Origin of the sequence: Flavobacterium sp. N2550 (assembly GCF_025947265.1) — a bacterium.
Lineage (GTDB): Bacteria > Bacteroidota > Bacteroidia > Flavobacteriales > Flavobacteriaceae > Flavobacterium > Flavobacterium endophyticum.
Window position 1 is genome coordinate 1,844,756 of the sequence record NZ_CP110007.1, and the last position, 57,147, is coordinate 1,901,902.

General features: G+C 39.6%; 56 protein-coding genes, 5 tRNA genes, 2 rRNA genes, 2 pseudogenes and 1 riboswitch (2 of these 66 only partly in view). Of the genes and pseudogenes, 33 read left to right on the forward strand and 32 right to left on the reverse strand.

The window, feature by feature from the left end; all coding sequences use genetic code 11:
- A protein-coding gene (locus tag OLM56_RS08090) for a class I SAM-dependent methyltransferase (RefSeq protein ID WP_264528937.1) crosses the window boundary here: on the forward strand, nt 1-507 show its end. The gene continues 1,101 nt to the left of window position 1, outside the view; the window shows 507 of its 1,608 coding nt (coding positions 1,102-1,608); its start codon lies beyond the left edge, outside the window; the stop codon is at nt 505-507.
- 6 nt (nt 508-513) lie between these two features.
- On the opposite strand, the gene OLM56_RS08095 is transcribed toward OLM56_RS08090, so the two are convergent.
- The 5 genes from OLM56_RS08095 to OLM56_RS08115 form a co-directional block, all read right to left on the reverse strand.
- The gene (locus tag OLM56_RS08095) at nt 514-1,020 is read right to left on the reverse strand and encodes a hypothetical protein (protein WP_264528938.1); all 507 of its coding nucleotides are present in this window, start codon (nt 1,018-1,020) and stop codon (nt 514-516) included.
- Nucleotides 1,021-1,068: 48 nt separating this feature from the next.
- Nucleotides 1,069-1,860 carry an ABC transporter ATP-binding protein gene (locus OLM56_RS08100; protein WP_264529003.1) on the reverse strand — a complete coding sequence of 264 codons (792 nt, stop codon included), beginning with the start codon at nt 1,858-1,860 and terminating at the stop codon, nt 1,069-1,071.
- A complete protein-coding gene (locus OLM56_RS08105) occupies nt 1,860-2,891 on the reverse strand; it encodes a FecCD family ABC transporter permease (protein WP_121377536.1) in 1,032 nt (343 codons plus the stop codon). The genes OLM56_RS08100 and OLM56_RS08105 overlap by 1 nt, the downstream gene beginning before the upstream one ends.
- A 7-nt stretch (nt 2,892-2,898) precedes the next feature.
- A complete protein-coding gene (locus OLM56_RS08110) occupies nt 2,899-4,041 on the reverse strand; it encodes an ABC transporter substrate-binding protein (RefSeq protein WP_264528939.1) in 1,143 nt (380 codons plus the stop codon).
- A gap of 458 nt (nt 4,042-4,499) precedes the next feature.
- A complete protein-coding gene (locus tag OLM56_RS08115) occupies nt 4,500-5,333 on the reverse strand; it encodes a T9SS type A sorting domain-containing protein (RefSeq protein ID WP_264528940.1) in 834 nt (277 codons plus the stop codon).
- Nucleotides 5,334-5,406: 73 nt separating this feature from the next.
- Nucleotides 5,407-5,602, forward strand: a riboswitch (cobalamin riboswitch).
- Between the two features lie 29 nt (nt 5,603-5,631).
- On the opposite strand from OLM56_RS08115, the gene OLM56_RS08120 reads away from it, so the two are divergent.
- From OLM56_RS08120 to OLM56_RS08135, 4 genes are read left to right on the forward strand one after another with little or no spacing between them, the layout of a single operon-like run.
- Nucleotides 5,632-7,464 carry a TonB-dependent receptor plug domain-containing protein gene (locus tag OLM56_RS08120; protein ID WP_264528941.1) on the forward strand — a complete coding sequence of 611 codons (1,833 nt, stop codon included), beginning with the start codon at nt 5,632-5,634 and terminating at the stop codon, nt 7,462-7,464.
- Between the two features lie 2 nt (nt 7,465-7,466).
- Nucleotides 7,467-8,513, forward strand: coding sequence for a DUF5074 domain-containing protein (locus tag OLM56_RS08125; RefSeq protein ID WP_264528942.1), 1,047 nt, complete (start codon nt 7,467-7,469; stop codon nt 8,511-8,513).
- Between the two features lie 26 nt (nt 8,514-8,539).
- Nucleotides 8,540-9,835, forward strand: coding sequence for a T9SS type A sorting domain-containing protein (locus OLM56_RS08130; RefSeq protein WP_264528943.1), 1,296 nt, complete (start codon nt 8,540-8,542; stop codon nt 9,833-9,835).
- Nucleotides 9,836-10,807, forward strand: a complete 972-nt coding sequence (locus OLM56_RS08135) for a T9SS type A sorting domain-containing protein (RefSeq protein WP_264528944.1) — start codon at nt 9,836-9,838, stop codon at nt 10,805-10,807.
- A 67-nt stretch (nt 10,808-10,874) separates the two neighbouring features.
- Here the strand turns inward: OLM56_RS08135 and OLM56_RS08140 are convergent, their stop codons facing one another.
- A complete protein-coding gene (locus OLM56_RS08140; protein ID WP_264528945.1) occupies nt 10,875-12,329 on the reverse strand; it encodes a S41 family peptidase in 1,455 nt (484 codons plus the stop codon).
- 135 nt (nt 12,330-12,464) lie between these two features.
- Between OLM56_RS08140 and OLM56_RS08145 the strand changes: the two genes are divergently transcribed.
- From OLM56_RS08145 to OLM56_RS08165, 5 genes are read left to right on the forward strand one after another with little or no spacing between them, the layout of a single operon-like run.
- Nucleotides 12,465-12,974 (forward strand): RNA polymerase sigma factor, encoded by a 510-nt coding sequence (locus OLM56_RS08145; RefSeq protein WP_121377528.1) that lies wholly within the window; start codon nt 12,465-12,467, stop codon nt 12,972-12,974.
- On the forward strand, nt 12,961-13,413 hold the full coding sequence (locus tag OLM56_RS08150; RefSeq protein ID WP_121377527.1) for a hypothetical protein: 453 nt from the start codon (nt 12,961-12,963) through the stop codon (nt 13,411-13,413). The genes OLM56_RS08145 and OLM56_RS08150 overlap by 14 nt, the downstream gene beginning before the upstream one ends.
- Nucleotides 13,414-13,418: 5 nt before the next feature.
- Nucleotides 13,419-13,898, forward strand: a complete 480-nt coding sequence (locus tag OLM56_RS08155) for a DUF4252 domain-containing protein (RefSeq protein WP_182494551.1) — start codon at nt 13,419-13,421, stop codon at nt 13,896-13,898.
- A 33-nt stretch (nt 13,899-13,931) separates the two neighbouring features.
- Nucleotides 13,932-14,474, forward strand: a complete 543-nt coding sequence (locus OLM56_RS08160; RefSeq protein ID WP_121377525.1) for a DUF4252 domain-containing protein — start codon at nt 13,932-13,934, stop codon at nt 14,472-14,474.
- 7 nt (nt 14,475-14,481) lie between these two features.
- A complete protein-coding gene (locus OLM56_RS08165) occupies nt 14,482-15,015 on the forward strand; it encodes a DUF4252 domain-containing protein (protein WP_264528946.1) in 534 nt (177 codons plus the stop codon).
- A gap of 52 nt (nt 15,016-15,067) precedes the next feature.
- Here OLM56_RS08165 and OLM56_RS08170 read toward each other — a convergent pair whose 3' ends face one another.
- From OLM56_RS08170 to OLM56_RS08185, 4 genes are read right to left on the reverse strand one after another with little or no spacing between them, the layout of a single operon-like run.
- Nucleotides 15,068-15,526 carry a sterol desaturase family protein gene (locus OLM56_RS08170; RefSeq protein WP_264528947.1) on the reverse strand — a complete coding sequence of 153 codons (459 nt, stop codon included), beginning with the start codon at nt 15,524-15,526 and terminating at the stop codon, nt 15,068-15,070.
- An 11-nt stretch (nt 15,527-15,537) separates the two neighbouring features.
- Nucleotides 15,538-16,377, reverse strand: coding sequence for a phytoene/squalene synthase family protein (locus OLM56_RS08175; RefSeq protein WP_121377522.1), 840 nt, complete (start codon nt 16,375-16,377; stop codon nt 15,538-15,540).
- A gap of 21 nt (nt 16,378-16,398) precedes the next feature.
- Nucleotides 16,399-17,862, reverse strand: a complete 1,464-nt coding sequence (locus OLM56_RS08180; protein WP_264528948.1) for a phytoene desaturase family protein — start codon at nt 17,860-17,862, stop codon at nt 16,399-16,401.
- Nucleotides 17,863-17,916: 54 nt separating this feature from the next.
- Nucleotides 17,917-18,816, reverse strand: coding sequence for a MerR family transcriptional regulator (locus tag OLM56_RS08185; RefSeq protein ID WP_264528949.1), 900 nt, complete (start codon nt 18,814-18,816; stop codon nt 17,917-17,919).
- A 203-nt stretch (nt 18,817-19,019) separates the two neighbouring features.
- Here OLM56_RS08185 and OLM56_RS08190 point away from each other — a divergent pair.
- From OLM56_RS08190 to OLM56_RS08200, 3 genes and pseudogenes are all read left to right on the forward strand, one after another.
- A pseudogene (locus OLM56_RS08190) lies at nt 19,020-19,172 on the forward strand (AsnC family transcriptional regulator); the annotation flags it as partial.
- A 147-nt stretch (nt 19,173-19,319) separates the two neighbouring features.
- A complete protein-coding gene (locus OLM56_RS08195; RefSeq protein WP_245982631.1) occupies nt 19,320-19,598 on the forward strand; it encodes an ArsR/SmtB family transcription factor in 279 nt (92 codons plus the stop codon).
- 64 nt (nt 19,599-19,662) lie between these two features.
- Nucleotides 19,663-20,868 (forward strand): MFS transporter, encoded by a 1,206-nt coding sequence (locus tag OLM56_RS08200; protein WP_264528950.1) that lies wholly within the window; start codon nt 19,663-19,665, stop codon nt 20,866-20,868.
- Nucleotides 20,869-20,926: 58 nt separating this feature from the next.
- On the opposite strand, the gene OLM56_RS08205 is transcribed toward OLM56_RS08200, so the two are convergent.
- From OLM56_RS08205 to OLM56_RS08225, 5 genes are all read right to left on the reverse strand, one after another.
- A complete protein-coding gene (locus OLM56_RS08205; RefSeq protein ID WP_264528951.1) occupies nt 20,927-21,331 on the reverse strand; it encodes a hypothetical protein in 405 nt (134 codons plus the stop codon).
- Between the two features lie 77 nt (nt 21,332-21,408).
- A complete protein-coding gene (locus OLM56_RS08210; protein WP_264528952.1) occupies nt 21,409-22,374 on the reverse strand; it encodes a DUF4421 domain-containing protein in 966 nt (321 codons plus the stop codon).
- 191 nt (nt 22,375-22,565) lie between these two features.
- A tRNA-Leu gene (locus tag OLM56_RS08215) sits at nt 22,566-22,648 on the reverse strand.
- Between the two features lie 39 nt (nt 22,649-22,687).
- Nucleotides 22,688-22,760 (reverse strand) — tRNA-Lys (locus tag OLM56_RS08220).
- A gap of 30 nt (nt 22,761-22,790) precedes the next feature.
- A tRNA-Lys gene (locus tag OLM56_RS08225) sits at nt 22,791-22,863 on the reverse strand.
- A 126-nt stretch (nt 22,864-22,989) separates the two neighbouring features.
- Between OLM56_RS08225 and OLM56_RS08230 the strand changes: the two genes are divergently transcribed.
- Complete coding sequence (locus tag OLM56_RS08230) at nt 22,990-23,508, forward strand: shikimate kinase (RefSeq protein ID WP_264528953.1); 519 nt, start codon at nt 22,990-22,992, stop codon at nt 23,506-23,508.
- Here the strand turns inward: OLM56_RS08230 and OLM56_RS08235 are convergent.
- Nucleotides 23,500-23,997: a phosphoribosyltransferase family protein gene (locus OLM56_RS08235; protein WP_121377514.1), complete on the reverse strand. Its 498-nt coding sequence runs from the start codon at nt 23,995-23,997 to the stop codon at nt 23,500-23,502. The two genes, OLM56_RS08230 and OLM56_RS08235, sit on opposite strands and share 9 nt — an antisense overlap.
- A gap of 86 nt (nt 23,998-24,083) precedes the next feature.
- Nucleotides 24,084-24,470, reverse strand: coding sequence for an RNA-binding S4 domain-containing protein (locus OLM56_RS08240; protein ID WP_121377513.1), 387 nt, complete (start codon nt 24,468-24,470; stop codon nt 24,084-24,086).
- A gap of 78 nt (nt 24,471-24,548) precedes the next feature.
- On the opposite strand from OLM56_RS08240, the gene OLM56_RS08245 reads away from it, so the two are divergent.
- On the forward strand, nt 24,549-25,511 hold the full coding sequence (locus OLM56_RS08245) for an FKBP-type peptidyl-prolyl cis-trans isomerase (protein ID WP_264528954.1): 963 nt from the start codon (nt 24,549-24,551) through the stop codon (nt 25,509-25,511).
- 61 nt (nt 25,512-25,572) lie between these two features.
- On the opposite strand, the gene OLM56_RS08250 is transcribed toward OLM56_RS08245, so the two are convergent.
- From OLM56_RS08250 to OLM56_RS08260, 3 genes are all read right to left on the reverse strand, one after another.
- Nucleotides 25,573-26,526, reverse strand: coding sequence for a transketolase family protein (locus OLM56_RS08250; protein ID WP_121377568.1), 954 nt, complete (start codon nt 26,524-26,526; stop codon nt 25,573-25,575).
- Nucleotides 26,527-26,596: 70 nt separating this feature from the next.
- Nucleotides 26,597-27,448 carry a transketolase gene (locus tag OLM56_RS08255; RefSeq protein ID WP_182494563.1) on the reverse strand — a complete coding sequence of 284 codons (852 nt, stop codon included), beginning with the start codon at nt 27,446-27,448 and terminating at the stop codon, nt 26,597-26,599.
- A 126-nt stretch (nt 27,449-27,574) separates the two neighbouring features.
- Entirely contained in the window at nt 27,575-28,750 is a 1,176-nt protein-coding gene (locus OLM56_RS08260) for a tetratricopeptide repeat protein (protein ID WP_121377510.1), read from the reverse strand.
- Nucleotides 28,751-28,990: 240 nt separating this feature from the next.
- On the opposite strand from OLM56_RS08260, the gene tgt reads away from it, so the two are divergent.
- The 7 genes from tgt to OLM56_RS08295 all read left to right on the forward strand — a co-directional run bounded on the left by tgt (nt 28,991) and on the right by OLM56_RS08295 (nt 37,163).
- Nucleotides 28,991-30,121 (forward strand): tRNA guanosine(34) transglycosylase Tgt, encoded by a 1,131-nt coding sequence (tgt, locus tag OLM56_RS08265; RefSeq protein ID WP_264528955.1) that lies wholly within the window; start codon nt 28,991-28,993, stop codon nt 30,119-30,121.
- A gap of 36 nt (nt 30,122-30,157) precedes the next feature.
- Nucleotides 30,158-31,234: an LptF/LptG family permease gene (locus OLM56_RS08270; protein ID WP_264528956.1), complete on the forward strand. Its 1,077-nt coding sequence runs from the start codon at nt 30,158-30,160 to the stop codon at nt 31,232-31,234.
- Nucleotides 31,221-32,120 carry a DMT family transporter gene (locus OLM56_RS08275; RefSeq protein WP_264528957.1) on the forward strand — a complete coding sequence of 300 codons (900 nt, stop codon included), beginning with the start codon at nt 31,221-31,223 and terminating at the stop codon, nt 32,118-32,120. Before OLM56_RS08270 ends, OLM56_RS08275 begins: the two co-directional genes overlap by 14 nt.
- Nucleotides 32,121-32,247: 127 nt before the next feature.
- Nucleotides 32,248-33,201: an acetyl-CoA carboxylase carboxyltransferase subunit alpha gene (locus tag OLM56_RS08280; protein ID WP_121377506.1), complete on the forward strand. Its 954-nt coding sequence runs from the start codon at nt 32,248-32,250 to the stop codon at nt 33,199-33,201.
- 142 nt (nt 33,202-33,343) lie between these two features.
- Nucleotides 33,344-34,888 (forward strand): replicative DNA helicase, encoded by a 1,545-nt coding sequence (gene dnaB, locus OLM56_RS08285; protein WP_121377505.1) that lies wholly within the window; start codon nt 33,344-33,346, stop codon nt 34,886-34,888.
- Nucleotides 34,889-34,973: 85 nt separating this feature from the next.
- Entirely contained in the window at nt 34,974-36,239 is a 1,266-nt protein-coding gene (locus OLM56_RS08290; RefSeq protein WP_264528958.1) for an asparagine synthetase B, read from the forward strand.
- 12 nt (nt 36,240-36,251) lie between these two features.
- On the forward strand, nt 36,252-37,163 hold the full coding sequence (locus OLM56_RS08295; protein WP_264528959.1) for a glutaminase: 912 nt from the start codon (nt 36,252-36,254) through the stop codon (nt 37,161-37,163).
- 56 nt (nt 37,164-37,219) lie between these two features.
- Here OLM56_RS08295 and OLM56_RS08300 read toward each other — a convergent pair whose 3' ends face one another.
- Nucleotides 37,220-38,959: a T9SS type A sorting domain-containing protein gene (locus OLM56_RS08300; protein WP_264528960.1), complete on the reverse strand. Its 1,740-nt coding sequence runs from the start codon at nt 38,957-38,959 to the stop codon at nt 37,220-37,222.
- 127 nt (nt 38,960-39,086) lie between these two features.
- Nucleotides 39,087-41,711 (reverse strand): cyanophycin synthetase, encoded by a 2,625-nt coding sequence (gene cphA / locus OLM56_RS08305; protein WP_264528961.1) that lies wholly within the window; start codon nt 41,709-41,711, stop codon nt 39,087-39,089.
- Nucleotides 41,712-41,996: 285 nt separating this feature from the next.
- Between cphA and OLM56_RS08310 the strand changes: the two genes are divergently transcribed.
- From OLM56_RS08310 to OLM56_RS08330, 5 genes are all read left to right on the forward strand, one after another.
- A complete protein-coding gene (locus tag OLM56_RS08310; protein ID WP_121377500.1) occupies nt 41,997-42,866 on the forward strand; it encodes a cyanophycinase in 870 nt (289 codons plus the stop codon).
- 4 nt (nt 42,867-42,870) lie between these two features.
- On the forward strand, nt 42,871-43,713 hold the full coding sequence (locus tag OLM56_RS08315; RefSeq protein ID WP_264528962.1) for an isoaspartyl peptidase/L-asparaginase: 843 nt from the start codon (nt 42,871-42,873) through the stop codon (nt 43,711-43,713).
- 57 nt (nt 43,714-43,770) lie between these two features.
- Nucleotides 43,771-43,995, forward strand: coding sequence for a hypothetical protein (locus tag OLM56_RS08320; RefSeq protein WP_264528963.1), 225 nt, complete (start codon nt 43,771-43,773; stop codon nt 43,993-43,995).
- 668 nt (nt 43,996-44,663) lie between these two features.
- The gene (locus OLM56_RS08325) at nt 44,664-45,080 is read left to right on the forward strand and encodes a helix-turn-helix domain-containing protein (protein WP_264528964.1); all 417 of its coding nucleotides are present in this window, start codon (nt 44,664-44,666) and stop codon (nt 45,078-45,080) included.
- A 12-nt stretch (nt 45,081-45,092) separates the two neighbouring features.
- Nucleotides 45,093-46,556 (forward strand): hypothetical protein, encoded by a 1,464-nt coding sequence (locus OLM56_RS08330; RefSeq protein WP_264528965.1) that lies wholly within the window; start codon nt 45,093-45,095, stop codon nt 46,554-46,556.
- Nucleotides 46,557-46,826: 270 nt separating this feature from the next.
- Here the strand turns inward: OLM56_RS08330 and OLM56_RS08335 are convergent, their stop codons facing one another.
- The 3 genes from OLM56_RS08335 to OLM56_RS08345 all read right to left on the reverse strand — a co-directional run bounded on the left by OLM56_RS08335 (nt 46,827) and on the right by OLM56_RS08345 (nt 48,129).
- Nucleotides 46,827-47,111 (reverse strand): hypothetical protein, encoded by a 285-nt coding sequence (locus OLM56_RS08335; protein WP_264528966.1) that lies wholly within the window; start codon nt 47,109-47,111, stop codon nt 46,827-46,829.
- 111 nt (nt 47,112-47,222) lie between these two features.
- Entirely contained in the window at nt 47,223-47,543 is a 321-nt protein-coding gene (locus tag OLM56_RS08340) for a hypothetical protein (RefSeq protein WP_264528967.1), read from the reverse strand.
- Nucleotides 47,544-47,553: 10 nt separating this feature from the next.
- Nucleotides 47,554-48,129 (reverse strand): RNA polymerase sigma factor, encoded by a 576-nt coding sequence (locus tag OLM56_RS08345; RefSeq protein WP_246336978.1) that lies wholly within the window; start codon nt 48,127-48,129, stop codon nt 47,554-47,556.
- A 142-nt stretch (nt 48,130-48,271) separates the two neighbouring features.
- On the opposite strand from OLM56_RS08345, the gene OLM56_RS08350 reads away from it, so the two are divergent.
- Nucleotides 48,272-48,685, forward strand: a complete 414-nt coding sequence (locus tag OLM56_RS08350; protein ID WP_264528968.1) for a helix-turn-helix domain-containing protein — start codon at nt 48,272-48,274, stop codon at nt 48,683-48,685.
- Between the two features lie 75 nt (nt 48,686-48,760).
- On the forward strand, nt 48,761-49,525 hold the full coding sequence (locus tag OLM56_RS08355) for an SDR family NAD(P)-dependent oxidoreductase (RefSeq protein ID WP_264528969.1): 765 nt from the start codon (nt 48,761-48,763) through the stop codon (nt 49,523-49,525).
- 53 nt (nt 49,526-49,578) lie between these two features.
- Here the strand turns inward: OLM56_RS08355 and OLM56_RS08360 are convergent, their stop codons facing one another.
- From OLM56_RS08360 to thrS, 7 genes and pseudogenes are all read right to left on the reverse strand, one after another.
- Nucleotides 49,579-50,013, reverse strand: coding sequence for a carboxymuconolactone decarboxylase family protein (locus OLM56_RS08360; RefSeq protein WP_264528970.1), 435 nt, complete (start codon nt 50,011-50,013; stop codon nt 49,579-49,581).
- 77 nt (nt 50,014-50,090) lie between these two features.
- Nucleotides 50,091-50,228 carry a hypothetical protein gene (locus OLM56_RS08365; protein WP_264528971.1) on the reverse strand — a complete coding sequence of 46 codons (138 nt, stop codon included), beginning with the start codon at nt 50,226-50,228 and terminating at the stop codon, nt 50,091-50,093.
- Between the two features lie 144 nt (nt 50,229-50,372).
- A pseudogene (locus OLM56_RS08370) lies at nt 50,373-50,513 on the reverse strand (Crp/Fnr family transcriptional regulator); the annotation flags it as partial.
- Between the two features lie 233 nt (nt 50,514-50,746).
- On the reverse strand, nt 50,747-51,091 hold the full coding sequence (gene rplT, locus OLM56_RS08375) for a 50S ribosomal protein L20 (RefSeq protein ID WP_121377491.1): 345 nt from the start codon (nt 51,089-51,091) through the stop codon (nt 50,747-50,749).
- A 174-nt stretch (nt 51,092-51,265) separates the two neighbouring features.
- Nucleotides 51,266-51,463 (reverse strand): 50S ribosomal protein L35, encoded by a 198-nt coding sequence (gene rpmI / locus OLM56_RS08380; protein WP_091398482.1) that lies wholly within the window; start codon nt 51,461-51,463, stop codon nt 51,266-51,268.
- Nucleotides 51,464-51,566: 103 nt separating this feature from the next.
- Nucleotides 51,567-52,121, reverse strand: a complete 555-nt coding sequence (infC, locus tag OLM56_RS08385; protein WP_379730629.1) for a translation initiation factor IF-3 — start codon at nt 52,119-52,121, stop codon at nt 51,567-51,569.
- 17 nt (nt 52,122-52,138) lie between these two features.
- Nucleotides 52,139-54,085: a threonine--tRNA ligase gene (gene thrS / locus OLM56_RS08390; protein ID WP_264528972.1), complete on the reverse strand. Its 1,947-nt coding sequence runs from the start codon at nt 54,083-54,085 to the stop codon at nt 52,139-52,141.
- Between the two features lie 864 nt (nt 54,086-54,949).
- Between thrS and OLM56_RS08395 the strand changes: the two genes are divergently transcribed.
- From OLM56_RS08395 to OLM56_RS08410, 4 genes are all read left to right on the forward strand, one after another.
- Nucleotides 54,950-56,463 (forward strand): 16S ribosomal RNA (locus tag OLM56_RS08395).
- Between the two features lie 93 nt (nt 56,464-56,556).
- A tRNA-Ile gene (locus tag OLM56_RS08400) sits at nt 56,557-56,630 on the forward strand.
- Nucleotides 56,631-56,722: 92 nt separating this feature from the next.
- A tRNA-Ala gene (locus OLM56_RS08405) sits at nt 56,723-56,796 on the forward strand.
- Between the two features lie 93 nt (nt 56,797-56,889).
- Nucleotides 56,890-57,147: ribosomal RNA gene (locus OLM56_RS08410) — 23S ribosomal RNA — on the forward strand; it runs 2,624 nt beyond the window's last position.
- Together the 16S and 23S rRNA genes with 2 tRNA genes alongside form the textbook arrangement of a ribosomal RNA operon.

The window sequence follows — 57,147 nt, forward strand, 5'->3', positions numbered from 1 at the left end:
AAAGTAATATGGGGCGATATCGGAAGGCCGGATCTGTTGTCTAATGACCTGATGGAGAACTACAATATCGATCTGAAAGACCTCTTGAACGTCAGGACGTTTCTCGATCATAACCGTATCTGGGAAGAACCAAAGCAGATTTCTGCCGATAGGGTAAGCAGTTCTACGGGCGCTTTTGCCTACAGAGGAAAAAGAATTTCGAATAATCTTGTAGAAGACAATCTGTTGGAGCATTTAAAAAAGTGGTCGCCTTATGTCAAGAAATTTGGACTTTTGTTGATAGAACTGCATACCATAAATCCATCGTTGGCTGCCAAGAATATAGGAAAGACAGCGGCGACGGCCTACGATGCCACGCATGGTTTTTCTGACCAGTATATCGTCGAAATTGATGTCTTTAACAAGATTGCGGCAGAAGCCCTATTGTTTCCCGATAAGGCTATTTTTAGAAGATTTCCGGATGCCGACATCGCTACCGTAAGCATCAACCTGCTTAAAGGAGAGTAGTAGGGATTATCTGAAATTGTTCATGTACCTCGCATACGAATCCACTATAATGCCCGCAGTTTTTTCAATAGAAGGCTTTACATCTTGGAAACCGTCTTTTGGTTTTCCGTCAGCCGTCAGATAATCTGTAATGGCTGATTTCAAGAGCGTCTTCTTGGCATAAATTTCAGTGACTTGAAATGCAAGCGAATAGCGGTTTCCTTCCTTAAAAATCTTGATACGGTATTTTACTTTATGGAAGAAAGTCTCGCCCAAGTTCCGATAGAAAAAAGCATTGTCCCTAAGCGCATCGATTGTCATCGAATTTTCTGTGACTTCAGAAATGTCGGCTTCGCCTTGGCTGAATTCTTGTGCCCAGAGCTGCGTGCCTTCGATGAATTTTTCGTTGGTCATTTGCGGCAGGCTGCCGACAATCGGATTGGGCTCAAAACCTTTTGGCGTCAAGGTTATCTTGCTTTGCGCATTGGAGAGAAAAAACGTGAAAACGAAGAGAATGGATAGACAAGTTTTCATTAGTGCTGCTTTTAGTGTCTATCAAAGATAGCAGATGCGGGCCTTATTTTATAAGTTTTTAAGAATAAATTTAGCCTTGTCGGCATCAAAAAAGATGTTTTCGTCTTCAAATAAAGAATTCAATATTCCATTGTGGATAAGATTCGGGGGCGTGTCCTGCACGGTTTGCTTCGAGTTCATTACGATCATCTCGTCGCTTAATTGCAGTGCCAGATCCAAGTCGTGTGTCGAAAACAAGATGCACTTCTTTGTTTCAGAGGCTAGCTTTTTTAGCAGTTTCAAAAGCGAAACTTTATGAAGCAAATCCAAATGCGTCGTCGGTTCGTCTAAGATAATCAGGGGCGTGTTCTGCGCCAAGGCTCTTGCCACCAATACTTTTTGCAACTGTCCGTCGCTGATCTCGTAATGTTTTTTCTGTGCCAGATGCGTGATTTGCGTCAGGCTCATGGCTTCCTGTATCTTTTCGAGATCTTCTGTCGTAAGCTTTCCGATCCAATTCGTATACGGCTGCCTTCCCAAAGCGACCAATTCAAAGACGGTCAGGTTGCTGGGCGGCAAGCTTTCGGTCAATACGATGCTCAATTGCTGCGCCAGTTGAATCGGGCTATAGCTTTCGATGCTTTTTCCGTTCAAGACTACGTTTCCAGAAAGTGCTTTTTGTATTCCGGTCAGCGTGCGCAAGAGGGTAGACTTTCCGATTCCGTTCGCGCCGATCAAAGCCGTCAGCGTTCCCGATTTCAAATCCAGATGGATGTCAGAAGCGATGCCATTTTTCCCTTTCTTGGAAGAATAGCCGATGCTTAGTGCTGTAGCCGATAGTATCGTTTGTCCTGTTTCCATCATATCATGAATTTTCGTTTGCGTACCAGAAGCCAGACGACAATCGGGGCTCCGATAATAGAGGTGATGGCATTTATCGGCAGCGTAAAATCATTGCCCGGCATCTGCGAAACGGTGTCGCAGATCAGTAAGATGGTAGCACCGAGAAGCAGGGTGCCCCAAAAGAGGATATAGTGGCTGCTGGTCTGAAAGATCATTTTAGCAATGTGCGGCACGGCCAATCCTATAAACGCAATCGGTCCGGCAAAAGCGGTGATGCTGCCTGCCAATAAGCTGGTGGCTAGGATGATGGCGAGTCGTGTCTTCTTGAAATTGATTCCCAAGCTTTTCGCATAGCGCTCGCCCAAGAGCAGGGCATTTAGAGGCTTGATGCACAAGGCGCTCAACAGCAGTCCGATACAGCAACAAATCGAAAGCACAAGGATATTCGACCAAGGCTGGTTGCCCAAGCTTCCTAAAGACCAGAAGGTAAACTTCTGCAGTTCTTCTGCAGTACTGAAATAGGAGAGCACGCCTATGATGGCATTGGTAAAGCTTCCGAACATCAAGCCCACGATCAAGATGGCCATAGTATTGCGAAGCTTTTGGGAAACGACCAAGACGGCGGCCAAGACAATAAGGCTGCCAATACACGAAGCAAGTACGATTCCGTAGGGAGAAAGAAAGAAACTGCTTAAAAAAGGAGGCAATAAGCCAGCGCCCAAAATCACAAAAGCAACACCCATGCTGGCTCCCGAGCTCAATCCCAATACATCAGGACCGGCTAGTGGATTGCGAAATAGGGTCTGCATCAACAGTCCGCTGATGGACAGTCCCATGCCGACAAGAATGGCGGTAAGGGCTTTCGGCAGGCGGTAATTCCAAATGATAATTTCCCAAGAGTTTTTGCTGGCCTGGCCTCCCGAAAGGGAACTGGCAATGTCTTCAATCGGAATATGCACCGAACCCAGGCTGATGTTCAGCAGAAAACACACTGCAAGAGAAAGGAGCAGTGCCGTGAAAAGAATCCTATTTCGACTGTTTTGATGCAATGGCTTGTTATTTCAGTTTTTCAAAAAAGTACAGCTCATAATCGGGCAGGATTTCGGGATGCAATATCTTGATAAGGTCTTTCAATATCAGGTCCGGACGGTTGGGCGCCAATTCATAATACAATAGTCCGCCCGTCTTTCCCTTTTTACTGCTGAAGGAATAAACGTTTTTATCTTTAAAAGCTTTGAAATAAGCGTAATTCGGATTGCTGTCGGTCATTTCCTTAAAGGTAGTGAACTGCGCTGGCCCGACCCAGAAATCTACGTTTTCGGCCTTTTCCAGAACCGTTTCGAACGATAGCGACAAGCTGCCAGTTCCTTCGGTATCGGCCCAAAGATAATCGGCATTCGCATCTTTCAAGAACAAGGACGCCCAGCTGTTACCGCGCGGCATGTACCATTGCCCTTTGTAGATAGCGCCGCTAAGCACCGTAGGCCTAGTCGTTACTTTTTTGGCCAGTTCAGAAGCTTCTTTATAGGCCGTCTCGACCTCAGAAAATAGCTGTTCGGCCTTTTCGTCTAAGCCATACAAGGCTCCAAAGAATTTGATCCATTCCGCTTTTCCCAAAGGCGATTCTTCGGTCCAGTCGCCGTTAAACAAAATCTTGAGGCCGCTTTTTTCAAGATTGTCATAGGCTTTGGTATCGCTGCTACTGCTGTATCCGACGATGGCATCGGGAGCGAGATCAATCAGCACTTCCGTATTGAGCAATTGGTTTTCGCCTACTTCCTTTACTTTTCCGGCATCGATCAGCTTTCGAGTTTTTTCGGAAGAAATATACTCAGTATTCGGAAAGCCGAGCAGCGTATTTTCTACGCCCAGCATTTCTAGCGAAGGAATGTGCGTCGTTGAGGTAACGACTATGTTTTTTATCGGCACTTGTACGGCGATATAATTTTTTAGGCTGTCGGGTATGGCAACGCCCTTTTTGTGCAATACATAAGTAAAGGTCTTGTTGGCATCGGGCCATGGATTAGAGACTTTTACGGTAGAATATCCTTCATATTTATACAGCTCGAAGCCTTTGGCATAACGGATAGCATTCGTGATTTTTGCTGCAGCTATAGTCGTATTTTCTTCATTTTTTTTGCATCCAATAGCAAAAACTAAAAACAGAAATAGAGTGTATCTTGAAAGAATTGGTTTCATAAAAAAGTTTTTGTGAAGACCGCAAAGATAAAAGTTATTGTCTTGAACCGACATCAGTTTTTATGATTTTTGGATTGCGATGATTTTAGGGCAGCTGAAAACTGCAGTTTTTAGCCTTGTTTTTATGGGGCTGAAAACCATGTACGACAGCATGAATAATGTTCAATGCAACATGAAAACTATTTACGACAACATAAAGTGAGTGTAATGCAACCTAAAAACTATGTACGACATCTTGAATCATATTCAATGCAAGATGAAAACTGTTCATGATAACATGAAGTAAGTTTGATGCAAGCTAAAAACTATGTACGACAGCATGAATCATGTTCACGGCAACATGAAAACTGTTTATGACAACATAAAGTGAGTTTACATAAACATGAAAACTAGGCACGACACTAGGAAGTAACTACATATCAACCTAAAAACTGCTGATGACAGCATGGCTTTCTTGACTAGATCTTAATCAATTTTTGGGTGTAATTCTCTTGGTTGTCAAACGTTAGTTTTAAAAGATAAGCACCGCTTGAAATCAGGCTGGAATGATTGTCTAGCTTGGCTTTAGAATCGGTAGAAATCAAAAGTTTTCCGGAAATATCATAGAGCGAATAGTTGGAAACAACCGCCCCTGTTTCGATCTGAAAGCTGGAGGTGAAAGGATTCGGATAAATTTTAGGTTTCGGGTTTTTAAAGTCTTGGTTGCTTAAAAGATAGGCAGCGTTAAAAAAATCTGTAGTTAGGACAATAGTATCGTAATTGTCTAAAGCCGCTTTTAGCAATGTGTTATCGCAATCGCATCTTAATTTATAATGGTTGAGATCCCCATAGATATCATACGATCGCACATTAAAGTTTTGAAAAATCTGGTTCAACCCAGAATCATTGGTAGTAGCGATGTTCATGACCGTTCCGGTAGACGTTCCTGCTGCTGCGTTTCGTAACATGACCGACAAATTGTTTATAAAATAGGCAGGGCTTGCCAGCGTAGCTTTTGTGACTACCGAAGAATAGGCTTCTAGATCGGCCTTGAGCGCATTGAGATTGCAGTCGGCACATTGGATCTGCACCGTTTTGGTGTCGTATTCGTAATAAGGATTTCCAAGTTTCAGTGTATAGGCTATTACGGCATGTGACTGTAAAATAGCGTTCAACCCAGAATCGTTTGAAGTACGGGCGCCCCAATAAGACGAAGGAGTTCCGACATCAGGGTTTACCAATAGCATTTCAATTCCTGTGTTTTGCGCAAAGGATAGCATCGGAACCAGCAAAAAAAGTAGTATTCTCTTCATAATTGATAGTTTTATGATGTATGTAAATATATAAATATTTAGGAAATCAGGAGAAAATATAGAACTTATAGTATATTTGCACTCGAATTAAGGTTGTGATTGGTATTTTATAATCACATTAAAAGGGAATTTGGTTCAAGACCAAAGCTGTTCCCGCAACTGTAAGCTATCCAGCTTGCTGTTATCTACAAACCACTGTCCGCTCGGCGGATGGGAAGGTAAACAGCAAGACGCAAGCCAGGAGACCTGCCTTTTTTCTTAACAATTATCAAGCCTTCGGGAAAAAGGTTTCGAAATTATGACTTTTAAAAAACTATACCTGTTTTTGCTTTTCAGCATCTGCCAATCTGCATTGGCACAGCACGACAGCATCCATCATTTAGAGGTTGTGGAGATTTCGGATCTGCAGCTTAAAAATTATTCGGATTCCCAGTCGGTGCTAAAACTGTCCGATTCCATCATCAACAAAAACCAAGCTTCGCTTACCTCGCTGCTGAATTACAATACCGTAATTTATTTCAAGGAAAATGGCTTGGGGATGGTGTCTTCGCCTTCGTTTAGAGGAACGACCGCCCAGCAGACCGCCGTGGTCTGGAACGGAATCAACATTAATTCGCAACTCAACGGACAGACTGATTTTAATACGATTAGCACAAGGGATTTCAACAGCATATCCGTAAGGGCAGGCGGCGGAAGTTCTATTTACGGGAGCAGTGCCATCGGAGGCAGTATCCACCTGAACAATACCGTGAAGTTTGAGGATCATTTTTCAAACTCGCTCCGTCTCAACTACGGCAGTTTCAATACGTTTGGAGGCAATTACAAGCTCGATGCGTCTGACGGAAAATTCAGCGCGCAGGTCAGCATTTCCAGAAACAGCTCCGACAACGACTATGATTATGTGGATTCTGACGACAAAAACCTGAACGGCCAATATTACAATACCAGCATGAATGCGGCAATTGGGTATAAGATCAACGATAACAATTTCCTGAAATTATACAGCTATGTGTTTGACGGGGAAAGGCATTTTTCGCTCATCTTTCCTTCGGAAATCAAGACCAAATACCAAGACCTGAATACAAGGAACCTGTTGGAATGGGACAGCTTTTTTGGACGGTTTGTTTCCAAAGTAAAAGTCGGCGCCCTGAGCGAAAAATATAAATACTTCGACAATATCGATTCGGAGTCTTACACCTTTGGCGAGGTAAAAACCTATATCGGGAAGTACGACCTTGCCTTTCAAGCTACTGATGCCATTCAGCTGAATGCGATTTTAGATTACACGCAGAACAAAGGAAAGGGTTCTGACATCAAAAACGAACAGCGAAACATTGGTTCGGCCAGCTTGTTGTTGAAGCACAACCTGACGAAAAAGTTCTTGTATGAAGCAAGCCTTAGGAAAGAATTTACGAATAATTACAAAAGTCCGCTCCTGTTTTCTTTAGGGACGAGCTGGAAAGCGGCTGATTTTTATACCTTGAAACTTAACGGTTCTAAAAACTTTAGGGTGCCGACATTCAATGACTTGTACTGGCAGCCGGGAGGAAATGAAAACTTAAAACCCGAATCGTCATACCAAGCTGAATTGGGCAATGAGTTCCGTTTCAATACTTTCAAGATCACCCTGACAGGGTATTATATCGATATCAAGGACATGCTCCGCTGGATTCCGAACGGTTCGAACTGGTCGCCGCAAAATACTAACAAAGTAAGGACGTATGGAGGGGAAGCAATCGTAAGCTGGAGCAAAAACTTCGGAAACCATCATGTGATGCTGAACGGGACCTACGGCTATACGGTTTCGGAAGACATGGAAAAAAAGAAGCAATTGATTTATGTACCGTATCACAAAGCTACTTCTTCGTTAAGCTATTCTTGGAAGAAGCTGTCGGCCGACTACCAGCTGTTGTATAACGGCGAAGTCTTTACAAGATCCGACAACAATTCCAGATATAACATCGACGCTTATTTGGTAAGCAATGCTTCTCTCCATTATGACTTTGGCAAAAAGAATTCTTGTATTCTAGGCTTTCAAGTACTGAACCTTCTGGATGAAAAGTATGCCAGCGTCGAAAGCCGGTATTTGCCGGGACGCAATTTTAATATGTATCTAACCTTAAATTTTTAAATATGAAAAAGTTCAATAGAATTTTTGTAATGCTGTTCGCAAGCTCGCTTTTCTTGGCTTCCTGTAGCAGTGATGATAATTCGTCAAATGAGTCGCTCGGCGATTATGATGATGGAGTTTTTGTATTGAACGAAGGAAATTCTACCATTACCACAAGCTCTGTCACTTTTATCAGCAATTCAGGTGCCGTAGAACAGGACGTTTTTAGAAATGTCAATCCAGAAGCCGCAGAAATGGGCACCTTGCTCCAGTCTATGTTTTTTGATGATACAAGAGCTTTTATCATTTCGGGTTTAGCCAATAAGATTACAGTAGTAGACCGTTATACGTTTAAGTTTATCGCAACTATCAGCACTGATTTTAGGAGTCCAAGATATGGCGTAGTGGTGAATGGCAAAGCTTATGTGACCAATTACGATAATTATGAAGTAGGTTCCGATGATTTCCTTACCGTAATTGATCTTTCAAACTATACGACAAGCCGAGTGGCGATGAACAATTGGTCGGAAAAAATCATAGAAGAAAACGGCAAGATCTACATTATGAACGGCTACTTCGGCAGCGGTACCTCTGTAACTGTTTTTAATCCAGCTACAAATAGTATCGAAACAACAATTCCATTAGGATTTAGCCCTAACGCATTTGAAGAAGAAAACGGAACCTTATATGTTCTGGGTTCTGAAAAGCTGGCAAAAATCAACCTCTCTACCAATACGGTCGTAGGCACGCCGATTACGGTAGCAGCAGCGACTTCGGCTGGAGCAAGAAACCTGAATGTCGAAGACAATAAAATTTACTATACGGTCGATACGGCTGTTTTTACGATGGCAGCCAATGCAGCAGCAGCGCCTACGGTTCCATTGCTCACGTATGAATCGCAATCACTATACGGCAGAATGTATGGTTTTGCGGTAAACGATGGCAAAATTTACATTGCTGATGGCGGAGATTTTTCTTCAGACAGCCAAATTTACATCTATTCAACAACAGGTACTTTATTAAATCCTGTTGCAGTAGGAGTAGGTCCAAACGGTTTTTATTTTAACTAACAATTCAATTTATTTAATCCAATCTCATGAAACAACTTTACGGCTTTCTTGTAGTAAGCTTATTATCTCTTTCCAGCCTGCCTGCTGTAGGCCAAACCTTTAATGACGGCGCATTTATTCTTAATGAAGGAGGCGCAGGCTCTAATAACGCTTCGGTTTCTTTTCTTTCAAATACAGGAAACCTGCAGAACAATATTTATGCAACCGTAAATCCTACTTCTGGAGCTCTGGGCGATACTGCGCAAAGCATCAACGTTAATGGCGACTACGCTTATATCGTGGTAAATATTTCCAATACCATCAAAATCGTCAATAAAGAAACGTTCCAATATGTGGCCACTATCAGCACAGGACTTAACAATCCTAGATATATTGCTTTTAGCAACGGGAAAGGATACGTGACCAATTGGGGAAGCGGAGGAAGCGCGACCGATGATTATGTGGCCGTAATCAACCTTTCTAACAATACGATTGAAGCCAATATTGCTTTGCCTGAAGGCGTGGAGAGAATCTTAGAAATCAACGGAAAGCTGTATGTGGCGCACCAAGGAGGTTATGGTTATGGCAATACCGTTTCTGTAATCAATCCGACAACCAATACATTAGAGCAAACGATCCAAGTGGGAGACGTGCCTAATTCGATGGTAGAAAAAGACGGCATCTTATATGTTCTTTGCGGCGGAAAGCCTAGCTGGGCCGGAACTGAAACTTACGGTGCTTTAGTCAAGATCAATACGACAACAAATACGGTGATAGGGCAGGTGGATTTTCCGCAAGAACATCCTTCAAACTTGAAAATAGACGGTACTGATATGTATTATGGTATCGATGCCGATGTTTTTAAAGCAACGACAACGTCAAACATAGTGCCTACAACGCCTTTCTTTACACTGCCTCCACAGAACCTATACGGCATCTACGGCATGGAAATCATCAACAACAAGATTTATGTAGGCGATGCGGTCAATTATGTAGCAGACGGTAAGGTATATGTGCATTCTACAACAGATGGCGCCTTGCTAAACACCTATACGGTCGGCAAATTGCCAAACGCTTTCCTTAAAGCTGTGGATAGCAATTTGGGAACAGGAGAGCACACCAAACTCGATATTGCGCTTTATCCGAATCCAGCTACAGATCAATTTTACATCAACACCGACCACCCTGCTACAATAAAAATGTATGACATGTCTGGAAGATTGGTTAAAAATCAAGCATATGCCGTTTCTGGAGTTGCTATTTCAGAATTAAATCCGGGAATGTATGTCGTAGAAATTACGATCGATAACGTAAGAAGCGTCCAAAAAATAATAAAAAGATAAATGAAACGATTCCTGTCTTTTGCTTTCCTGATATCGGTGGCAGCCAATGGCCAATCGTATGCTCCTGCGGCCGGCATCGCCGGATCAACCGCCATGGAGCCGAGCAGTCCGCTTTTTGTGGCCTGGGCAACAGGCGCTACGGTAGAAAGAGGCTATGTGAATAAGGCAAACCCGAGTCTTGTTGTAGCTGGAAGTAACAGAGCTTCTGTAGGCGTTCCAGAAAATGCGATAGGGCCTGCAACGGGAAGCATCGTAAGCTTGGGAGACGAAGGCAGCGCCATCTTGACATTTGAACTGCCGATCATTAACGGACCAGGATTTGACTTTGCTGTTTTTGAAAACAGCGGCCCCGCATTCTTGGAACTCGGTTTTGTAGAAGTAAGTTCCGACGGGATTCATTTTTTCAGGTTTCCAGCCCATAGCGAAACGCAGACAACCACGCAGATCGGCAGCTTTGGAACCCCTTCGGCACCTTATCTCAACAACCTTGCTGGGAAATACGGAAGCAAAGGCGTGCCTTTTGATTTGAGTGATATTCCGAACAGCCCGTTGTTGGACAAGAACACTATTACCCACGTAAAGATTATTGATGTCGTAGGGTCTATCGATCCTTTGTATGCGACCTACGATAGCTTTGGTAATGTCGTGAACGATTCTTTTCCGACGCCTTTTAATTCGGGAGGATTTGATCTCGATGGGGTAGGTGTTATCAACCAAGCGACTTTGGGAGTACAGAATCCTTCAAGGAAAGACCTTCGCTTGTATCCGAATCCGGCTTCTGAAAAATTCTATATTGGCAATCTGCAAGAAGCAGCTTTGATAACAATCTATGATATTTCGGGAAGGATGGTGTTTCAAAAAAACATACAAACTCAGGAAGGTATACCGGTTTCAGAATTGAACAAAGGCGTTTACATTGTCGAAATAATACACGGAACCAAAAAGAGTAACGAACGATTGATCGTTAACTGATCGATTATAATTGCATACTAAAAAGGCTTCCAAACGGAAGCCTTTTTATTTGGTATAAATGATGAATTTAGAATTTAAAGAAGTCTGTGATTCCATCCGGAACTTTGTCGATATACATTTCAGTACCGAAGCGCTGCATCGACTTCCTGTCTTTAAAGTGTTCGTAGACTTTATCCGGATGCTGCATGGTTCTTCTGCCAACACCTGTAATTTGAGCAATAGCTGTACTCAAAAGAGGTTCTGTCGCATCGCCAAGCACTCCTAAGTTTCCAAGATTTTCAACGAATGGAGTTGTTGGAGTCAGTCCGTTTTGGTAATCGCCGAATCCAGTCGAGTTTACAATCTTAAAGCAGATTGGCTGCATGGCATATTTATGGCGATTAGTACGTCCTTGTTTTCCAAAGGATGGCGAATCATATAAGGTAACCGAACCGACATTTTTTCCAGTCGTTACATCGCCGATTTGTACAACCTCGATGTGCGGCTTCAGTCCGTTGATAACCAATTCGCTCGCCGAAGCCGTGCTTTTAGAAGTCAGCACATATACTTTAGTAAGATTCAAGCTGTTGATCGGGCTGTTTCCGATACTGTTTGAGAATCGGTTGATCAACTGCTCTGGGTCATTATCGGCAAAGTAATCTTCGATTTTGGCATTCCATTGCTGTTTTGCAAAAACCTGTCCGTTAAATTGTCCCGTAATCATGCTGGCAAGATAGGCCGCAGACTTGACAGCACCTCCAGAATTATAGCGTAAGTCCAAAACCAAATCGGTTACGCCTTCCGTCCTGAACTGCCCGAATGCAGCATTCAGGTTCGTGTCGTATTCCCCATAAAAACCATTATATAATAGGTAGCCTATTTTATGCGTGTCATAGGTAAGGACTTTATTGATCAAGATCGGATTTTCTGCAATGGTAGTCTTTGTCAAGGCCACCGAACGCGAATTTGGCGTGATGTTTCCGCCGTCATAATCCGCCAGATTTAAAGTGTAGGTCTGATCGGCAAGCAAATCTCTATAATTAGAAACGGTCAGCGGAGTTCCGTTCACGGCGTAGAAGATATCGCCGCGGTGAATGTCTTTAGAAGCCGCATCGGAGTTTGGAATGATATAACGTACCCAGCCGAAAACTTCGTTAGAGCCTTCTGATTTTCTTAATAATTGGTAATCGACTCCGTTGTTGGATGTATTTCCGGTCAAGACGCCTTCTAAAACGGTATAATCACTAAAAATGACGCTGAATCGGTCTGTAGTTGGATAATTGTTCAATAAGCCGTAGAACAAATCTTCTGGCGATTCGTGATTATAAAGAAAAGCATTCAATTCGCCTTGATTGGCAAATCGGCTATCTGACAAATCCGGTACATCTGCTTGCCAGTAATAATATAAATTTAATCCTTTCCAGATAAAATCGTTAATTTTTAATTCGGTTGGAACTTCGATGTCGTCAAGGTCATCTTGACAGGCAAAAAAGGTAGAAAACCCAATGAATAAAAGGATTGCAAGGCTGAATTTCTTTTTCATAAATACGGTATCTTATAGAGGTCGTAATTTTTATTAACGTAAATTTAGAGGTTTTAGTCTTATTTTCAATTTTTATTGTAACAAAAAATAAAGTGCTTCGTCTTGATTATATAACCGACCAATTAAAACGTCACAATGAACCAAGTTGAGTTTGTAAATCTTATAGCTCCTTTTAAGGATAAAGTCTTTAGGCTGGCAAAGCGATTGCTCGTTAGCACAGAAGAAGCTGAAGATGCGACACAAGAAGTTTTGGTCAAGCTTTGGGATAAGAAACAGGGATTGGACAAATACAACAGCGTTGAAGCCTTTGCCATGACAATTACAAAAAATTATTGCTTAGACCAATTGAAATCAAAAAGAGCCGGAAACCTGCAGATCGTGCATAATAATTTTACAGACCGGCAGCCCTTGATGCAGCAACAGCTTGAAGATTCAGACAGCTTAACCTGGGTCGAAAAGATTATCAACGAGTTGCCCGAACAGCAAAGGATGATCGTTCAGTTTCGGGATATTGAACAATATGAATTTGAAGAAATTGCCAAAATGATGGATATGAATGAAACCGCAGTGCGAGTTGCGCTTTCAAGAGCAAGGAAGACGATTAGAGAATTTATGACAAAAACACACAGTTATGGAATTGGATAGAAAAGAAAACAGAATAGAATTATTATTAGAAAAATACTTTGAGGGAGAAACCTCTATTGCCGAGGAAAATGAATTAAAACTTTATTTTTCGTCTGCAGATGTTGCGCAGCATCTGGAACAGTATAAGGCAATGTTTGGCTATTTCTCTTCAGCGAAAGAGCAAAAGTTTGAGCAAAAGATTCCACTAAAATCTAAGACACAAAAAGTGGCGTGGCTTTCTATTGCAGCATCTGTTGTGATTTTGCTGGGAATGTTTACATTCTACAATCGAAGCATCAATCAAAGTGAAGATTTAGGTACCTATAATGATCCTGAAAAGGCATTTGAGGAAACCCAAAAAGCACTGAACCTGTTGTCAAAGAACGTGAATGTAGGCGTTGAAAGCATGCAATACGTTAAAGAGTACCAAGATTCAAAAGATTTAATATTTAAAAATTAGAAAAAATGACAAAATTTATAGTTACCCTAGCTTTAGCCTTAGTTCCAGCCTTATTTTTTGGACAATCAGCATTTGATAAATTCGACGGTCAAGATGACATTACATCTGTAGTAGTGAATAAAAAAGCATTCGAGATGCTTGGAGAAATCAAGACCGACGTGAAAGAAAAAGAAGTGGCAAAATACATGAAGATGGCTGACAAGATTGATAATTTCAAAATGTTCTCGACTTCAAGCATCAAAAAAGCGGCAGAAATGAAAACAGCTTTTGATGCTTACAGAAAAAAAGAATCTCTGGAAGAATTAGTACGAGTGAATGACAAAGGAAAGAATGTGCAGATTTATATGAAATCAGGCAATTCATCCTCTAAAGTAAAAGAATTGCTTATGTTTATAGAAGGCGGCGATAGGAAAGGTGATGAAACTGTCTTAATTTCGCTGACTGGAGATATCGACTTGAGCAACTTAGACGGTCTGTCTAAATAAAAAGTGCATACAAAATAAGTAAATACAACTAAAATGAAGAAGTTTTTAATAACAGTAGTCCTAGCATTAATGCCGTCCGTGTTTTTTGCGCAGTCAGCTTTCGATAAGTATGATGGGCTCGATGAAGTGACAGCAGTTATCGTAAACAAAAAAATGTTTGAAATGATGGGAAGTGTCAAGTCCAACGACAAAGAGGCGCAGCAATACATGAGCCTTGTCAAAAAGCTTGATAATTTGAGGGTCTTCGTGACATCGAGCCCGAAAATAACTTCTGATATGAAACTGACTTCAAGCAAGTATCTTAAATCTGCTGCGCTGGAAGAGCTCATGAGAGTGAACGACGGTGGCAAAAACATCAGGATTTATGTCAAATCAGGCGGAAGCGCGACCAAAGTTAAGGAGCTGCTGATGTTTATCGAAGGCGGAGGCAAAGACGAAACTGTTTTGATGTCCTTGAAAGGAGATTTCGACCTTAATGATGTTTCGGCATTGACAGACAATCTTCCTGGCGGAGATGCCCTAAAAAAAGGATTAAAAGGTTCTAAAGGACCAAAAGGATCGAAAGGTCCAAAATAATCAGACTATGAAAAGATTTTCACTACTTGCAGTTTTATGCCTCCTGTTGGCAAGCTGCAACTCAGAGCCAACATTGCAGCAATATTTTGTAGAGAATACCGAATCGAAAGACTTTATTGCTCTTGATCTTACGACAGATATACTAAAGTTGAATAAAGCAAAAGTAACTTCTGAAGAAAATGCGGCGCTTGAGACTTTGAAAAAGATGAACATTTTGGCTTTCAAGGCGGATGAAAAGAATCCGGCTAAATTTGAGACTGAACGTACCAAAATCAAAGGCATCTTGAAAAACGAAAAGTACCAGGAACTGATTAAAGTCAATTCTGGGAAAGAAGGCGGTGCTGTTTATTTTGTCGGCAAAGACGATGCGATTGACGAGTTTGTGCTTTTTGCAAATAAAAATGACGCTGGCTTTGCGGTAGTGAGGGTTCTTGGAGATAATATGACACCGACGTCTATCATGACAATGCTTTCTGTTCTAAAGAAAGCAGATCTGGATATCGAGCAGCTAAAGCCATTGCAAAAGATGGTACCCAATTAAATTAGGTTAGTAGTTAGTTAATGAAAAAAGCGATCAAAATCTGGTCGCTTTTTTATTTTTTACGAAACTCTTGCTTGAAATATTTAAAGGGAACTATGAGCATGCCAAAACATTCTCCTTCTTCTTTGCCGATATGTTTGTGGTGCATTTTGTGCGCCCTTCTCACGGCTCTTGCATAGCTGTTGTTGGCATTCCTGAACAGCTTGAACCTTTGGTGGATAAAAATATCATGTACCAAGAAATAAGCACACCCATACGCAAAAATGCCCAATCCGATAGCCAATCCGATTTCTAGGATGTTATTTTGCCAAAGCAGAAAAAAGATGATGCTGATTACCGCATAGATGATAAAAAAAGCATCATTCCGTTCAAACCAAGAATCATGATCTTTTTTGTGATGGTCGGCATGGAGATTCCAAAGAAAGCCGTGCATAATGTATTTATGGCTGAACCATGCCATGAATTCCATGAAGCAGAAAGTAAGGATGAAAACGAATACATGAATCCACATAACTAAATCTTTTATATGATATTCAACTTATAACTGAAATAGCATTTGGCGAAAAGGCCAATTTTTTCATAATCTGGAACACGAATCCGCGCATTTTTTATCTCAGCCGACGGTGTTTTCTTTAGCTTCTGCAATAGCTTTTTGTAATAGACGTAGGCCGTATATACTCCGAGTTTTGCTTCTAAAGGCAATTTTGTGATTCCTTCATAGCCGGATTTGAAATCATTTTCGATATCAGCGATAATTTGGTTTTTTGAAGCTTCATCAAGCCTGTTGAGGTTTGTATTCGGGAAATAGGTACGGCTCAGATTCTCAAAATCAGCTTTCAAGTCTCTCAGAAAATTAACTTTTTGAAATGCAGAACCTAATTTCATAGCGCTCTGTTTTAGTTCTTCGTATTTGGCCGTGTCACCTTTTACAAAAACCTTCAGGCACATCAATCCCACGACATCAGCAGAACCGTAAATGTATTCCTCGTATTCTTGAACGGTTTTGTATTCTGTCTTTACCAGATCCAATTTCATGCTTTCCAAAAAAGCTTTAATTAAGTCTAGGGGAATATCGTATTTTTTTACGGTATGCTGAAAGGAATTCAGCACCGGATTCAGGCTGATACCGTCTGCTAAGGCTCGAAAAAGATCTTTTTCGAATAAATCAAACAGCGTATTCTTGTCGTACTCATGGAAGCTGTCTACGATTTCATCGGCAAAACGCACGAAGCCATAAATATTGTAGATGTCCTGACGGATTGTAGGCGAAAGCATCTTTACGGCCGTAGCAAAAGAAGTACTGTAGGACTTGGTTACGTTCCTGCTGCATTCAAAAGAAATGATGTCAAAAATAGCTTTCATGAGTGGTAGTGGTTTGCAATTTTATACTGTATTCTTATCAATCAATTCAGAAACTAATTTCCCCGAAATCAATGCAGGAGGAACTCCTGGGCCTGGAACGGTAAGCTGTCCGGTAAAATATAGGTTCTTTACTTTTCGGCTTTTTAGTTTTGGGCGTAAAAATGCGGTCTGAAAAAGCGTATTCGCCAATCCGTAAGCATTTCCTTTATACGAATTATAGTCCTTTATAAAATCATTGACACAAAAGGATTCCTTAAATATAACACTATTTCTGACATTTTGTTCCGTCAATTTTTCAAAACGGTCCATGATTTTCTCGAAATAAGTTGCTCTCAATTCTTCGCTATCTTCAATTCCTGGCGCTAACGGAATCAAAAATATTCCTGCTTCTTTTCCTAAAGGCGCTGCTTCCATATCGGTTTTTGATGGAAAGCTTGCGTAAAACAACGGTTCATCTGGCCATTTCGGATTATCATATATTGCCTCGGCATGCCTGTCAAAATCTACATCGAAAAACAGCGTATGGTGTTCAACGTTTTCTATTTTCTTATCAAAACCTAGATAAAATAGGAGCGAAGAAGGAGCAAAAGTCTTTTTAGCCCAATAGTCTTCTGTATAGGCTCGGTCTTTTTCATCTAGCAACGTTTCGGTATGATGGTAATCAGCACCGCTTAAGATGATATCTGCTGCTATTCTCTCTCCATTGATAATCAGTCCTTGGGCTTTTCCTTTTTCAACGATAATCTTTTCAATCGTACAGTTCGTATTTATTTCGACATCGAGTTCTTCAGCCAACTTTTTCATGGCCAAGATCACCGAATACATTCCGTTTTTCGGATGCCAAGTTCCCAAACCGAAATCGGCAAAATTCATAAAGCTGTAGAAAGAAGGCGTATCCGACGGCTTGGCTCCTAAAAACAATACCGGAAATTCCAGTATCTGGATCAGCTTTTTGTTTTTGAACCGCTTCCGAATATCTTTCGAGATGTTTCCAAAGAACTGTCCTATTTTTTTTGCGGTTTCGGGCGTAATCAATTCTAAGGGCGAAACTCCTGGGCGATACACGAGATCTTTTATGGCGATATCATAATTGCTTTGGGCTTCTGCCATAAAGCTTCTCAATTGTTTTGCGCTTCCTTTTTCAATCGTTTCAAACGTGGCAGCTATTTCGTCGAGATTGTCTGCTATGGTCACAAAATCCTTAATTCCGAAATAAACGCGATACGCCGGCGACAGCTTTGTAAGCTCATAATAATCGGATGGTTTTTTACCGAAATCAGCAAAGAACCGCTCAAAAACATCAGGCATCCAATACCACGTAGGGCCTATATCAAATGTGAAGCCTTCTTTTTTTAATTGCCTTGCTCGTCCGCCGATAGTCGCATTCTTTTCATAAATGGTAACCGTATGGCCCTGTTTTGCCAAATAGCAAGAAGCTGCTAAGGCAGAAAAACCAGAACCGATAATCTTGATATCTTTATGCATATTGTTTAACAAATATATAAAATTGATAAACAAAATTGTGGCTTTAAGAAATAATTATAGTTTGTTTAAGACTTCCTGCATACTAAAGTATACGGATATTTGGGAGGTGAGGTTTTGTGCAGGAATATGCTTGGCCAGTTTTCCTAAAATCCATAGTTCGGATTTCTTATCGGTTAAAATTTCTTCCTGTATTGTTTTTATATAGCTGGCCGTTTCATCAACTTCGGGAAAGACCGTCCAATAGCTAACAAAAACGGTAGTGTCAAAAAGATTGGTCAGGTCTTTTAAATTTTCGATTGGAATTGACTGTCCGAGGTAAATGGTCTTGTATCCATGGAAAAGGATTTCATAATTGAGATAGATCAGCCCAAGCTCGTGGATTTCATTTTGCGGAAGGTACAATATAAAGACCTTGTCTTTTTTGGCGGGTTCTAAAATCTGAAGCTGCTCGATACTGCTCAACAGTTTCTGCCGAATAAGGTAGGATATAAAATGTTCATGTGAAGGCGTAATCGTTCCAGTTTGCCAAAGAATTCCAATCTCATTCATCAACGGAATAAAGATTTCAGTGAAGACTTCACGGAATGATTTTTCGGAAAGCAGCTTGTTATACGTCGTAAAAAATAAAGTCTGGTCAAAATTCATCATTGCCATTTTAAAAGCATTGATTGCATGGTTTTTTGCGCTTTTGTCAGAAACAATTTCTTGTACCAGCTGCGGAATTTTTTCAGGCGGGAATTTAGATATTTTAGAAATCTTATACCCGTGGCTGTGCAATAACGTAATATTGAGCAGCTTCTGAAGGTTTTCAACATCATACAAACGAATGTTTGTAGTAGTCCTCATCGGTTCAAGAATGTTATATCTTTTCTCCCAAATCCTTATGGTATGGGCTTTAATGCCTGATAAATTCTCCAAGTCTTTGATGCTGAAAACACTTTTAATGCTGTTCATTGTTTTTGATGGTTTGTTAAACAAAAATAATAAAAAAACGCAACCTAAAGAGTAGATTGCGTTTTTATAATCTTCAGCAAAGTAGTTTATCTGTTGCTGCTAACAGCATTCGTGATGTTTGGATTCGCGTCAATTTCTTCTTGCGGAATCTTAAGCTCGAATCTCTTGTCGTCGGCAGTCCTATGCGACCCCACAGCCATTCTTATGATTTCTTAATAAAAACTTTTATTGGATACATGGAAGATTATCAAAACTTCGCTGTTCATAAAATCTCCAAGCTTGAAATTATTTCAAATATAAAGAGTGCTTTTGTGATTAGGAGCATAAAGGAAAGTTCGGTAATCAACTGCTTGCAAATAAAGAGAAAGAGCTTCAATATAGAAATTGCTGATATTGAAATCAGATTTATCCATATAAATATTTATATGTTTCTATATGTTTATGTACTTTTGTCCTGTTCTTTTTATCACAAGACTTATACTTGTGATTGCATAAATTAGTATATGATGGATAACAAAAAAATAGAGAAGATATCTAAAGCCTTGAGCGATACAAGCCGGATTGCTATTTTACAGCAAGTAAAGAAAAAGCATGAAGGCCTTTATTGCGCTGAGGTTAACGATTTGCTGGATCTCACGCAGCCTTCTGTTTCCCATCACCTAAAACAATTGGTTGAAGCGGACCTTCTTATCCCTGAAAAAGAAGGACGAAACCTCAAATATTCGCTGAACCAAAAAGTACTTGACGATTATATCGCATGTCTTAGTAGTCTTAAAGGGTAGGATTATCCTAAAATTAATGATTTTTTTACTTTATATTAATAGAAACATTTAAATATTTGAATTAATGAATAAATCGATTTATATAATGGCTCTGGGAGCCTTCGGGATAATTACTACTGAATTTGGCGTGATTGGAATCTTGCCTACGCTGGCGAAAGAATTTCAAGTTTCTATTGATACTGCCGGCTGGCTTTTGAGTGCTTTTGCATTGACAGTAGCCGTAGCCGGTCCTTTTACAACAATGCTGACAGCGAAGATAAACCGCAAAACAATTATGTGCGCTGTTTTGGCGATATTCGTAATTTCTAACTTGCTCTCTGCCATTTCCCCTAATTTTACGATGCTGATGATTGCCCGTATCGTGCCTGCTTTCTTGCATCCTGTTTTTTGGGCCGTATCCATGTCGGCCGCCGCAAAACAAGCAGGACCTAAAGATGCACCAAAAGCAATTTCGGTTGTTATGGCAGGACTTAGTGTAGCGACTGTATTAGGTGTGCCAATAACAACTTATATGGCTGATTTGTTTGATTGGAGAGCTTCCTTTATTTTAGCTGGAATCATTAATCTCGTTGCTTTTGCTGCCTTGGCGCTTTTTGTGCCATCCATGCCAATAGAAGAAAAGCCATCTGCAGAAAACCAAGTAAAAGTATTAGACAAGCCACAAGTTTGGTTCAAGCTTTTCACGTCGCTGATTATAGTAGCAGGAATGTTTGCAACGTATGGTTACTTGGCAGAATATATGAACAAGATTTCGCATATGAACGGTACTGAAATCAGCATCATGCTCTTGGTTTTTGGAGTTACGGGTATAGTAGGGAATTGGCTTATGGGAATCGCGCTCAGCAAAAACGTAGCGCTGACAAACCGATTGTTTTTGCTTTCTTTGATAGCTATCCATTTACTAGCCTACCAGTTTGGCGGCGCTTTTGTTCCAATGGTTATTATTATTTCTGTGTGGGGTTTCATACACACGGGCGGCTTTTTGTCGGCTAATATCCATATCATAGACGGCGTTCCTCAACAAGCACTCGAAAGCGTAAACAGTTTGATGCCTTCTTTTTTTAATGCGGGTATTACATTAGGAACTTTACTAGGCGGTTTTATCATCGCACGATATGGCATCCATGAAGTTATCTGGCTAAGCGTGCCATTGCTTTTATTGGCATTCGGATTTACTTTTATTACGCTAGATAAGAAACAAAAAACCATCGAAATAGAAGAAACAGAAGAACTAAAACCAGAGCCTGTTCAAGCAGTTTCTTGTGAATAATGTTCTAAACTAGATATAAAAAAAAGGCCTCAAACGAGGCCTTTTTTTTGTTATTTTATTATTGCTTTTCAAAAGTAGATTCGGTGCCATCGGCGGCAATGACTCCGTCGAATAAAATGAATTTATTCCCAGATAAAAGCATATATAGCTTTTCTTTGTTGTTGAGTTTAATGCTGTAGTTGGCCTTGCGGTTATTTACAGGTACATCGTTTTCAGGCGTAACGGTAAAACTGCCACTGAGTACTTTTTTGCCATCGCTGTATTTTTCGAAATTCTGTCCGTCAAATTTGAAAGAGTTACCATTGCCGGGCTTAAAATTTGGGTCTACTCCTGGAACTTGTATTCCTGCTACATGCCTGAGTTCCCATGTTCCGTCTAATTCAGGTCCTGTTGCTTTTTTTTCGCAGCTTATGATCGTAAAAAGTACCATCATGCTTAAAGTTAATCTAAAAATGTTTTTCATAGAATTTTTATAAATGTTAGCAATCCACCAAATTAAGCAAAATAGTGTCAGCTTTTACATAGAGAATGGGAGTTAGATTATTGTTGATCGGAAATCTTTTCAGGCTTTTTCTTGCCGAAGAAATCAAACGAATCCAGCCTCAAGATATACGATAACTTAAAATTCCCCGAGTATAAGCCTACATTCGAATTTTTGTTATCCGAGAAAGCAGAAAATATGGCATTGCTGACGTAGGACAGTCCGATAGACCAATTTTCTTTATTATATCCTACAGCTATACGCGGAAATAGCGTTGGATAGGCTTCTATTTTCCGCTTGCCGAAAGTATTTAGTCTTTCGGATCCTACGTTGATTCCAACGGTAGTAGAAGCACTGGCAAACCATTTATTGTTGATTGCCCATAAATAGGCGTAGCCGCCGCTTACACCAAACTGGAAATTCCGTAATGAATTTTTTTCTTTGTGGATGAAGGAGCTGTCCGACTCAATTTTTGTAAAATAAACGCCACCACCAATCAGAAAGCTTCCAGCCGATTTTAATTGTTTTTCACTTTGGTTAAAAGCGGCTTTATAGGAGAATTTTTTGTTATTAAAAACATACTGTCCGTGTGCCCCATATTGCTGGATTTTCAGGTCAGGGTAGAGCTCGATGTTGTTGCCATCATCATCTGCAGTATAAAATCCTCGGTATTTTTGAATAAAGACATCAATGATAAACTTTTTTCCGTAGTTATGAATTTGAAGATCAAATGCCTTGGTTTTTCCTTTATCTTTTTCTCTCATAAAATTGAAACCTTGGCCGTAGCTTACATTGACAATGGTGTTGTTCAAGGAAAACCCTAATCCGATATTGGGCGGATTATTCGGCATGAATCTTTTAGATTCTTCGGTGCCCGTCTGCTGTTCCATAGAAAGGAAATTCTTTGCGAGATAAGTCCTTACCGAAAATTTATGCTCGTAAGGCTTGATATAAGTGCTGTCGCGCTGTCCGCTACATAAGCAAGGTGTCATAAAAACCAAGAAAAGAAGAAAATTCAGCTTCATGTAGTAGTAAACGGAGATTTGTTGCCTTGATTATTTATTGTGAGAAAAAATCTTCATAAATGTAAGAAATGCTGCTTTGTTGGAGCGGAATGTAGCGTACTATTTTAGCATTAAATGAAAAGTAGAATGCTATCCAAATTGGCAGCATAAAAAAAAGGACAAACCAGAAGAATTCTGATTTGTCCCATATGTGACCACGGTGGGATTTGAACCCACACGCCCTTACGAGCACCACCCCCTCAAGATGGCAAGTCTACCGTTTCTCCACGTGGCCTAAAACAAAAAAAGCCAAACACTGCTGTTCGACTTTTTGTGACCCGACTGGGGCTCGAACCCAGGACCCCATCATTAAAAGTGATGTGCTCTACCGACTGAGCTATCGAGTCATTACATTCAAGAAATCTAAAGTCATTTTGTGACCCGACTGGGGCTCGAACCCAGGACCCCATCATTAAAAGTGATGTGCTCTACCGACTGAGCTATCGAGTCATTTAATTTCTTGAATGCGGGTGCAAATATAAGGCCTTATTATTTATTTTTCAAAGCAAATTTGTTTTAAATTTGTCTTTTTTTAATAATCTTTCATAATGCCTTAATTTATAAGGATTTATTTCGATGACAAAAATTATTTTATTGGGTTATATGGGTTCTGGAAAGTCAACAATTGCCAATTTGCTGTCTGAAAAAACTCAAATCAGTGTTTACGATTTAGACAAAATCATCGAAGAAAGGGTTGGAATGTCTGTAAAAAATATATTCGACCAGAAAGGAGAAATCTATTTTCGAAAGCTGGAGCACCAAATATTTAAAGAATTAATCTCTTCTGATGAACAGATGATATTGAGCTTAGGCGGCGGAACTCCCTGTTATGCCAATAACCACGAAATGCTTAATGGAAGCAATATAATTTCTTTTTACCTAAAAGCTTCGATTGAGACGCTTTTTAGCAGGTTGCTTTCCATTAAAGATAATCGTCCGCTTATAGCAGAGCAGGAAAAAGAAGAAATGAAGGAGTATATTGCCAAGCATCTTTTTGACCGAAGCTATTACTACAATCAAGCGACGCATGTCGTGGTTGTCGATAATCAATCTCCTGAAGAGGCTGTTTCAGCTATTTCAAAGATTTTAGCTTAAGTAAGCATAATCTTCTGTATCTTCAAAAACAACCTGAACGTGCTCTTGTAAGGAAGTAGATAGCGAAATTCCCTTGAAATCGGCTTTCACGGGATATTTTTTATGGTTTCGGTCTACAAGTACGGCGGTTTTGAATTTTTTCAAAGGAACGTCCAAAAAATGCTTTACGCCATAGGCCAATGTAGTTCCAGAGTTAAGCACATCGTCAACAAGAACAAGCCCTTTATTTTCGTACTGCTTTTTTTCTAAAGAAGTGGTGATTTCGTTATGAGGATTTTGTTTGTCGATATAGACTTCGCATAGCGATACTTTTAGATCGGCTATTTGGTTGACTTTCTGAGCAATCTTTTCGGCAAAAATGTAGCCGTTTTTAGCAATTCCGGCAATAACAATTTCTTCTTCATCCACAAAAGTTTCGTATATCTGATAAGCGATTCTTAGGATTTTGTGTTCTATTTCTTGATTGTTAAGAATTATATTTTTGCTCATTTTGATTTATTTTTTCCAAAGATAAAAAACGGTTTGTTTCTTTAGGCGATTGAAGGTAGATTTATATATCATCTAAAGGTTAAATGCTATTCTGTTTCGTCTTCTTCGAAATCCAAGCTAAAGTCTTCCAAATCCCTGCGGTCTTTTTTAGTTGGCCTTCCTTCGCCATGTTTTCTATAATGTTCTTTAGATAGTTTTAAAAGCTCTAGATGCTGGAATGATTCGATTGGGGTTTCATCTTTTCTATACATATCAACCAGCTTTGCGCCAACACGGTTTTGGGGAATATCGAGCACGGTTATCGTGTGTGTGATCTGGTCTTTCCTGAAGGTAATCTTGTCTGTAGGAAATACCTCTTTAGAAGGTTTGGCGACCTGTCCGTTTACTGTAATGTGGTTCTTTTTGCAAGCCTCAGTTACCATATTGCGTGTCTTATAATATCGAATGCACCATAAGTATTTATCTACTCTCATACTAAAACTTAAAATCTAAGTTAATTTATTTACAAAAATAAATCAAAATTGTATCTTGCGCCTCTAAATTCAATAATAATGACCAGAATTAAGCTTTTTTTTATAGCTATAGTTTCAAGTACAGTACTTTTCTCTTGTAAAAAGGATGATGATTCCGCAAGCGTTGTCCCGCCTAGAGACAGAGCTACACAATATGCATCAGACATTGCGGATATAGAGAGTTACCTGAAAACGCATTACCTGACAGTTACTACAGATGCTAATAACAATCCGATTCCAGCCATTACCGCAATTCCAGAAGGAGGGTCACAAATTTCTATTTGGAATCAGACGGAGTATCCGTTGCAATTTAAAATGGTGAAAAACGATTTAAGAACTTACAGCACTGCCGATCCTATAGTAGGAAAGCTGATTGAAGATCCGGTTGAATATAAATTGTATTATATAAAAATAAGAGAGGGTGTTGGCCAGCCTGCACGATTGCTGGATTCTACATTGGTTACTTATAAAGGACATCTTTTAGATGGTACGCAATTTGATTATAGACCGAATCCGATTTGGCTTTCTCAAGAACGAGTGGTTTCTGGATGGAGAAACTTGATGACAGAATTTAAGACAGGAAATGCAATCGATGATCCTTCAAATCCTGGAGGTACTTTGTTGACAGATTATGGAGTAGGGCTTCTGTTTATTCCTTCTGGGCTAGGTTATTATAACAGCCCTCCATCGGGTTCTTCTGTTCAGGCATATTCGCCTCTAGTGTTTAATTTAAATCTGCATTCTGTAAAATATACGGATGCTGATGGCGACGGAATTTTGTCTTATCTAGAAGATTTGAACGGCAATGGTAATTATTACGATGATGATACAGATGGTGATGGTATACCTGACTTTTTAGATGTTGATGATGATGGCGACGGTACAAGGACAAGGACAGAAATAAAAGATAGTTTTGGTAATTTGTATCCGTTTGATCTGATACCAAATTGTGCGGGAACGACAGGAGGTTTAAAAAGATATTTAGATCCTAGCTGCGAATAAGATAAAAGTTAAATAAAAAAAATCCCGCTCATTGAGCGGGATTTTTTTATTATGAAAGAAATTATTTTCTTTTAATTACTCTTTCAGCAGCTTCAACAATCGCTTGATTGTTAAGCTTGTATTTCTGCATCAGTTGGTCCGGTGTTCCCGATTCGCCAAAGCTGTCATTCACTGCGACAAATTCTTGCGGTGCTGGATTGTTTAATGACAAAACTCTCGCTACGCTTTCGCCTAATCCGCCGAGCATGTTATGTTCTTCAGCAGTCACGATACATTTTGTTTTAGCGATTGATTTTAAGATAGCTTCTTCATCAAGAGGTTTGATCGTGTGGATGTTGATTACTTCTGCCGAAATTCCTTTAGCTTCTAATGCTTCAGCAGCAACCAATGCTTCCCAAACGAGGTGTCCGGTAGCGACAATTGTTACATCAGTTCCTTCGTTAAGCAATACTGCCTTTCCGATTTCGAAAGTTCCGTTTTCAGGAGTGAAATTTGGAACAGATGGACGGCCGAAACGTAGGTAGACTGGTCCGTGGTGTTCTGCAATTGCAATAGTAGCGGCTTTAGTCTGGTTGAAATCGCAAGTATTGATTACAGTCATGCCAGGCAGCATTTTCATCAGTCCGATATCTTCAAGGATTTGGTGTGTTGCACCGTCTTCCCCTAAAGTCAAGCCTGCGTGTGAAGCACAGATTTTTACATTTTTATCTGAATAAGCAACAGATTGACGGATTTGGTCATAAACTCTTCCTGTAGAAAAGTTAGCGAATGTTCCGGTAAAAGGAATTTTTCCGCCGATTGTCATTCCTGCTGCGATTCCAATCATGTTCGCTTCAGCAATACCTACTTGAAAGAAACGCTCTGGATGATTCTTTTTGAAATCGTCCATTTTCAAAGAACCGATCAAGTCGGCACAAAGCGCCACAACATTTTCGTTTTTTTGACCCAATTCGGTCAATCCCGCTCCAAAACCAGAACGAGTATCTTTATTTCCTGTATTTGTATATTTTTTCATTTTTGTCTTTTTGATATACGCAATAGCTGTGGCAATAAGCATAATGCTCGTCGCTTAAGCTTACTGCTTTTTAATAGTCGCTTTCGCCTTCACAATAATTTTGAGCCAAGGCAGTTGCCAGCTGTTCGTCATTTGGAGCTTTTCCGTGCCAAGCGTGGCTGTACATCATATAATCTACACCATTACCCATTTCGGTGTGAAGCAATACGCAAACTGGTTTTCCTTTTCCTGTTCTTGATTTTGCATCTGTCATTCCGGCAATTATTGCCTCGATATCATTCCCTTTTTCGATTTCTAGAACATCCCATCCAAAAGCTTCAAATTTCGCTCTGATGCTTCCCATGTTTAAGACCTCGTCGGTTGGTCCGTCAATTTGTTTTCCGTTTAAGTCAATTGTAGCAATGTAGTTGTCAACTTTATAAGCAGAAGCATACATCATAGCCTCCCAGTTTTGACCTTCTTGCAATTCGCCATCACCATGAAGACTGTAAACCAAATGTGAATCTTTATTTAGTTTTTTCGTCAACGCCGCTCCAATCGCAACAGACATTCCTTGTCCTAAAGACCCAGAAGCCATGCGGATTCCTGGCAGCCCTTCATGCGTAGTAGGGTGGCCTTGAAGGCGAGAGTTAATGTGGCGGAAAGTAGCCAATTCAGCTACAGGAAAATAACCGCTTCTAGCTAAAACGCTGTAGAAAACAGGTGAAATGTGGCCATTTGACAAAAAGAAAATGTCTTCGCCTTTCCCGTCCATGTCGAAACCTGGCTTGCGCTCCATTAAATTTTGATAAAGTGCTACGAGAAATTCAGTACATCCTAGCGAACCGCCCGGATGTCCAGAGTTTACAGCATGAACCATTCGAAGAATATCTCTTCGCACTTGAATAGTTAAGTTGTTTAATTGTTGTGTGTTAGGTTTCATTCTTATGTGATAAATTTAAACTGGCGCAAAGATAATCAGATATTTGGATTTTTTGAGGTTTGAATTTTCAGATTTTCAGAAAGTTGTCAAGAGTTATGGGAGCGAAAAGTACAGAAATATTATTTTCTAAATTTTTCGGCTCAGGTAATCTTTGGCCTCGGCAATCAACAGGTCTATATTATGTGTATAGCGGTCAAGTGACCTGCTTTTTAGAAATAATTTCAAAGCCTTTCCGTATTCGCCTTTGTCCTGATGGTAAATGCCAAGATTCCGAAAATAATAAGAATTGTAAGGGTCAAGTTCAAAAGAGAGATTGAGGTCGTGAAGCCCTTCTTCGATACGTCCTAGTTTTATTTTGGAAAGTCCCCTATTGTTGTAGGAATAGGCAAACGATTTGTCGATTTCAAGCGCTTTATCAAAGAAAGCAATCGCTTCTTCGTATTTTTCTAAAATATTTAAAGTATAGCCTTTATTGTTTAACGAATAGCTGTTCATGGGATTCAGCTTTAATGATTTGGCATAGAATTTCATTGCCTTTTCATGATTTTCATAGTGCGAATAAATAAGGCCAAGATTGGAATAGTCTTCGGAGTTCATCGTAAAGCGCTTCTTGAATTCCGAAAAATAAACCTTGGCTTTAAAATAGTCTTTTAACAGCAGATGACAATAAATAGCCCAACGATAGGTGTCCTGGTCTTGTAGGCCGGTGGAGAGAAGCGAATCAAAAAGAAAAGCTGCTTCTTTGTATTGTTTTTGGTTATATAAAGCTATAGCCTCAAAATATTGTTTGGGAAATCTTTTGTGTCGAAAAAGACGTACGAGCGAAGTGCCGTCGTTGTGACCGATTCTTCCGTCATGGAGAACTATGGAGCGACTGCTGGGAATAATATTTTTTAAAAAATCAAAAATTGAAAGCAATAAGAAGACCAAGAAAAGAAAAGACATGAAATCGGTAAGCTTGAGAGCAAAAGCCATATAACAGGAAACTATGCCAATAGAAAGAGAAGCAAGCGGGCCTGTTAAAGTATAAATGATTTTTTTGTTGATGGAGATGTTGCTGGCATGCGGAACACAAAGGCCGCCTTTCCATTTAAAAAGATTGTATTTTATCCAGATTTCCAGCTTGCCGACAGCGAATCTAAAACTCTGTTCAGTATCGCCATAGGAACCGAGGAATATCGTAGCACGTTCGCGCGTCATCAAAATGGCGGGAATTGCGTGGCCTAGCTCATGAAAGACCGTGAGCAAAGGCCTTGTTATTAGAAGTATAGCAAGCAATTCAGCCATCAATTGTGTTTTCATTGTCTATCAGGATTTGGCAGGGGAAATGCTTTTGGGGGTATCACATTCGGGTCTAAAAATAGCAATAAATTTTTTCTCAAGACAAATGCTCTTTTGGAACTTAAAAAACTGAAAGTAAACATTTTTTTGTGAAAACAGAATGGCTCTAGGATATGATGTTAAATTAAATCATAAATCTAAAATGATAAATTGTAAATAAATTATCTTTGCCTCCCGAAAGTTTGGGATAAAGAGAAAAGAATGAAATTTGAACTATTACAAAATGATCCGAATTCAAAGGCAAGAGCCGGAAAAATAACTACGGATCACGGTGTTATCGAAACGCCTATTTTTATGCCAGTTGGGACGGTTGCTTCCGTGAAAGGCGTACACCAGAGAGAACTGAAAGACGATATCAATCCTGATATTATTTTAGGAAATACCTATCACCTCTATTTGAGACCTCAAACGCAGATTCTTGAAAAAGCGGGAGGACTCCATAAATTCATGAACTGGGATCGTAATATCTTGACCGATTCAGGAGGCTATCAAGTGTATTCGCTTTCTTCTAACAGAAAAATAAAAGAAGAAGGCGTAAAGTTCAAATCTCATATCGACGGTTCGTATCATGTTTTTACACCAGAGAACGTCATGGAAATCCAAAGAACAATCGGGGCAGACATTATCATGGCTTTTGACGAATGTACACCATATCCATGCGACTATCGTTACGCTCAGCGCTCTATGCACATGACCCACAGATGGCTTGACAGATGCATCAATCATCTAGACAAGCTTCCTTATAAGTATGGGTATGAGCAGACATTTTTTCCAATCGTACAAGGAAGTACCTATAAGGATTTACGTCAGCAGTCGGCAGAATATATCGCAAATGCCGGAGCGCAAGGAAATGCAATAGGAGGGCTTTCGGTAGGAGAGCCAGCCGAAGAAATGTATGCGATGACCGAAGTCGTTACAGAAATTTTGCCAAAAGACAAACCGAGATATTTGATGGGAGTGGGTACTCCTATTAATATTTTAGAAAATATTGCGCTCGGGATCGATATGTTCGATTGCGTGATGCCTACCAGAAATGCTAGAAATGGAATGTTGTTTACAGCACATGGCACGATCAATATAAAAAACAAAAAGTGGGAAGACGATTTCTCTCCGCTTGATGAAATGGGACATACTTTTGTCGATACTGAATATACAAAAGCTTATCTGCGCCACCTTTTTGCCGCAAATGAATATCTTGGAAAGCAGATTGCGACTATCCATAACCTAGGTTTTTACATGTGGTTGGTTCGTGAAGCAAGAAAGCATATCTTAGCAGGAGATTTCCGAGTTTGGAAAGAAATGATGGTGAAGCAGATGGATCAAAGGCTGTAATTGATAGCCAAACTAAACTAACTATCTACAAGAAGAATGAAGATAATTGATAAATATATCCTGAAAAGATATTTAGCCACATTTTTTGTGATGCTGTTTCTGTTTATTCCGATTGGGATTGTTATCGACGTATCTGAAAAGATTAATAAGATTCTTCAGAACAAAGTGCCATTTGTTGAAGTTGCCTTTTATTATCTGAATTTCACGATTTATTTTGCCAATCTTCTTTTTCCGATTTTCTTGTTCCTATCAGTTATTTGGTTTACTTCAAAACTAGCTAATAATACGGAGATTATTGCTATATTAAGTTCTGGAATTTCGTTTAGCCGATTCTTACGTCCTTATATTATTGGTGCTACGATTATTTCGGTCTTGGCCTTACTTATGGGATTTTTTATCGTGCCCAAGGCAAGCCAAGGGTTTAATGATTTTAGGTATACTTATTTAAAAGGCAACAATAAAACGAGAGAAACATCGAATGTATACAGAGAAATCAGTCCAGGCGAGTTTATTTATGTCAGCAATTTCAACATTAATTCAAAAACCGCTTTCGATTTCTCGCTGAAGAAATTCAAAGACAACAAGCTTGATTTTAGTATCAATGCTAGTCGTATACACTATAATGAAAAAGATAGCACGTATTCGATGTATAATTATGTAAAAAGAACTTTGGGTACAACAGACGATAGATTAGAAACCGCGGCAAAAAAAGACACGGTTTTTAAATTTGATCTTGAAGATCTGACTCCTGTTATCTATATCGCAGAAACATTGACCGTAGGCGAATTGAACGATTTTATTGATAAAGAAAGAGAAAGAGGTTCTTCCAATATAAATACCTATCTCGTGGTTTTGTATAAAAAATACAGCCTTCCCGTGTCCGCATTTATCCTGACAGTTATCGCGGTAGCCGTATCTTCTATGAAAAGAAGAGGCGGAATGGGAATGAACCTTGCCATCGGAATCGGACTCGCTTTTACCTTTATCTTTTTTGATAAGATTTTCGGAACGTTAGCTGAAAAATCAAGCATACCGCCTTTTATAGCCGTTTGGCTTCCCAATTTTGTTTTTGGAATTTTAGCTATATACCTGCTTCGGAATGCAAAAAGATAACAACCTAAAAAGCTATCTAAATCTACATCTGATTGTTTTTATCTGGGGATTCACGGCAATTCTTGGCGAACTGATTACGGTAAAAGAAGAATCGGTTGTTTGGTACAGAATGCTGATGGCCGGAATCTTTATGCTCCTATACGTACTTATCACCAAAAAGCCTTGGCGCATTCCTCGCAAATCATTCTTCCATTTGATTGGCGTAGGCTTGCTGATTGCTCTACATTGGATTTTTTTCTTTAAAGCAATAAACGTCTCCAATGTTTCTATTACGCTGGCAGTATTTTCAACTGGCGCATTTTTCGCTTCGATATTAGAACCGATCTTCTTCAATAGAAAAATGCTTTGGTATGAAGTTTTCTTCGGATTGATAATCATCGGCGGACTTTTGATGATCATGCAGGTCGAGACCCGATACATTTTAGGAATGGTGTATGCGCTGATTTCAGTTTTTTTAGGCGTCATGTTTACGCTTTTTAACGGAAAATTAATTCGCGAATATGACCCGTCTGTAATTACCCTTTACGAATTTTTTGCAGGCGTCTTTTTTGTATCCCTTTATCTGTTATATGGAAGGAAGTTTACGCCAGAATTTTTTACGGTTTCACTAAACGACTGGATTTTGCTGCTGATACTTTCTTCAGTATGTACGGCTTATGCTTTTACAGCATCCGTAAACGTAATGAAAAAGCTTACTCCCTATACTGTCATGCTTACGACCAACATGGAACCGGTCTACGGAATCATGCTTGCCTATTTTATTTTAGGAGACAAAGAAAAGATGAGCCCCGCTTTTTATATCGGTGCCCTCATTATCTTGGCAACCGTAATATTGAACGGTATCCTAAAGAATTACAAATCAAAAAAATCACTGCAAGTTGATTAATAGCAGGCTTCTTTGAAGTTTGTTTTTTTAAGACCATAAGGCTTTAAATCTTTTCTAAATAAGCTTTCGTTCTTAAATGAAAATTCTATCTTTGCAGTTCGAACCAAACTAAAAATGCACAAGTCCTATGGAATATTTAGATTTTGAGCTCCCTATAAAAGAACTTGAAGACCAGTTAGACAAATGCCAAGTAATTGGTCAAGAATCAGACATTGACGTATCGAATACTTGCAAGCAGATTGAGAAAAAACTAGAAGAAACCAAGAAAAATATATATAAAAACCTAACTGCTTGGCAGCGTGTACAGTTGTCAAGACATCCGAGTCGTCCGTATACAATGGATCATGTGAATGCATTGTGTGGAGATAGTTTCTTAGAACTTTTTGGAGACAGAAATTTCAAAGACGACAAGGCGATGATTGGTGGTTTAGGAAAAATTGGTGGACAGTCGTTCATGATTGTTGGACAGCAAAAAGGATACAATACCAAAACACGCCAGTACCGTAATTTTGGTATGGCAAACCCAGAAGGCTACCGTAAAGCGTTACGTTTGATGAAAATGGCAGAGAAATTCGGAATTCCTGTAGTGACTTTGGTGGATACTCCGGGAGCTTATCCAGGTTTAGAAGCCGAAGAAAGAGGTCAAGGAGAAGCTATTGCAAGAAACATCCTTGAAATGATTCGCTTGAAAGTTCCAATCATCACTGTAATTGTTGGAGAAGGAGCTTCAGGTGGTGCATTAGGAATAGGCGTGGGTGATAAAGTATACATGTTAGAAAATACATGGTACTCTGTTATTTCTCCAGAATCCTGTTCTTCCATCTTATGGAGAAGCTGGGAATACAAAGAGCAAGCAGCGGAAGCATTAAAACTGACTTCATTTGACATGAAAAAACAAAAGCTGATTGACGATATCATTCCAGAACCGCTAGGCGGCGCTCACTATGATAGAGATACCACGTTCAAATCAGTAGAAAAATACATATTGAAAGGATATAACGAATTAAAAGACTTATCAACAGCTGAATTAGTATCCCAAAGAATGGATAAATACAGCAAAATGGGCGAATTTAAAGAGTAAACCTTACGAAAAGAAGAACTAAATCCGAAGCCCCGTGGTTTCGGATTTTTTTTTGGTTATCAACACAATTTTAATACTTATAAACATACGGTAACTAACAAGTCAAAGGCATTTTTTTTTAATTTTTAGTTACATTCGCATTATGGAAAATCTCAGAAATATAAACCCGATTAAAGTAGACAAAACTACTATAATCAATCTCGAAAAAGGAAAGCTCCCGCCGCAAGCGCTCGACCTTGAGGAAGCTGTCTTGGGTGCGATGATGATTGATAAAAAAGGGGTGGATGAGGTGATCGATATTCTCCAGCCAGATGCTTTTTACAAAGAAGCCCACAAGTATATTTTTGAAGCTATTGTACAGCTTTTCAACGATTCACAGCCGATTGACTTATTAACAGTCTCAGCGCAACTTAAAAAGAGTGCAAAACTGGATTTGTCTGGTGGTGATTTCTACTTGATTCAGCTTACGCAAAAAATTTCGTCTTCAGCACATATCGAGTTTCACTCGAGGATTATCCTTCAAAAGTTTATCCAACGAAGCTTGATCAAGATTTCTTCTGAAATTATCGAAGAATCCTACGATGAAACGACCGATGTTTTTGATTTGCTTGATAAAGCCGAATCCAAATTATACGAAGTAACGCAAGGAAACATCAAAAGAAGTTCCGAAACGGCACAAAGCTTGGTGATTCAAGCAAAGAAAAGAATCGAAGAAATTGCAAATAAGGAAGGTCTGAGCGGTGTTGCTACCGGCTTTGAAAAACTAGACAAAGTAACTTCTGGATGGCAGCCGAGTGATTTGATTATTATCGCAGCACGTCCGGGTATGGGTAAGACCGCTTTCGTATTGTCGATGGCAAGAAACATTGCGATTGATTTCGGACACGCTGTCGCTTTGTTCTCTCTGGAGATGTCCTCTGTACAGCTAATTACCCGTCTGATTTCTTCCGAAACCGGACTTTCTTCCGAAAAGCTTCGTACCGGAAAATTAGAAAAACACGAATGGGAACAGTTGAGTATCAAGGTGAAAAACCTTGAAAAAGCACCCTTATATATTGATGATACGCCGTCGCTTTCCATTTTTGATTTAAGAGCTAAGGCACGTCGTTTAGCCTCGCAATACGGAATCAAGCTTATCATTGTCGATTACCTTCAGCTGATGACAGCAGGCGGTAACGGAAAAGGTGGAGGAAACCGTGAACAAGAGATTTCTACCATTTCTCGAAACCTGAAAGCATTAGCAAAGGAGCTTAATGTTCCTGTGATTGCACTGTCACAGCTTTCGCGTGCGGTAGAGACGCGTGGTTCGAGTAAAAGGCCGCTGCTTTCGGATCTTAGGGAGTCGGGTGCGATTGAGCAGGATGCGGATATCGTTTCGTTTATCTACCGTCCGGAATACTATAAAATTGACGAATGGGATGATGATGAACACTCGCCAACAGAAGGCCAAGCCGAATTTATCATTGCGAAACATAGAAATGGTAGTTTGGAAAACGTAAGGCTGAAATTTATCGGAAATCTCGGTAAGTTCGATAACCTTGACGAATACGGAACCAGCTTTGATGATCTGCCTTCCAAAATGAACATGCAAGACAATCCATTTTTGACAAAAAATCTGCCATCGGCTAACGATGCTTTCGGTAGCAATATGAACAGCGTGGATGATGACAGCGATGTTCCATTCTAAATAAAATCAGAATCCGCTCATTTGGGCGGATTTTTTTATAATTTACTTTCTCAAAAACCGTTATCTTTGAAATAAAAAGTTTAGAATGCCTTTTAGAAAACTATTCCATATACTTCTATTGCTCTTGATTTCCATGCCTTCATGGGCTTCTTTTATTTTGCTTCCGATGGACGAATCGTCGCAGCAGAATCATTTGAAAGCCTACGGAATTACTTATTGGTCATTAGACAAGCATTATAAAGTGAGCTGGCTGTTGAATTACAGAGGAGGCTCTTTTCTTTTGCCTGATGCACCGGAAATACGAAAAGAGTGCCAGATTCGCGGCGTTAGTTTTGAACTGCTTTCGGATGGACAGGCGAACCAGATTTTAGATGAAATCAGCAGTCCTTCCCAAAATATGGAAACGGTAGTTTTAGAAAAAGCCCCGAAGATTGCCGTATATACGCCAAAAGGCAAACAGCCTTGGGACGATGCCGTTACCTTGGTCTTGACCTATGCTGAGATTCCTTTTACGGCGATTTATGATGAAGAGGTTTTATCAGATGGCTTGCTTTTATACGACTGGCTTCACTTGCACCATGAAGATTTTACCGGACAATACGGTAAGTTTTTTGGAGCCTATAGAAATGCGCCTTGGTACATCGAACAGAAAAAAGAAGCTGAAGAACTAGCCAAAAAATTAGGCTACAGTAAAGTATCCGAAGAAAAATTAGCCGTGGCAAAAAAGATCCGCGATTTTGTGATTGGCGGTGGATTCATGTTTGCCATGTGTTCTGCAACCGACAGTTTTGATATCGCCTTAGCCGCAGAAGGCGTCGACATTTGCGAGCCGATGTTTGACGGTGATGAAAGCGAAGGAAACTACCAGTCTAAAATAGACTACAATAATAGCTTTGCGTTTAAGGATTATATTTTGGAAAGAAACCCTATTGTTTATGAGTTTTCGGATATCGACATGACGCAGAAAAGAAACATTATGCCCGAGAAGGATTATTTTACCTTAATGGATTATTCTGCAAAATGGGACCCGATTCCGAGCATGCTCTGCCAAAACCATACGCAATTAATCAAAGGATTCATGGGACAGACGACTTCTTTTGACAGCGACAGGATTAAGTCTAGCGTTTTGGTCATGGGCGAAAACAAAGTGAATAATGAAGCAAGATACATCCATGGCACGAAAGGAAAAGGAATGTTTACCTATTTTGGCGGACACGATCCAGAAGATTATCAGCATAGAGTAGGCGATGCTCCTACCGTTTTAGACCTTCATCCTAATTCTCCTGGCTATAGGCTTATACTTAACAATGTACTCTTTCCTGCGGCTAGGAAGAAAAAGCTAAAAACCTAGTCGGCCAAGGGAATGAATTATCAAAAAATAATAGAGGAGGTTTTCGAAGAAGCCAAATCCTTTCCGCAAATTGGATATGTCCCTGATACAATTCCTGAACTTGCAAAAATAGATCCAAATAAATTCGGCATACACCTTACGACCATAAAAGGACAGGATTATGGCATTGGCGACAGCAACGAAAAGTTTTCAATCCAAAGTGTTTCTAAAGCCCTGACCGTAGCGCTAGCTTTTTCTTTTTTAGGAGAAGAAACCTGGAAGCGGGTAGGTGTGGAACCTTCCGGTACTGCTTTTAATTCTTTAGTTCAGCTTGAATTTGAAAAAGGAATTCCGAGAAATCCTTTTATTAATGCCGGAGCGTTGGTCATTGCTGATATGCTGGTAACCCATCTTAAAAATCCGAAAGAAGATTTTTTGGCTTTTATCAGGATGATTTCAGGTACACAATCCATTGACTTTAATCTAAAAGTCGCACAATCCGAAAAAGATACCGGATTTCGAAATGCAGCATTAGCCAATTTCCTGAAATCTTTTGGCAATATTGAAAACGACGTAGAAACCGTCTTAGATTTCTATTTCCACCAATGCGCTATCGAAATGACTTGTAAAGAACTGGCCCATTCGTTCTATTTCTTTGCAAACGAAGGCAAGACGATAGACGGAAAACAAGTCTTGTCAAAAAGCCATGTCAAACGTTTAAATGCGCTGATGCAAACTTGCGGCTTTTATGACGAATCTGGAGAGTTTACCTATAAAGTTGGTCTTCCGGGGAAAAGTGGCGTCGGTGGCGGTATTGCTGCGTTATTCCCGAAACACTTTACGATTGTCACTTGGAGCCCGCGTCTTAACGAGAAAGGAAATTCAGAATTAGGCATGAACGCTCTGGAGTTGTTTACGACCAAAACAGGAATGTCTATATTTTAATAAAAAATCCCAAGCTGCTGCTTGGGATTTGTACTTTTAAAAAGGGAGCTAACGGTTTAGCTTTTTATAAACTTGATGCTCTTTTGCGTCGTGCCATTTTCTATCTTCAAGACATATGTACCCAAAGCCAAATCTTTAACATCAATAGCAATTGTGTCCGTGTTGGCAGGTTCTATAGACTTTATTCTTTTTCCTGTCAGATCAAATACAGTAAAATGCATCGCTTCTGCAGCATCCAATCCAGAAATATAAAGCTGGTCTTGTGAAGGGTTTGGATAAACAGTAAATCCTTTTCCAGAATGCTCTTCAATACTTAACGTTTTATCTCTCTTTGCGATATACGTAAGGCTTTTGCCATTCGGATTGGCCAAAGTAATATTTCCTAAAGTAAAAGTAGGATTCGACGTTTTGCCGCTAAAATACACCACATTCTGATCTGCCGAAATATCTAAAATCTTGATGTCTCTTGAATTCTCAGCTTCTGTTAATTTATAAAAATCGCTCGCAGTACCATTAGTGTCAAATTTTACAGAAAATAAGTTCGTATTATAATTGTCGTTCTGGATAAAGAAGTTGTTGCCAAAGTTAATATACGATGTAAAAATGCCTGTTACGTGAATGTTATTGCTGTTGTCAATAAACATACGGCTAAAAAAGTTAGTTCCTATACCCGTGCTAGGCTGCGCATCTGTCGCTATTTTTGCTGCTTTCGCCCAAAGAACATTGCCTGCCGTAGCATATTTTACAAGATATGAGCCATAATTTCCAGGGAAATTTAAAGTGGTGCCGCCAAAGTTTACCGTAGATCGATATACCTGTCCGATAAGATAGACATTATTATTGCTGTCGGTAGCAAGATCCGTCACGATGCTATGCGCGCTAGAATTTGTCGCAGCCGTAGACGCCCAAGACACATTGCCCGTACTGTCGTATTTGGCAATAAATAGATTCGCATTATTCGTAGTAACCGACTTTGTCAGGTTGATAGATCCGAAAGAAGTAGCGCGGCAAAAAAACATTCCTGCAACATATACATTCCCAAGATTGTCGACAGCCAAGCCTCTAGGCTGCGTTCCAATTCTATGCGGTTCTTCAATGGTCGCGCTGCCATTATACGTTGACGATTTGAGCCAAATCGCATTTCCGTTCAAATCAAGCTTGGCGACAAAAGTCTTGTCCATATAGGTGACTACAGCGGTATATCCAACACTCGGCGCCGTAATATTATCTAACGTAAAAGTATTTCCTGTATAAGTCCCGGCAAGATACAAGTAGTTGTCCTTATATTTTAGGAGTGCACTCCCGTTATAATTTATCTGTTTGCTCCAAATAACATTACCGTTCAAGTCCAATTTGGCTATAAAGCTCTTGGTTTCATTATTGGGAGTTTGATACGTATTGGTACCGATAGTCATGTCGCCATTAAAATGTCCGGTAATATAAAAATGAGCATTGTTGTCATAAGCGATAGAAGTAATCGCTTCGAATTTTGAACCAGAAAAATGCTTGAGAACCTGAACGTTTCCTTCTGAATCATGCTTGGTAATATACGTATCCTGATAGCCTATTGTCGGATTGCCCAAAATATCGCTGGAATTGTTAATCACCGTTTCTCCAATAGTCAACGTAGCACCACTAAAAGTGCCGATGTGGTAGCTGTTTTTCTGATTGTCTATAAAAGAACTTGTAATTGCAGCATTGCTGATGTCTTCAAAAGTCTTAGCCCAGACCCATCCTGTATCTTGTGCATGGATAATGGTACTGAAAAATAGAATCAATAAGGTAATTTTCTTCATTATTATTTAATTTTTAGGGAGTTCTTAGGGAATAAATATAAGAATTAATTAAATAATTGAAGAAAAATAAAAACTGCTTAAAGCAACAAAGATGTTGCATTTAAGCAGTTTTATGTATTTTTTAAACTTAAACTATCCCATCTTCATTTTCTTTGTCGAGATATTGCTGTACGATTTCGATAGCATTGGTAACGACATCGCTCAAGGCAGTGATAAAAGTGCCTTCGTCTGCACTGTTTATAGCATGCTTGATTGCTTCGGTTTCTTTCGGAATAATCTCATACGTAATGTCTCTTCCGGATTCTTCGATGCCTTCTAAGATCAAGTTGATGATTTCTTCTTCCGTTCTTCCTCTCAGGTGTTTTTCTTGGCGGATGATGATATGGTCGAACATTCTTCCGGCAATCATACCACATTCTTTAATGTCTTCATCACGTCGGTCGCCAACGCCCGCAATGATTCCTATTTTTCTGGTAGCCTCAATATTGTTGAGCAAGTCTTCAATCGCCATATATCCTGACGGATTATGCGCAAAGTCAATCATCACCTTGAATTTTTTAAATTCAAAAATGTTCATCCTGCCCGGAGTCTGTGCCACGCTAGGAATAAACGTCTGCAGCGAAAGGCTGATATCTTCCGTTTTGAATCCCCATAAATAAGAAGCCAACGTAGCGGCCAAGACATTCGCAACCATGAATTTGGCTTTTCCGCCCAAGGTTAACGGAATATGCGCGGCTTTTTCAACGCGTATTTTCCAGTCGCCTTTTTTTATCGTGATGTATCCGTTTTCATAAACGGCCACAATCTTTCCTTCTTTTCCTAATTTCTTGACGAGCGGATTTTCTTCGTCCATACTAAAAAAAGCAACGTTGCATTCTAGTTCCGAAGCAATTTTTACGCACTCGTCGTCATCGGCATTCAAGATGGCCCAGCCGTCTTTTTTCACGCTGCGGACAACTACTTTTTTCACGCGTGCGAGATCCGAAAGCGTATCGATATCGTTCAATCCCAGATGGTCAGAAGAAATATTCGTGATGATTCCAATGTCACAGCGGCTAAAACCTAAACCGGAACGGAGGATTCCGCCACGCGCCGTTTCAAGCACGGCAAATTCTACAGTAGGATCTTTTAAGATGTATTCGGTACTTATCGGTCCCGTCGTATCTCCTTTTTCGAGCATGTGATTTTGGATGTAGATTCCGTCCGAAGTCGTAAATCCTACTTTATATCCGTTGTTTTTTACGATATGCGCCAGAAGACGCGTTGTTGTTGTCTTTCCATTCGTTCCTGTAACGGCAATAATCGGAATGCGGCTTGGTTTTCCTGGAGGATATAACATATCGATTACAGGAGAAGCCACGTTTCTCGGCAATCCTTCCGACGGAGCTAAGTGCATCCTAAAACCAGGAGCGGCATTCACTTCTAAGATAACGCCACCGTTTTCATTCAGCGGCTGTGTCAGGTTCTCTGCCATGATATCGATACCGCAGATATCCAGTCCGATGACTCTTGAAATTCTTTCTGCCAAGAAAATATTTTCAGGATGCATCATATCTGTAACATCTACAGACGTTCCTCCTGTGCTTAAGTTGGCAGTCGATTTTAGATATACGATTTCTCCTTTTCTTGGAACGGTTTCTAACGTATAATTCATCTTTGCCAGCAAATCTGTAGTGTCGCGATCAACAGTAATCTCTGTTAATACATTTTCATGGCCATAGCCTCTCCTTGGGTCGAGATTTTCAGTATCAATCAGTTGCTGAATCGTGCTTGTTCCATTTCCTTTTACGTGTGCAGGAACTCTCTGCGCAGCCGCAACAATCTTGTTGTCGATAACCAATACGCGGAAGTCGAAACCCGTCACAAATTTTTCTACGATAACACGACGGCTGTATTTTTGTGCATAAACCAGTCCTTCTTTGGCATCTTGAAGATTCATCACGTTAATTGAAGCTCCTTTGCCATGATTTCCGTCCAACGGTTTGATGACAATCGGAAAGCCTATCTTTTTGATTGTTTCTTCTAAGCCTTCTTCATCTACGCAAATGTCGCCTTTGGCTACAGGAATCGAAGCATTGTCCAGCATACGCTTGGTTTCTTCTTTATTGCAGGCAATATCTACCGCAATGCTGCTGGTTTTGCAGGTAATCGTGGCTTGAAAACGCATCTGGTTGATTCCATAACCAAGCTGTACTAATGAATTAGTTCCTAAACGAATCCACGGTATATCTCTTGCAACGGCTTCTTCCACAATACTTCCGGTACTAGGCCCTAAACGGACGCGTTCTCTAATTTCTCGCATTTTCTGGATGTCGGTTTCCAGATCATATTCTGTTCCCGCAATCAGCGCTTCGGCAATAGCCACGGCAGACTCGGCTGCAAACAGTCCTACATTTTCTTCGGTATAGCTAAAAACAACATTATAGACTCCAGGAGTTTTTGTCTCGCGGGTTCTTCCGAATCCCGTTTCCATTCCCGCCAGCGTTTGGATTTCTAAAGCAATATGCTCAATAACATGGCCCATCCACGTACCCCTTTCGATGCGCATAAAAAAACCTCCAGGAACTCCTTCGGAACAGCGATGTTCGTACATAGTAGGAAACATGGCTTCAATTCTTTCTTTAAAACCGTCGATCTTGTTGGTCGGATATTGTTCCATTTCCTCAAGATCCAAACGCATCTGGATTAGTTTTTTTCTTTGAACGCTCCAAATGTTAGGTCCTCGCAAGGCTTGTATCTTTAGTATTTTCATAAATGATGGGTTAGTTTTATTGTAAATTATTAATTTACAGCCGTTTATATTTAGTTGTCGAAATCTGTATACTGTAAGCTATATATTTTTTAGAAATTTAGTTAAAAAAATTATAATACGACTGTACTAAAATAATTTTTTTAAAATATCAATCAAATTTTTTTTAATTCTTTAGAACAAGACTAGCGTAAAAACGGAATTGTAAAAAGTTAGAATAAAACTCCCCAGATTAATTGTGTTTTTTAAGTTTTTGGTTATTTTTACCGAATTCACATACCATTTGAAATGAATATAAAAGGAAAATTAATGATTATTGGTGGTGCTGTAGATAAAGGAAGTTTTACAGAAGCCAGTTTTGATGCCAATGTGGCCAACAATTTGAATTTCTTCGAGACGGGGATATTAAAAAGGCTGCTGATTGAATCAAAACACAAAGAAAAGTCAAGAATTGAAGTCGTAACCACAGCGTCAAAAATACCAAGAGAAGTAGGCCCAGAATATGTAAAGGCATTGCAATACCTGAATGCCACCAACGTTGATGTACTCCACATCGAAAAAAGAGAGCAGGCTACAGAACCTGAAGTCTTGCAGCGATTACGGGAAGCCGATGTCGTGATGTTTACCGGAGGCGACCAGCTACGACTAACATCAATTTTAGGAGGCACAGAATTTCATGATATCTTATTAGATAAATATAGAAACGAAGAATTTTTATATGCAGGAACTTCTGCAGGAGCGGCTGCAGCCTCAACCAATATGATCTACCAAGGAAGCAGCTCTGAAGCTTTGCTAAAAGGCGAAGTGAAGATTACAAGCGGGCTCGGACTGATAGATGACGTGATTATCGATACGCATTTTGTGCAGAGAGGAAGAATCGGACGATTGTTCCAGGCGGTTGTAGGAAATCCTAAAGTATTAGGAATTGGTTTGGGAGAAGATACTGGTCTGCTTATTATAGATAACAAGATGGAAGCCATAGGCTCTGGATTGGTAATCTTAGTAGACGGACGCCAAATTAAAGATACCAATCTGACGCAGATTGAATTGGGACAGCCCGTTTCGATCAACAATCTGATTGTTCACGTGATGAGCAAATACGATACGTATGATTTGAAAACCAACAAAATGCACATCCAATCTTCGCAATACGTTTAAAGACATGAAAATTATAATTCACGGCGGTTTTTTTTCGGAGTCATCCACAAGTCAGGAAACTAAGGTTGCCAAGCAAAATGCGTTGTTGCGCATTGCGAAAGACGCGCATGCTTTTTTAAAAACACATTCTGCTTTAGAAACCGCCGTGTATGCCGTCTCACTTTTAGAAGACGACGAGCTGTTTAATGCAGGCATCGGCTCTCAGATACAAAGCGACGGAAAGATACGCATGAGCGCTTCTTTGATGGATGGCTTTGCACACAAGATGAGCGGCGTTATTAATATCGAAGAAGTAAAAAACCCGATTCAGGTTGCCAAGATTCTACTGGATTACGACGATAAGGTTTTAGGCGGAAGCGGCGCGACCAATTTTGCACGGAAGCACGGTTTTGAAGCATTTTCTACCGAAATTCCACAACGACGTGCAGAATACGAAGCCAAATTGCAATCATTAGGCACCGGAACCGTAGGCTGCGTAGCATTAGACAGCGACGGAAAAATTGCCGTAGCGACATCAACAGGAGGAAAGGGATTTGAAATTCCTGGAAGAATATCAGATTCTGCTACTGTTGCCGGAAACTATGCCAATGAATACTGCGGCGTGAGCCTTACGGGCGTAGGCGAAGATATTGTTAGCGGCGCCGTTGCGGCCAAAATCGTAACCCGTGTGACCGATGGCTTTTCTTTAAAAGAAGCATTCGAAAAAACATTCAACGAGCTAAAACCTTTTGACGGTTTTGCAGGAGCCATTGCGATTGATAAAGACGGAAACATTTTCCATCAAGATTCGCACCCAAGCATGGTGTTTGCCAGCTTTGATGGTGTGAATGAGGAAGTTTTTAATTAAAAATTATTTCTAATAAAGTACTGTCAGATTTATATCATCACAAGAAATAAAAAGCAAATGACAAAAAAGATTTTTGGTTACATTTCAATAGTATTATCAATATTTCTTGGACTGGCTGTATTAGGAAGCCTCCCTAAGAACTTGGCTGAAATAATAAAGCTATTTCATAGCGGTTTTGAAGCTTTCCAACTTGGTTCAGTTATAGGAGGAATGTTTGTAACAGGACTATTTATTCTGCTTGTAGTGTTTCTATGGAAGTGGGGAATGAAGGCGGTTAAATAAAATCTTTATAGAAATAAAAAGCTAGGTAGAAGAGATTGCGTTGATACTATATAACATCTGATAAGTTCTATATAGAAAAAATGTTTCTCTGTATAACATCTAGCAAATTCTTCTAACATTTCACAGATACTAACAGAAAAGAGTTATTGTAGTATAACATTGAGTAAATTCTTCTAGCATTTCACAGATACTGACAGAAAAGAGTTATTGTAGTACAGCATTAAGTAGAATCTTATAGCATTTCATAGATGCTGACAGAATCTACCAAATGCAGTACAGCATTCTTCAGATACCAACAGATAAATATTTTTCCAAACAGCATATAGCGAATTCCATATAGCAATTTACAAATGCAGGTAGTAATAAATAGTTTCAAACTGCATAAGACAGATTCCGTATAGCATTTTGCAGGTGCTAACAGAAAAAGGTGTTTTTCTGTTAGCAACGGATAAATTCTGTCAGCATAAAGTTATTGCAATACAGAACCGATTAGATTCCTTTGTAAGTTTTGAGTTTTTATCTCAATGTCTTGTTACTGCTAGCGTAACGTTTGTTGCCGAGAAAATAAAAAGCATATTTTATCCCAGTAAAAGAATACATCAGAAACACAATTTGTTTATATTTATCCGAACTTTATATCGGTTACTAACATTTTATACATTACGATTATGATACACGACGACATGCCACACAAAAAAATCCACCAAGGCCGAAACATCAAGCGCTTTCGCGAAATGCTAGGCATCAAACAAGAAGCATTGGCTTTTGAACTGGGCGAGGACTGGAACCAAAAGAAAATTTCGTTGCTAGAACAAAAAGAAACCGTAGAAAAAGACATACTAGCTCAAGTGGCTAAAATATTAAAAGTACCTACGGAAGCTATTGAAAACTTTGATGAGGAAAATGCAATCAGTGTCATAGCCAATACTTTTACGGACAGTTTCAATAACAGTACTAACGCTTTTGCATACAATAATAATTGTACTTTCAACCCACTTGATAAAATGGTAGAGCTTTACGAACGTATGTTACAGCAGCAAAAGGAAATGATTGATAAATTAGAAAAACTAATTCAAGGAAAATAAACAAACAAATAAATGAGAAAAATATTTTTTATCTTTTTCGCAGGCTTGACTTTTCAAGTAAACGCACAAAACTTATTTTCTGTAAAACTAGACAACTGTAAGACTGAAAAGTTTTGCCTTGACTGTGGTGACACGAAAGCTGGTTATGACGAACAAGAGTTTGCAAAATTGGAAGACAAACTAAATAAAGAATTAAAATTACAAGGAATTAAAGGTGCTGCAAAATTTCAAGTACTTGTTGATTCGAAAGGTAGGGCTTGTGTTTTGAGTCATACAGATCAATCCAAAAACTCAATTTCTTCAAAAATTATTGAAGAACTTAATAAATTTAAAAAATGGACGCCCGCAATAACCGCTGGAAAAAAGGAGGAAAAATCATCAATTAATTTAATTTTTACAGTTAATGAAAATAAAATTATTGGAAAGATTGAACGAGTTGATATGACATCTTTTAAAAAATCATTTGACCAGCCTAAAAGTCCCGAAATATTTAATAAGACCTATGATTATAAAAACCAGAATTTAAAAAATTACAAAATAACGGTTTGGAATTCGAGAAACTCAAATCTTCCGGATAATATGAATGACGATATCGCCATAGATAAAAACGGATTGATATGGTTAACTTTAGATGAAGGGCTTGTGACTTTTGATGGTAAAAATTTTAAAAATGCGGAACAAAATATAACAGACAAAGGGAATTCCTTTTCTTATTATGCAATTGCATCAGATAATGATAATGTGAAATGGGTTTACGGGAAAAAAAACATTTATAGTTTTGACAATTCAAAATGGACTATGTATGACCCAAAAGAAATTGGAATTGACGGGGCTTATAAAATTATAAATAATTCCAAAACGAGCGAAGTATTTTTCTGTTCAGATGAAGGATTGACAATCTACAAGAACGGAAAATGGTCAAATATTAATAAAGATAAGATTAAAGAATTTCCGTCAAACAGAGTGACTTTTGCCAAAAGAGATTCAAAAAACAGAATTTGGATTGGTACTTTTAGTGGAACTGTAATGATTGATGAAAACGGAAAAGCAACCAATTTTGAAACTACTAAAACAGTTTTAAAAGGCAAGTGTATTACTTCAATGGATGAAGATGAAAACGGCAATCTTTATTTTTCGCTTTTTGAATTTGATGGAAAGGAAAAAGGAAAAGTGAATAACGATGAAGGTATTGCTGTGAGAGATTCTGATGGAACTTTCAAACAGTTTACTACTGAAAATTCAGGGATGCCATTCAATCATACCAACTGTGTTGTTTATGACAAAAACGAAAAAGTTCTTTGGATTTCAACAGATAGAGCCGGATTAGTACGATATGATCTTAAAGACGGATGGGAAAATTATCATAATGAAAATTCCGAAATTCCAACTTCTTACATTTCTACAATGACTCTTGACGAAAATGGGAATTTATATTTAGCAACAAGACAAGGATTAGTAAAAATTGAAAGAAAATAAAATACAGCCACTAACAAGAGTTTTGTAGGGTAAAACCGGAAAGTTTAACGGTAATTATACAAAAAAGCATCCCATAATAGGATGCTTTTTTGATTGATGCGTACGTTAATGCTCGCTTTTTGATTGATGATTGTTGTTGCAATCTTCCCTATGGCAGCAATGCCGGTTTTGAAATTTTTCGGGAACAAAAGCTTTTAGGCTGGCAAAAGTCAGTATTGCGATGGCTAAAGCGAGTAAAAATTTTGGTTTTCTTCTCATGCTGTGTTTTAATTAAAGTTGTTCTGTTGTTTTATTTCGGTTTCTGCAACCTCTATTTTCAAACCTTTTCTTGAAAGAATCGTATTCTTCGTCATTCATGTTTCTAATCTTATCGACAAAAGCAAAACGATGGCCGCCAAATCTTTGGTCTCCAAAAGCGCGTCTGTCAAAACGTCTTCGGCTTAAAAGCATTATAATTCCTCCGATAATTAGAAAGGTAATGACTAACTGAAAAGCAAAAAATGCCAAGGCTCCGATTAGTATTCCGATTGCGATTGATCTTAAAATTGATTTCATCTTTTTAATTTTGATTGTTATTTAGTAAGGAAGACGCTGCTGATGGATTTTTACTTTAAATACATTCAAAAAAAAAACCACCAGCTAAAACTGATGGCTTGTGTTGAGATATTATCTTTTGAACCGTTCTTTCCATTCGTTCCTAAAGTTGATTCGTTCTTCTCTCGACATGTTCATGAATTTTTCTCTAAATCTCGGATGGGCAAACGGCCCTCGATGATTCCTTGGTCTGCATTTAAAACCGCCAAAAAGTATTCGTGACAAGAGTAAAAGTCCGAGTGCTTGCCAATAGGTGAGGGCAGAAACGGCCGCGATATCCGGAAGAATGGCATTCCATAAAAACATCACTACGGCGCCCAAAGCAAATAATCCGGCAATTATGAATAAAAAGAAAGGTTTTCTTCTTCGGTATCTTCTGTCTGATCGTTCCATTTTTATAGTTTTAATAATTTAATTCTTGATATAAATAGTTGAGTTTCTTTCTTAGGTATTTGACAGCATAGCCTTTTCGGCTAATGATGGTCTTAATGTTTTCGTTGGTTTGGTCTGCAATTTCCTGCAGCGTGAGGTCTTCAATTTCATTGAGTATAAAAACTTGTTTTTGGTTTTCGGGCAGCTCGTCTAACGCTTTGAGCAGTTCTGACCAAAAGAGTTCTTTAAAAAGGGCGAGGTCTGGATTTTCGGAATCGTCTAAAAGCAGGATTTCTTTAAACGAAAATTCGCCTTCGTCGTTCTCATAAGAATAATTCTCCAGCGCTTCGGGTTTCTTTTTTCGATATAAATCTGTGATTTTGTTTTTGGCAACTTGAAACAGCCAGCCGCTCATGCTTTCGATATCGTCGATGTTTGAAAAATTGCTAAGCTGATACCATACTTCCTGCAGCACGTCTTCGGCATCTTCGGAACTGTTTACCTTTCCGCGAACGAAAGAGGTCAGTCCTTTTCCGAACTTACTGACGGTGCTAGAAATCGTATTTTTAGGTTTTTCCTCCATAGTTAGGCTGGTCTCCGCTTTCATGATAAGGAAGACGAACAGGAGATAAAATTACTTTAAAATACTTTGCGTTTTTTTAAATCGAGATATTTTGGCGATTTCTTAGGTTTCATTTTAAACAGGATTGTTTGGAATTCCGTAAATTTGAATACACAAATGAAGCACGATGGCTGTAATTCCGAAAAAAATATTGGCAAGGCAAAACGAGATTACTGCCGATTTCTTAAAAGAAATCGACAAGCATCTGCTGGATATTCTAGAAGGAAGGGCTACAGAAATGTTTGAAATTCGAGATCTTGCCGCACAATTGTTTATCCATCCCACACATCTTAGCAATACCATAAAGCTGGTTACCGGAAAAGCACCTTGCTTTTTCTTTGAAGAAAAGATCATGGTTATTGCCAAATCGATGCTTGAAGAAAACAAACTTTCGATTGGGCAGATTGCCACGCTACTTACGTTTGATCCTTCTAATTTTACAAAATTCTTTAAACGCTTTGCCGGACTTACTCCTAAACAATACCGAGAGCAAATGATGGAAGAAAAGTTTTCTTTAAAAACGGAAGCTGTCACCATTTAATCTGAAACAGTCACCATATTTTTAAAGTGCCTTCGCGCTAACTTTGTACCATCAAAACAATTAAAATTTAGAAAAATGGACAAAACAAATAAGATAGCAGTTATAACAGGCGCCAATAGAGGATTGGGAAGAAACATGGCTTTGGAACTTGCGAAATCAGGAAATGATGTCGTGGTGGTGTATCGAAACAATAAAGACGAGGCAGAAGCTGTCGTAAAAGAGATAGAAGCTATCGGAACTAAAGCGGTTTCGCTGCAGTTGGATGTAGCCAATACAAAATCGTTTGCTGATTTTTACGAACGACTTTCCGCAGCATTAGCAGCCAACTGGAACCGTACTACTTTTGATTTTCTAGTGAATAATGCCGGAATTGATGCCCACTCTTTGTTTGCCGATACTACAGAAGAGGATTTTGACAACCTGATGAATGTGCATTTTAAAGGCGTTTATTTCCTTACGCAAAAAGGATTGCCTTTTATTGCCGACAACGGCAGGATTGTAAACGTTTCTACCGGATTGACACGATTTGCTACGCCAGGTTATGCAGCGTATGCTTCGATGAAAGGCGCTATTGAGGTTTTTACAAAATACCTTGCGAAAGAATTAGGCAATAGAAAGATTACCGCCAATATGGTAGCGCCTGGAATTATCGAAACCGATTTTACAAAAAGGGCCTTTGAATCGCATCCAGGCTTGAACGAATACATGTCGTCAATAACTTCTTTAGGAAGGGTAGGGCAGCCAACCGACATCGGCGGTATTGTTGCTTTTCTTTGTTCTGAAAAAGCGGGATGGATTACGGCGCAACGAATAGAAGCTTCTGGCGGAATGTTCTTGTAATATAGTATTCTAAATAAAAAAAGCCTGACGATATTGTCAGGCTTTTTTTATTTTTAGTCTAGCGGCATTTCTGTAGAAATGGCTATGCGGTTCCAGGCATTGATGGTTGTGATCATCATGATGATGGCCGCGAGGTATTCTTCGTCAAACAATCTTCGGGCGTTGTCGTAAGTTTCTTTTGACACGTGATTTTGAATCCATGTAACCTCTTCTGTCAGTGCAAGAATGGCTTGTTCTTCTTCGGTATAAAGTTTTGTTTCTCTCCAAGCGTTCAACAGATAGATTCTTTGTTCTGTTTCGCCTAGTTTGCGGGCATCTCTCGTGTGCATGTTGATACAGTAGGCACAGCCATTAATTTGCGAAGCGCGGATTTTGATAAGTTCTTTATGGGTTGGAGTTAAAGAAGTAGAAGCAATGAATTTTTCTAATGCCATCATGGCTTTATACGCTTCTGGAGTTGTTTTCAGGATGTTTACTCTGGTTTCCATTTTGACGTGTTTTAAAGTTCATGACAAAGTTCTGCAACCTCAGTCGTAAAAAACTTAAACTACTTTAAGAAATGAAATCAGGCTTTTCCGGCTCGAATCTTGCTCATGAATTCGGGCGTAAAGTCAAGGTAGGTGGCAAGCATATATTGTGGCACGCGCTGTACAAATTCTGGGAAATTCTTGTTGAAATGATGGTAGCTTTCTTCGGCGGTCATTGTAAAAAGATATTTAATACGCATCTGTGCGGCGCCTAATGATTTATGAAATGTTAGCCTGAAATACTTTTCGAGCTTGGGAAGTTGGGAAAGCAATTCGTCTAATGAATTTTTGTCTATCGAAATAACCTCTGAGTTTTCTACAGCCTGTATAAAATAGTTGGAAGGAGTTTGGCCCAGAAAACCCAGATAGTCGGCAATCCACCAGTTTTCGATTCCGAATTGGAGTGTCTGTTCATTTCCTTTGGTGTTAAGGATGTAGATGCGCAGGCAACCTTTCAGGATATAATATTGCTTGTGGACGGTTTGTCCTTCTTCGACTAAATGTTTTTTCTTTTTTACTGTTTCATATTCGAAATAGGAGAGACGATTGCTGCTTCCGAATCATCCAGATTAATAGTCTTCCTGATATGTGTAATTAGCCGATCCATAAAACAAATATAATACATAACAAAAAAACCACCTCTTTCGAGATGGTTTTCTTTATGGTAAGTAAGACAAATAGATTTATAAAACGTTTATTTTACTTTATTAAGTATTGCTTTGAAAGCTTCTGGGTGGTTCATCGCTAAATCTGCAAGAACTTTTCTGTTCAATTCGATTCCGTTAGCTTTTACTTTCCCCATGAATTGAGAATAAGACATTCCTTCCAATCTAGCTCCAGCGTTGATACGTTGAATCCATAATGCACGGAAATTTCTTTTGTTCTGCTTTCTATCGCGGTAAGCATAAACCATGGCTTTCTCCACCGCGTTTTTAGCAACTGTCCAAACGTTTTTACGTCTACCAAAGAAACCTTTGGCTTGCTTCATTATCTTTTTTCTTCTTGCTCTTTTAGCAACTGAATTTACTGATCTTGGCATAATTTTAATGTGTTTTTGTAGCAGGCGTCCTGAATTTAATCAAAGGAACTTAAAGCCATACTCCAAGGTTATTTAAATGTTTTTTAACCTAAAGATTATCGATAGTCTAATGTGGTAAAGTCTAAAGTAAAAAGTCAGGGACTTTCGACTTTAAGACTTTCTAACTTTTAACTATTAGATAATTCTTAATTGTTGTTTGATGCTTTTCTCATCAGTCTTGTGAACAAGAGTTGAGTGAGTTAAAGCCAATTTACGCTTTTTAGACTTTTTAGTCAAGATATGACTTTTAAAAGCGTGCTTTCTTTTAATCTTTCCAGAACCAGTAACTTTAAAACGTTTCTTGGCGCTAGATTTGGTTTTCATTTTAGGCATCTTTTCCTAGTGTATTTAATTTGTCTTACTTACTATTTTTGCTTTAAGCTATATGCTTTACGCTTTAGGCTTACTGCCTATTGCTTGGTGCGTATTGCCTAAATTATTTCTTCTTCTTCGGAGCAATGAACATAATCATTCTCTTTCCTTCTAACACAGGCAAAGCCTCAACTTTCCCGTATTCCTCTAAATCCTGAGCCAAACGCAATAAAAGAATTTGTCCTTGATCTTTATAGATAATCGAACGGCCTTTGAAGAAAACAAAAGCTTTCAGCTTAGAACCTTCTTTTAGGAACTTCTCTGCATTCTTTCTTTTGAATTCATAATCGTGCTCATCCGTTTGCGGACCAAAACGAATCTCTTTTACTGTAATTTGAGTAGATTTTGCTTTCAATTCCTTTTCACGCTTTTTCTGCATGTAAAGGAATTTTTTATAATCCATGATTTTACAAACTGGAGGTTCGGCATTTGGAGAAATCTCGACCAAGTCAAGTTCCTGCTCTTCTGCCATCCTTAAAGCTTCTGATGTCTTGTAGACTTTCGGCTCAACGTTATCTCCAACAAGGCGCACTTCTGGAACACGAATCAAATTGTTAATCCTGTGTGCGTCTTTTTTTTCTACTCGAGGCTGGTAACCTCTGTTGTTTCTTATTGCTATGGCTCTAAAATTTTAAGTTAAACTGTAAATGTTTTTAATGTCTTTTTTATTTCTTCATTGACAATAGAAGCAAATTCTTCAATTGTAACGCTGATATTTCCTTTTCCTTCTTGACCGTGACGACGTACAGAAATGGTTCCGTTTTTCTCCTCTTCCTCGCCGACAATCAGCATAAACGGGTATTTTTGAACTTCAGCTTCTCTGATTTTTTTACCAATCGTTTCGTTTCTGTTGTCAATTAGGGCGCGAATTTCGTGATTTTCTAGCAAATCTAAAACTTTTTTGGCATAATTTTCATATTTCTCGCTCAAAGACAATATAATAGCCTGTTCTGGCATCAGCCAAATTGGGAAATTTCCTGCTGTGTGTTCTAATAAGATAGCTATAAATCGTTCCATCGATCCAAAAGGCGCTCTGTGGATCATTACCGGACGGTGCAATTCGTTGTCTGAACCCTTGTAAGTCAGGTCGAAACGTTCTGGCAAGTTGTAATCAACTTGGATAGTTCCTAATTGCCACTGTCTTCCCAAGGCATCTTTTACCATAAAGTCAAGCTTCGGTCCGTAGAAAGCAGCTTCGCCATATTCAACAACCGTATTCAGGCCTTTGTCTTTTGCGGCATTAATAATCGCATTTTCTGCTTTCTCCCAGTTTTCGTCAGAACCGATATATTTCTCTCTGTTCTCTTGATCTCTTAAAGAAATCTGAGCCGTAAAGTTTTCAAATCCTAAAGAACCGAATACATATAATACAAGGTCGATTACTTTTTTGAATTCTTCGTCCAATTGTTCTGGAGTACAGAAAATATGCGCATCATCCTGAGTAAATCCACGAACTCGAGTCAAGCCATGAAGCTCTCCTGATTGCTCATACCTATATACGGTACCAAATTCAGCATAACGCTTTGGCAGATCTTTATACGACCAAGGTCTTACGTTGAAAATCTCACAGTGGTGAGGACAGTTCATTGGTTTCAATAAAAATTCTTCACCTTCAGCTGGCGTATGAATTGGCTGGAAACTATCTGCACCATACTTTTCGTAATGTCCAGAAGTCACATACAATTCTTTTTGCCCGATATGCGGCGTTACTACTTGTTCGTAGCCTGCTTTCTTCTGTGCTTTTTTCAAGAACTGCTCTAGTCGGTCTCTCAAGGCGGCACCTTTTGGCAGCCACAACGGAAGGCCTTGTCCCACTTTTTGTGAGAAAGCGAACAATTCAAGCTCTTTTCCTAGTTTTCTATGGTCGCGTCTTTTGGCTTCTTCTAGCAATTCAAGATAATCCGTCAAGTCTTTCTGCTTAGGGAAAGAGATTCCGTAAACACGGGTCAGCTGCTTGTTCTTTTCATCACCTCTCCAGTAAGCACCAGCAACGCTCATGATTTTCATGGCCTTGATGATTCCTGTGTTCGGAATGTGTCCACCGCGGCATAAATCAAAAAAGTTAGCATGGTCACAAAACGTAATGGTTCCATCTTCAAGATTAGAGATCAATTCTGTTTTGTATTCGTTATCCTTATATATATCCAAAGCTTCCGCTTTAGAAACTGGACGCATTTTAAACTCATATTTTCCTCTTGAAATATCTAAAACGCGATCTTCAATTCTTTTGAAGTCGGCTTCAGTGATTTTCTGATCGCCAAAATCTACATCATAATAGAATCCATTATCAATCGCTGGTCCTAAAGTCAGTTTGATTCCAGGAAACAATTCTTCCAAAGCTTGTGCCATGACGTGAGAAGTGGAGTGCCAAAAAGCTTTTTTGCCATCTTTGTCATTCCATGTATATAATATGAGTGACCCGTCGGTCGTCAGTTCGGTTGCGGTTTCCACAGTAGTTCCATTGAAAGAAGCAGAAATAACATTTCTTGCCAATCCTTCACTAATGCTTTTTGCGACATACATCGGAGTTGTGCCTTGCGCAAACTCTTTAACTGACCCATCGGGTAACGTAATCTTTATCATCGTATAAAATTTATGACCGCAAATATAGAAGTTTCTCAAAACACATACAATATATATGTATACTATAAATTCATAATACCTTTATATATATAAGCATAAAGCTTTTTCTGCTACTAAAATCACTTAGCATTTCATAATCTGGTTGTTTTTAAGGGATAGTAAGAGGGCGTGTTATGATGTAATAGCAGGATTTGTAAAGCTTGTATTTGTTGCAAGGTCTGTCAATCTTAAAAAGGTTGAAAAAATTTTTTGAATCAAGAATCTGCTTTCCAGTAAGTTAAGTTTTAATTTAAGAAAACATCAAAAAAAAGTTATCAAAAAGCTTGCGAAAGCAGAAAAAGGTGCTACTTTTGCACCCGCATTGAAAGCGAAGTTCATAAGTAAATACTGACAGAAAGTAAGTTTAAAAAGAAAATAAAATTTCTAAAGATAAATTTGCAGAAAAGAAAAAAAGATTTTACTTTTGCACCCGCAATTACAGCGAAGTTCTTTTGAAATATTGATGATGGGAATTGAGAAAATAAATTTAAAAAATATTTTCAAAAAAGCTTGTCAGAAATAAAAAAGGATTTTATCTTTGCGCCCCGCAACAGTGAGGATTCATTGAAATATTGAGTAAGGATTTTAAAAGTAAAAAAGAAATTAAATTTCTAAAAAAAACTTTTCAAAAGACTTGCGAGATAATAAAATAATCGTACTTTTGCACCCGCTTCGAGAGAGGCGAAAGAATAGAAGAACACGTTCATAGACATATTGGATTGACAGCAGTTTCGGCAGCGATGCCGGAGCTAAAAAAGAGAGAGCGGCGCGGTCTTTAGATAAGACCCGCAACAAAGCTGAGATTCGTCGAAATTATTAAAATATACGATGAAGAGTTTGATCCTGGCTCAGGATGAACGCTAGCGGCAGGCCTAACACATGCAAGTCGAGGGGTAGATGTCTTCGGATATCGAGACCGGCGCACGGGTGCGTAACGCGTATGCAACCTGCCTTCCACAAAGGGATAGCCCAGAGAAATTTGGATTAATACCTTATAGTATATCGACCCGGCATCGGGATGGTATTAAAGATTTATCGGTGGAAGATGGGCATGCGTCCCATTAGCTTGTTGGTAAGGTAACGGCTTACCAAGGCAATGATGGGTAGGGGTCCTGAGAGGGAGATCCCCCACACTGGTACTGAGACACGGACCAGACTCCTACGGGAGGCAGCAGTGAGGAATATTGGACAATGGGCGCAAGCCTGATCCAGCCATGCCGCGTGCAGGATGACGGTCCTATGGATTGTAAACTGCTTTTATACGGGAAGAAACCCTGGCTCGTGAGCCAGACTGACGGTACCGTGGGAATAAGGATCGGCTAACTCCGTGCCAGCAGCCGCGGTAATACGGAGGATCCAAGCGTTATCCGGAATCATTGGGTTTAAAGGGTCCGTAGGCGGCCCCGTAAGTCAGTGGTGAAATCTCCCGGCTCAACCGGGAAATTGCCATTGATACTGCAGGGCTTGAATTATTGGGAAGTAACTAGAATATGTAGTGTAGCGGTGAAATGCTTAGATATTACATGGAATACCGATTGCGAAGGCAGGTTACTATCAATACATTGACGCTGATGGACGAAAGCGTGGGTAGCGAACAGGATTAGATACCCTGGTAGTCCACGCCGTAAACGATGGATACTAGCTGTTCGGGGCAACCTGAGTGGCTAAGCGAAAGTGATAAGTATCCCACCTGGGGAGTACGTTCGCAAGAATGAAACTCAAAGGAATTGACGGGGGCCCGCACAAGCGGTGGAGCATGTGGTTTAATTCGATGATACGCGAGGAACCTTACCAGGGCTTAAATGTGGCCTGACAGGACCGGAAACGGTTTTTCCTTCGGGCAGGTCACAAGGTGCTGCATGGTTGTCGTCAGCTCGTGCCGTGAGGTGTCAGGTTAAGTCCTATAACGAGCGCAACCCCTGTCGTTAGTTGCCAGCGAGTCATGTCGGGAACTCTAACGAGACTGCCAGTGCAAACTGAGAGGAAGGTGGGGATGACGTCAAATCATCACGGCCCTTACGCCCTGGGCTACACACGTGCTACAATGGACGGTACAGAGAGCAGCCACTGGGCGACCAGGAGCGAATCTACAAAACCGTTCACAGTTCGGATCGGAGTCTGCAACTCGACTCCGTGAAGCTGGAATCGCTAGTAATCGGATATCAGCCATGATCCGGTGAATACGTTCCCGGGCCTTGTACACACCGCCCGTCAAGCCATGGAAGCTGGGGGTGCCTGAAGTCGGTGACCGCAAGGAGCTGCCTAGGGTAAAACCGGTAACTGGGGCTAAGTCGTAACAAGGTAGCCGTACCGGAAGGTGCGGCTGGAACACCTCCTTTCTAGAGAAAGACGCAAATCTCGCTGCGGGGGCCATCATGGTCCGCCTGCTCTCGCTGTTGGTTCAAAAATATTAAAGAAAAGCAATAAAACAGAGTCTCGTAGCTCAGCTGGTTAGAGTACTACACTGATAATGTAGGGGTCGGCAGTTCGAGTCTGCCCGGGACTACTTTTTTAAGGCTTTGATAGGAAATTTTAGAAGTATGAGTACGAATTACGCATTAATTCAAGATTCAACATTCATAATTTAAGATTAGAGATGGGGGATTAGCTCAGCTGGCTAGAGCGCCTGCCTTGCACGCAGGAGGTCATCGGTTCGACTCCGATATTCTCCACTTTTCCGGAAGGAAAAAAGTTCATTGACATATTGGGATAAGAAAACATTTAAAAAGTAGAAAGCATTCTTCTGATTTATCAGAAGAGAAAGCGCAATAAGCAAAATAAGGGCGCATGGGGGATGCCTAGGCTCTCAGAGGCGAAGAAGGACGTGATAAGCTGCGAAAAGCTGCGGGGACGGGCACACACCGATCGATCCGCAGGTATCCGAATGGGGCAACCCACTATGCTGAAGGCATAGTACTCCGATAGGAGGGCGAACCCGCTGAACTGAAACATCTAAGTAGGCGGAGGAGAAGAAAACAAAAGTGATTCCGTAAGTAGTGGCGAGCGAACGCGGATTAGCCCAA

Coding starts and splice junctions, on each gene's coding strand:
- OLM56_RS08195 (WP_245982631.1), top strand. CDS start 19,320: ATGATGGATAACAAAAAAATAGAGAAGATATCTAAAGCCTTGAGCGAT.
- OLM56_RS08320 (WP_264528963.1), top strand. CDS start 43,771: ATGACAAAAAAGATTTTTGGTTACATTTCAATAGTATTATCAATATTT.
- OLM56_RS08350 (WP_264528968.1), top strand. CDS start 48,272: ATGGCTGTAATTCCGAAAAAAATATTGGCAAGGCAAAACGAGATTACT.
- OLM56_RS08150 (WP_121377527.1), top strand. CDS start 12,961: ATGGAATTGGATAGAAAAGAAAACAGAATAGAATTATTATTAGAAAAA.
- OLM56_RS08235 (WP_121377514.1), bottom strand. CDS start 23,997: ATGAGCAAAAATATAATTCTTAACAATCAAGAAATAGAACACAAAATC.
- OLM56_RS08125 (WP_264528942.1), top strand. CDS start 7,467: ATGAAAAAGTTCAATAGAATTTTTGTAATGCTGTTCGCAAGCTCGCTT.
- OLM56_RS08280 (WP_121377506.1), top strand. CDS start 32,248: ATGGAATATTTAGATTTTGAGCTCCCTATAAAAGAACTTGAAGACCAG.
- OLM56_RS08170 (WP_264528947.1), bottom strand. CDS start 15,526: ATGTGGATTCATGTATTCGTTTTCATCCTTACTTTCTGCTTCATGGAA.
- OLM56_RS08155 (WP_182494551.1), top strand. CDS start 13,419: ATGACAAAATTTATAGTTACCCTAGCTTTAGCCTTAGTTCCAGCCTTA.
- OLM56_RS08110 (WP_264528939.1), bottom strand. CDS start 4,041: ATGAAACCAATTCTTTCAAGATACACTCTATTTCTGTTTTTAGTTTTT.
- OLM56_RS08185 (WP_264528949.1), bottom strand. CDS start 18,816: ATGAACAGCATTAAAAGTGTTTTCAGCATCAAAGACTTGGAGAATTTA.
- OLM56_RS08250 (WP_121377568.1), bottom strand. CDS start 26,526: ATGAAAAAATATACAAATACAGGAAATAAAGATACTCGTTCTGGTTTT.
- tgt (WP_264528955.1), top strand. CDS start 28,991: ATGAAATTTGAACTATTACAAAATGATCCGAATTCAAAGGCAAGAGCC.
- OLM56_RS08100 (WP_264529003.1), bottom strand. CDS start 1,860: ATGGAAACAGGACAAACGATACTATCGGCTACAGCACTAAGCATCGGC.
- OLM56_RS08295 (WP_264528959.1), top strand. CDS start 36,252: ATGAATTATCAAAAAATAATAGAGGAGGTTTTCGAAGAAGCCAAATCC.
- OLM56_RS08335 (WP_264528966.1), bottom strand. CDS start 47,111: ATGAAATCAATTTTAAGATCAATCGCAATCGGAATACTAATCGGAGCC.
- OLM56_RS08255 (WP_182494563.1), bottom strand. CDS start 27,448: ATGAAACCTAACACACAACAATTAAACAACTTAACTATTCAAGTGCGA.
- OLM56_RS08330 (WP_264528965.1), top strand. CDS start 45,093: ATGAGAAAAATATTTTTTATCTTTTTCGCAGGCTTGACTTTTCAAGTA.
- OLM56_RS08130 (WP_264528943.1), top strand. CDS start 8,540: ATGAAACAACTTTACGGCTTTCTTGTAGTAAGCTTATTATCTCTTTCC.
- OLM56_RS08275 (WP_264528957.1), top strand. CDS start 31,221: ATGCAAAAAGATAACAACCTAAAAAGCTATCTAAATCTACATCTGATT.
- OLM56_RS08210 (WP_264528952.1), bottom strand. CDS start 22,374: ATGAAGCTGAATTTTCTTCTTTTCTTGGTTTTTATGACACCTTGCTTA.
- OLM56_RS08360 (WP_264528970.1), bottom strand. CDS start 50,013: ATGGAAACCAGAGTAAACATCCTGAAAACAACTCCAGAAGCGTATAAA.
- rpmI (WP_091398482.1), bottom strand. CDS start 51,463: ATGCCTAAAATGAAAACCAAATCTAGCGCCAAGAAACGTTTTAAAGTT.
- OLM56_RS08310 (WP_121377500.1), top strand. CDS start 41,997: ATGAATATAAAAGGAAAATTAATGATTATTGGTGGTGCTGTAGATAAA.
- OLM56_RS08200 (WP_264528950.1), top strand. CDS start 19,663: ATGAATAAATCGATTTATATAATGGCTCTGGGAGCCTTCGGGATAATT.
- OLM56_RS08180 (WP_264528948.1), bottom strand. CDS start 17,862: ATGCATAAAGATATCAAGATTATCGGTTCTGGTTTTTCTGCCTTAGCA.
- OLM56_RS08230 (WP_264528953.1), top strand. CDS start 22,990: ATGACAAAAATTATTTTATTGGGTTATATGGGTTCTGGAAAGTCAACA.
- OLM56_RS08260 (WP_121377510.1), bottom strand. CDS start 28,750: ATGAAAACACAATTGATGGCTGAATTGCTTGCTATACTTCTAATAACA.
- OLM56_RS08365 (WP_264528971.1), bottom strand. CDS start 50,228: ATGACCGCCGAAGAAAGCTACCATCATTTCAACAAGAATTTCCCAGAA.
- dnaB (WP_121377505.1), top strand. CDS start 33,344: ATGGAAAATCTCAGAAATATAAACCCGATTAAAGTAGACAAAACTACT.
- OLM56_RS08290 (WP_264528958.1), top strand. CDS start 34,974: ATGCCTTTTAGAAAACTATTCCATATACTTCTATTGCTCTTGATTTCC.
- thrS (WP_264528972.1), bottom strand. CDS start 54,085: ATGATAAAGATTACGTTACCCGATGGGTCAGTTAAAGAGTTTGCGCAA.
- OLM56_RS08355 (WP_264528969.1), top strand. CDS start 48,761: ATGGACAAAACAAATAAGATAGCAGTTATAACAGGCGCCAATAGAGGA.
- OLM56_RS08120 (WP_264528941.1), top strand. CDS start 5,632: ATGACTTTTAAAAAACTATACCTGTTTTTGCTTTTCAGCATCTGCCAA.
- OLM56_RS08345 (WP_246336978.1), bottom strand. CDS start 48,129: ATGAAAGCGGAGACCAGCCTAACTATGGAGGAAAAACCTAAAAATACG.
- OLM56_RS08115 (WP_264528940.1), bottom strand. CDS start 5,333: ATGAAGAGAATACTACTTTTTTTGCTGGTTCCGATGCTATCCTTTGCG.
- OLM56_RS08095 (WP_264528938.1), bottom strand. CDS start 1,020: ATGAAAACTTGTCTATCCATTCTCTTCGTTTTCACGTTTTTTCTCTCC.
- OLM56_RS08300 (WP_264528960.1), bottom strand. CDS start 38,959: ATGAAGAAAATTACCTTATTGATTCTATTTTTCAGTACCATTATCCAT.
- rplT (WP_121377491.1), bottom strand. CDS start 51,091: ATGCCAAGATCAGTAAATTCAGTTGCTAAAAGAGCAAGAAGAAAAAAG.
- OLM56_RS08145 (WP_121377528.1), top strand. CDS start 12,465: ATGAACCAAGTTGAGTTTGTAAATCTTATAGCTCCTTTTAAGGATAAA.
- OLM56_RS08175 (WP_121377522.1), bottom strand. CDS start 16,377: ATGAAAGCTATTTTTGACATCATTTCTTTTGAATGCAGCAGGAACGTA.
- OLM56_RS08135 (WP_264528944.1), top strand. CDS start 9,836: ATGAAACGATTCCTGTCTTTTGCTTTCCTGATATCGGTGGCAGCCAAT.
- cphA (WP_264528961.1), bottom strand. CDS start 41,711: ATGAAAATACTAAAGATACAAGCCTTGCGAGGACCTAACATTTGGAGC.
- OLM56_RS08325 (WP_264528964.1), top strand. CDS start 44,664: ATGATACACGACGACATGCCACACAAAAAAATCCACCAAGGCCGAAAC.
- OLM56_RS08340 (WP_264528967.1), bottom strand. CDS start 47,543: ATGGAACGATCAGACAGAAGATACCGAAGAAGAAAACCTTTCTTTTTA.
- OLM56_RS08240 (WP_121377513.1), bottom strand. CDS start 24,470: ATGAGAGTAGATAAATACTTATGGTGCATTCGATATTATAAGACACGC.
- OLM56_RS08245 (WP_264528954.1), top strand. CDS start 24,549: ATGACCAGAATTAAGCTTTTTTTTATAGCTATAGTTTCAAGTACAGTA.
- OLM56_RS08270 (WP_264528956.1), top strand. CDS start 30,158: ATGAAGATAATTGATAAATATATCCTGAAAAGATATTTAGCCACATTT.
- OLM56_RS08315 (WP_264528962.1), top strand. CDS start 42,871: ATGAAAATTATAATTCACGGCGGTTTTTTTTCGGAGTCATCCACAAGT.
- OLM56_RS08140 (WP_264528945.1), bottom strand. CDS start 12,329: ATGAAAAAGAAATTCAGCCTTGCAATCCTTTTATTCATTGGGTTTTCT.
- OLM56_RS08205 (WP_264528951.1), bottom strand. CDS start 21,331: ATGAAAAACATTTTTAGATTAACTTTAAGCATGATGGTACTTTTTACG.
- OLM56_RS08165 (WP_264528946.1), top strand. CDS start 14,482: ATGAAAAGATTTTCACTACTTGCAGTTTTATGCCTCCTGTTGGCAAGC.
- OLM56_RS08160 (WP_121377525.1), top strand. CDS start 13,932: ATGAAGAAGTTTTTAATAACAGTAGTCCTAGCATTAATGCCGTCCGTG.